The sequence below is a fragment of the Streptomyces olivochromogenes genome (assembly GCF_001514115.1).
Taxonomy (GTDB): domain Bacteria; phylum Actinomycetota; class Actinomycetes; order Streptomycetales; family Streptomycetaceae; genus Streptomyces; species Streptomyces olivochromogenes.
The window spans coordinates 57,007-114,121 of sequence record NZ_KQ948473.1; the positions used below are offsets into that span (position 1 = coordinate 57,007).

Sequence of the window (57,115 nt, forward strand, 5' to 3'; positions counted from 1 at the left end):
GCACTGCGGGTGATCGAGGGCACGTACGGCATCGCGGTCCTGCACGCCGACTTCACCGACCGCATCGTGGTGGCCCGCAACGGCTCCCCGGTCGTCCTCGGCATCGGCGAGAAGGAGATGTTCGTCGCCTCGGACATCGCCGCCCTGGTCACCCACACCCGCCAGATAGTGACCCTGGACGACGGCGAGATGGCCACCCTCAAGGCCGACGACTTCCGTACGTACACCACCGAGGGCACCCGTACGACCTCCGAGCCGACCACCGTGGAGTGGGAGGCGGCCTCGTACGACATGGGCGGCCACGACACGTACATGCACAAGGAGATCCACGAGCAGGCCGAGGCCGTGGACCGGGTGCTGCGCGGCCGCATCGACGACCGGTTCTCCACCGTGCACCTCGGTGGCCTGAACCTGGACGCCCGTGAGGCACGCCAGATCCGCCGTGTGAAGATCCTCGGCTGCGGCACCTCGTACCACGCGGGCATGATCGGCGCCCAGATGATCGAGGAGCTCGCCCGCATCCCCGCGGACGCCGAGCCGGCCTCCGAGTTCCGCTACCGCAACGCGGTCGTCGACCCCGACACCCTGTACGTGGCCGTGTCCCAGTCCGGTGAGACGTACGACGTACTGGCCGCCGTGCAGGAGTTGAAGCGCAAGGGCGCGCGGGTGCTCGGTGTGGTCAACGTCGTCGGCTCGGCGATCGCCCGCGAGGCGGACGGCGGCATGTACGTCCACGCGGGCCCCGAGGTCTGCGTCGTCTCGACGAAGTGCTTCACCAACACGACCGTCGCGTTCGCGCTGCTCGCCCTGCACCTCGGCCGCACCCGCGACCTGTCGGTCCGCGACGGCAAGCGGATCATCGAGGGCCTGCGCCGGCTGCCCGCGCAGATCTCCGAGATCCTGGAGCAGGAGGACGAGATCAAGAAGCTGGCCGAGGAGTACGCCGAGGCCCGCTCGATGCTCTTCATCGGCCGCGTCCGGGGCTACCCGGTGGCCCGTGAGGCCTCCCTGAAGCTCAAGGAGGTCTCGTACATCCACGCCGAGGCCTACCCGGCCTCCGAGCTCAAGCACGGCCCGCTGGCGCTCATCGAGCCGGCGCTGCCCACGGTCGCGATCGTCCCCGACGACGACCTCCTGGAGAAGAACCGCGCCGCCCTGGAGGAGATCAAGGCCCGCAGCGGCCGGATCCTCGCGGTGGCGCACCAGGAGCAGGAGAAGGCCGACCAGACGATCGTCGTCCCGAAGAACGAGGACGAGCTGGACCCGATCCTCATGGGCATCCCGCTCCAACTCCTCGCCTACCACACGGCGTTGGCTCTGGGCCGTGACATCGACAAGCCGCGCAACCTGGCCAAGTCGGTGACGGTGGAGTAAAAGTCCACCAGCCCACCGAAGCGACAACTGAGGAACCCCCGCGGCGCGCAACCACCTCCGCGAGAGCGGCGCCGGTTTAGGCGCAAAGGGCGAGAACGGGTCCCTGTGCACGCCACCACCGCACAGGGACCCGTTCCTTCAGGGGGCCGGGGCCGCCCATGCCCCGGCCCGCGCCGACTTCAGCCGGTGGCCGTCACCCCCCGGCCGGCGGCGCGTCCGGGCAGTGCGGTGGGCCAGTGAGCCATGGCCGCCGTGGCCCCGTACCAGGCGAGCGCTCCGCCCGCGACGGCGAACCAGCCGCCGACCTTCCCCAGACCTCCGCTGTCGCCGAACTGCCCGACGGCCAGCAGGAGAAGGGCGACGAAGAGCAGCGCGTACGTTCCCCGGGTGAGAAGGGGCGCGCCGCTCGCGCCGGCGGTCAGACTGAGCGCGACGAGCGCGAACAGGAGCAGGAAGAGACCGGTCGCGTTGGCGGACATCTGCGTGCCGGCCGTGACGCCCCAGGTGAACCAGAACGCACCGAGCGCCGTGAAGGCCGTACCGGTGAAGGCGTCGTGGTCGCGGAACGCGAAGAGCCCGGCCACGAAGAGCGCGATGCCACCGACATAGGTGGCGAGGGAGACGGAGTCGGCCGCTGTCACGCCGTCGATCACTTGGGTGTTACCGAGGCCGAAGAGCAACAGGGTGAGGCCGAGCGCGAGGTGGCCGAGGGTCGAGGTGATGCTTCCCGCGGAGACGTCTTTGTCCACGGCGGGCTCCCTTCATGCATGTGCAGTTGTGCTGCGTGGTACCGGCCGTGCGGTTGGTCCGGTGACCGGTATGTACCCTTCACAAGGGCACAAACCACCTCTACGCGCGAGTAGATTCATGCCGTTCCAGGCACCCGCCAAAGGGAGTTGACGGTAGGTCAGGGGATGCGTCGGAGGATGTGTCAGGGGATGACGATCACCGGGCGCTGCGCACGCTTCGCGAGCCGTCCGGCCACCGAGCCGAAGATGCGCCCGACGATGCCGTGCGTGGAGCCGACGACGATCGCGTCCGCCTCGTACTCCCGCCCGACCTCTTCGAGTTCGTGACAGATGTCACCGCCGCGCTCGACGAGGATCCAGGGCACCTCGGCCAGATATTCGGCACACGCGAGTTCGAGGCCGAGCACCTCGGTGCGGTGGTCGGGCACGTCGACGAAGACCGGTGGTTCACAGCCCGCCCACACCGTGGTGGGCAGCCGGTTCGCGACATGCACGATGATCAGGCCCGAGCCGGAGCGGTGGGCCATGCCGATCGCGTAGGCGAGGGCGCGCTCGCTGGACGTCGAGCCGTCGAAACCGACGACGACGCCGTGCTTGAAGGCGGGATCGCAGGACTGGCGGGGTTCTTCCGCCGCCAGGGGCTCGGCCGCCGTGGGATCGGCGAGCGGGCGCTTGCGGTTCGCGGGATCGAAGAATTCGTGACCGGCCATGGGTATCTCGGCGTTTAGATCCTCGTGGTGGGGACGACAACGTGCGGCAGAGCTGTGTCCGGGAATCATCTTCCCAACCCCATACCCCCAAGGGTACGGCGGCACGCCTCCTCTGCCCAGATCTCGCGCGCACTGCGCGGCGTTCCCCGGAGCATGCATGAGAGGCGCCCTTAACGCAATGGTTGCTGCCCCGTACAGGCGGTTTGCACAGGGTTCACCCAGGCTCGAGGCCTTTCGTAGGTGACCGGCGGGTCGAACACGCGTTGAACCGATGAGCCACCGCCATGGAGAGCACTGGAGTACCAGGGAACCAGGGAGCCAGACCGTGCCAGGACCAGAGACCGTGTCCCACCCCTCCTCCCCGGCGCCCGCCGCGTCGCCCGGGCCGGACACGGCGAGCGAGGTGGTGCGGTGGGCGGCCTTCAGTTGTGTCCTGGTCCCCGTCGTCCTCGTCGGGTTCGGCACCTCCCTCGCCGGCGCGGCCGGTACGGCGCTGGGCCTGGCGGCCGTGACCGGTGCCTGTCTGGTCCTCCTGCGTCAGTCCGAGCGCGTCGCGGCCCGCCTCCGCGCGGATGAGCCGGCCCCGCCCCGGGCCCGGCACAGCAGGAGCGGCCACCACGGCGCCGCGCACCACCACCACGGCCGCCCCGGGCGTGGCCGCCGGGGTCGCACCGAGGCGGCCCGCGGGGAGGGAGACCCCGGCACCCGGGATCACGGCGACGGGGGCCGCGGGGGCCGGAGAGGAGCGGGCGGCGCGGAGAGGGGAGGCGGCCCGCGGGAGGGCGGTGGCGGGGCCCACGGCGAGACGGCCCACGCCGAGGGGACCACCCCCGGCGCACGGAGCCCCGGCACCGGGGCCCGCAGCGACCAGAGCCGCGCCGCGCAGGACCGGAACACGGGGGACGGGGACGCCCGGGACCGGGACGCACGGGACCGGAACGAACGTGACCGGAACACACGGGACCGGGACACGCAGAATCCGGACGGCCGGGATCCGGACGGACGCGAGCCCGGCGCGCAAGCCCACGACACGGCGAACCCGACCGGACAGGGCCGGACCCCGGGAAACCTGGCCGAACGAGAGGGGCACCCGGAGAACCTGATCACCTGGGACCGCGCCCCGCAGAACCTGATCACGTGGGACCCGAGCGACTGGAAACAGGACGCACAGGATCCGGACACCCGCGTCCGGGACGCCCGGGACCGGGACACACGCGACCAGGACACACAGCCCGACGTCCCTCGCGGCGGCGTCCCGCTCGAGCGCCCCGCACGGCACCGTGGCACGCAGGATTTGGCCGACTCGCACATCATGAACGGCTTGCGGGGCAGTAGTGGCTCGGGGGCGCACAGGGGCGGCCGTCACGGCGGAGGAAAGAAGCCGGTTGACTGACCGGTTTGCGCGCACGCCCCCGCTTCTTTTCAGCCAACTTCGGTCACCCGCGCATCCCTTGCTCGAACGACCCCCCAACCCGCGTTCCACCTGCACCGAAAGCCCTCTGGAGGGCGCGCGCACCCTATGGGGATTGGCCACTGACACGAGGCGCACTTCCCTGCAAGGCCCACGAGTGCAACGCTTCGTGATCGAATGCTTCACGCCAAGTTGCCATGTCGACATTCTGCCGACTGCCGAACTGGTCACCTTGGCGCCACGGGACACAGTAGATTCGATCTTGACTGTCTTACGGCGGGGGACTCGTGCAGGACCGAGGGGAAACGTGCAGGAGCGACACAACCGAGGAGCCGCGACCACCGAGGGGGGCTTAGCAGTATGAGCCACGACTCCACTGCCGCGCCGGAAGCCGCGGCCCGGAAACTTTCCGGGCGACGCCGCAAGGAGATCGTCGCGGTGCTGCTGTTCAGCGGCGGCCCCATCTTCGAGAGTTCCATACCGCTGTCGGTGTTCGGGATTGACCGCCAGGACGCCGGCGTGCCGCGCTACCGACTTCTGGTGTGCGGCGGCGAAGAAGGCCCGCTGCGGACCACAGGGGGCCTGGAACTCACCGCGCCGCATGGCCTGGAGGCGATCTCGCGGGCGGGCACCGTCGTGGTGCTGGCCTGGCGTTCGATCACCTCTCCGCCACCGGAGGAGGCGCTCGACGCGCTGCGCCGGGCGCACGAGGAGGGAGCCCGCATAGTCGGACTGTGCACCGGCGCCTTCGTGCTGGCCGCCGCCGGACTGCTGGACGGCCGACCGGCGACGACCCACTGGATGTACGCACCGACGCTGGCCAAGCGCTACCCGTCGGTCCACGTCGACCCGCGAGAACTCTTCGTGGACGACGGAGACGTACTGACCTCCGCGGGTACGGCGGCCGGAATCGATCTCTGTCTCCACATCGTGCGGACGGACCACGGCAACGAGGCGGCCGGCGCGCTGGCCCGCCGTCTTGTCGTGCCCCCGCGCCGGAGCGGCGGTCAGGAGCGCTATCTCGATCGATCTTTACCAGAGGAGATCGGCGCCGACCCCCTCGCGGAGGTCGTCGCCTGGGCGCTGGAGCACCTCCACGAGCAGTTCGACGTCGAGACGCTGGCGGCACGCGCGTACATGAGCCGCCGCACCTTCGACCGCCGGTTCCGCTCGCTCACGGGGAGCGCTCCCCTGCAGTGGCTGATCACTCAGCGCGTCCTGCAGGCGCAGCGGCTGCTGGAGACCTCCGACTACTCGGTCGACGAGGTCGCCGGACGCTGCGGCTTCCGTTCGCCGGTCGCGCTGCGGGGTCACTTCCGGCGCCAGCTCGGCTCGTCCCCGGCCGCGTACCGGGCGGCGTACCGCGCGCGCAGGCCGCAGTCGGAACGGCCGTCGGACGTGGACGGCTCCGCGGGCCAGGCCGGGCCGTCGCCCGTCCTGAACCAGGAGAGCCCGGTGCCGCTGCAGACCCGCCGCACGGCGGCCGCCACCGCCCTGGGCCCGTCGACGTCCCTGTCGACGGAGCCGGGCAAGACGGGCACCGAGCTGTACGCGGCCGGGCGCCTGCCGGGGCAGCGCAGCGCGCCCTGAGGCGATGACGCGAGACGGGGGCGGCCCGGGACCCGACCAGGGTCCCGGGCCGCCCCCGTACCCGGCCACCACGCAGGTCACCGCCGTCCCGGATCTGCCCGTGCGCCTGGGCGCGCCGTAGGGTTAGGGCCATGAACGATCGCATGGTGTGGATCGACTGCGAGATGACCGGGCTCTCGCTGTCGGAGGACGCACTCATCGAGGTGGCCGCGCTGGTCACCGACTCGGAACTGAACGTGCTCGGCGAAGGGGTGGACATCGTGATCCGCCCGCCGGAGCGGGCGCTGGAGACGATGCCGGACGTGGTGCGCCAGATGCACACGGCCTCCGGCCTCCTCGACGAACTGGCCGAGGGCACGACCCTGGCCGACGCCGAGGCACAGGTCCTCGCCTACGTACGTGAGCACGTCAAGGAGCCGGGCAAGGCCCCGCTGTGCGGAAACTCGGTCGGCACGGACCGGGGTTTCCTGACCCGCGACATGCCGGCCCTCGAGGACTACCTCCACTACCGCATCGTGGACGTCTCCTCGGTGAAGGAGCTGGCCCGCCGCTGGTACCCCCGGGCCTACTTCAACAGCCCGGAGAAGAACGGCAACCACCGTGCCCTCGCCGACATCCGCGAATCCATCGCGGAGCTCCGCTACTACCGCGAGGCGATCTTCGTCCCGCAGCCCGGCCCCGACTCGGACACCGCCCGCACCATCGCGGCGAAGCACGTGCTGCCCGCCGAATGACGCATGTCCGGGGCCCCGAGGGACCCCGGAGAAAGTCTGGCGCGAGCACCCCTTCGGACCCTGTACACTTTTTCTCGGCCGGTCAGGGAAACCAAGACCGGTCGTGGTGGGTGTAGCTCAGCTGGTAGAGCACCTGGTTGTGGTCCAGGATGTCGCGGGTTCAAGTCCCGTCACTCACCCTGATCGACTGAGGCCCGGTCCGCACAAGCGGACCGGGCCTCAGTCGTACGGCGAGTCGTGCGGGCGTACAGCCGGGTCCGCGCCTGTCCGGCGCGCCCTCTAGGCTCACCCAATGCCTCCGCCCCGCCTCCCCGCCCACACTCTGCGCACCGCCCGTCTCGATCTCCTTCCCCTCCGCGTCGAACATGCCGGGGAAATGGCCAAGGTGCTGTCCGACCCGGCGCTGCACACGTTCATCGGCGGCGCACCCGCCACTCCCGAGGCCTTGCGTTCACGCTATGAACGCCTCGTCGCGGGCTCCCCCGACCCGGCCGTCGTCTGGTGCAACTGGGTACTGCGGCTGCGCGAGGAGGGATGTCTCGTCGGTACGGTCCAGGCGACGGTCACCGGGGAGGTCGCGGAGATCGCCTGGGTGGTGGGCACGCCCTGGCAGGGGCGGGGGTTCGCCGGGGAGGCGGCGCGGGGGCTGGTCGGCCGGTTGGGCGAGGAGCCCGGCGTCCGTACGGTCGTCGCGCACGTCCACCCCGACCACCGGGCCTCCGCGGCCGTCGCCGCGGCCGCCGGGCTGGGCCCGACCGACCGGTACCAGGACGGCGAGGTCCGGTGGGAGCTGCCGCTGCGGCGGTGACCTCAGTTCCCGTGCGGGCTATTGGCGGCGCGCCACGCGTCGGCGAACCGGTGGACGTCCTCGAAGCGTTCCTCGGGGTCGGACCGGGTCGCCCGGACGATCACCGCCTGCTGGGCCGGGGTGCCCCGCCAGGCGCGTTCCTCGTCGCCCGCGTCCAGCAGGAGCCGGGCGGTGCGGCCCAGGGTGAAGACCGTCGTACGGGTGTCGATCACGGCCCCGCACTCGAACTCCTCGGGGGCCATGAACCGGCGCGAACCCGGCAGGCGTTCCTCCTCGACCACGAACGGGCCCGGCCGGTACTCGTCGAGGTCGACCAGGTGGACGACGTCGCCCCCGAAGTCGTAGAGCAGCGCGCCGTCGTAGAAGTCGACCGCGACATGCCCGGCGACCTCCACCGCGAGATGGGCGTCGAGGACGCGTTCGAAGGCGGCGAGGACGCGGGAGATCGGCAGGGCGCGGAAGCGGGCCATGGGGCTGCCGGGGCCCGTACGGTCGCGCGGTCCGCCCACCATCGCCGGGTACAGCACCTCGCCCTCCCGCCAGGGCATCACCACCGCCGCACCGCCGCGCCCCACGGAGATGCGGTGGACCTGCGGGACGATCGCCCGGTGCCGCACGGCCCGGTGGAAGGCCCAGGCGCGTTCGAGCGAGTGCCGGCCGTGGTCGGTCACCGCCTCCTTGACGAACCAGCGCGCCCCGTCGAGCAGCCGGACGCCGTACGACACGCACCCCGAGTCCTGTTCCCGGAACGCTTGGAACACCTCCCCCACCCTGCCCAGGTAGGGCTCCATGGCGGGCACTTCATCGACTCCGAGCAACGGGTGGAGGACCATACCGATCAGATTGCCCTATCGAAGCCTTTCCGCGCGTCAGGACGAGGCCCGTACCACCAGTTCGGACGGCAGCACGACCTGCCGCTTCTCCAGACCGCGCGAGACCGCGGGCCGGCGGTCGGCGATCTCCCCGAGCAGCAGGTCGATCATGGCGCGGCCCATCTCCTCGATCGGCTGGCGCACGCTGGTCAGGGGCGGGTCCATGTGGCGGGCGATGGCGGAGTCGTCGTAGCCGACGAGGGCGACATCGTCAGGTATACGGCGGCCCAGCTCGCGCAGGACCTGGCGGGCGCCCGCCGCCATCACGTCCGAGCCCGCGAACACCGCGTCCAGGTCCGGGCAGCGGGCCAGCAGCTCGGTCATCGCGCGCCGGCCGCCCTCCTCGGTGAAGTCGCCCGGAATGATCAGCCGGTCGTCCGCCTCGCGTCCGGCCGCGCGCAACCCCTCGCGGTAGCCGTCGACGCGGCGCTGGGCGCCGAAGACGTCGAGGCGGCCCGCCAGGTGGACGATCCTTTGGCGTCCCCGGGCGATCAGGTGCTCGACGGCCATGCGGCCGCCGCCGTAGTTGTCGGAGTCCACGGACGGCAGGGTCTCGTCCGCCGAGCGGCGACCGCTGATCACGGCCGGGATCTCCAGCTGGGAGAGGAGGTCGGGCAGCGGGTCGTCGGCGTGGACGGAGACGAGGAGTACGCCGTCGACGCGGTGCGCGGCCAGGTACTGGGCGAGGCGCTGCCGCTCCCGGTCGCTGCCCGCGAAGATCAGCAGCAGTTGCATCTCGGTGTCGGACAGCTCCGCGCCGACGCCGCGCAGCATGTCCGAGAAGTACGGTTCCGCGAAGAAGCGGGTCTCGGGCTCGGGGACGACGAGGGCGATCGCGTCCGTGCGGTTGGCGGCGAGGGCGCGTGCCGCCGTGTTCGGGACGTAGCCGAGTTCGGCGACCGCCGCCTCGACGGCCGCGCGGGTCGCGTCGCTGACCCTCGGGGAGCCGTTGATGACCCGGGACACCGTGCCGCGGCCCACGCCCGCGCGTGCCGCGACCTCTTCCAAGGTCGGCCGGCCGCCTCCCCGGCCCCGCGCTCCGTGGCTTGCCATGGTCCGCCTCCCGTCGACGTCGCGCGCTCCGCGACTGGCCTGGAATCTAACAGTCCCGTTCATCACCCGGACCTCGGCGACCCGTACGTGGACGAGGTTCCGCCCGTCCCGGCCAGGGGCCGTCGACCGACCGTCCCGCCGGGGCCAATACCCCAATGACACGCGCCACTTCAACCGTCCGCGACGCCCCTCCCGCCCGTCCCCCCGGCGTTAGCTAACGGGCCGATAACTGAACGCATCTCTCCGCGTCGGCTCCCTTGACACCCCCGCGCGAACCGACGACTCTTCAACACATCACCTGTGGGAGCGCTCCCACGGTACCTGACACATACACATCCCGCACGTTCCCCGCCCGAGCCGCAGCGAGAAACAACGGGCCCAACAGTGCAGTTGGCCGGGGGGTCGGCACGTCAGGCAACAGGAGGACGCAATGCGCACGATCACCCGTCGGTCCCGCAGTCTGGGGGCCCTCGCGGCCGTCGCCGCGCTGACCACAGGGCTGCTGGCCGGCTGCGCCGACGACAGTGGTGGAAGCAGCGGTGGGAGCAGCAGCGACACGGGCGGAGGCAAGGGCAAGACCACGATCACCTTGGGTCTCTTCGGCACTCAGGGATTCAAGGAGGCCGGCCTCTACACCGAGTACGAGAAGCTCAACCCGAACATCAAGATCGCCGAGAACGTCGTCGAGCGCAACGAGAACTACTACCCGGCGCTCGTCAACCACCTCACCACCAACAGCGGCCTGCAGGACGTCCAGGCCGTCGAAGTCGGCAACATCGCCGAGGTCGTGGGGACCCAGGCGAGCAAGCTCGTCGACCTGTCCAAGGTCTCGGGCGTGAGCAAGACCAACTGGCTGGACTGGAAGTGGCAGCAGGCCACGACCCAGGACGGCCAGACGATCGGACTCGGCACCGACATCGGGCCGATGGCGATCTGCTACCGCAAGGACCTCTTCCAGCAGGCCGGCCTGCCCACCGACCGCGACAAGGTCGGGCAGTTGTGGGCGGGCGACTGGAACAAGCTCGTCGCCGCGGGCGAGACGTACAAGAGGAAGGCGCCCAGCGGCACCACCTTCATGGACTCCCCCGGTGGTCTGCTCAACGCGGTCATCAGCAGTGAGCAGGAGAAGTTCTACGACTCCTCCGGCAAGGTCATCTACAAGACGAACCCGGCCATCAAGGCCGCCTTCGACCTGACCGCGAAGGCCGCCTCGGAGGGGCTGGTCGGCGCGCAGACGCAGTTCCAGCCGGCCTGGGACACGACGATCGCCAACAGCAAGTTCGCCGCGGTGGCCTGCCCGCCGTGGATGCTCGGCTACCTCAAGGGCAAGTCGAAGCCGGACGCCGCGGGCAAGTGGGACGTGGCCGCCGCGCCCAAGTCCGGCAACTGGGGCGGCACCTTCCTGACCGTGCCCAAGAGCGGCAAGCACGTCACGGAGGCCGAGAAGCTGGTCACCTGGCTGACCGCGCCCGCTCAGCAGGCCAAGCTGTTCAACGTGCAGGGCAGCTTCCCGAGCGCACCCGGTGCCTACAGCCTGCCCCAGGTGACCGGCGCGAAGAACACGATGACCGGTGACACCCCGATCGGCACGGTCTTCGCCGAGGCCGCCAAGGCCATCCCGACCCAGGTGATCGGCCCGAAGGACCAGATCATCCAGCAGGGTCTGACCGACAACGGCGTCATCCTCGTCACGAAGGGCAAGTCGGCCGCGGAGGCCTGGAACACGGCCACCAAGACCATCGACAACAACCTGGAGAAGTGACCGGTATGGCCACCCGGCACGACACCGCCGCGCCCCCCACCGAGGAGGGGGGCGCGGCCCCGGGCCGTCCGCCCGCCGCCGTACCCGACGAGAAGGAACAGCGGCGCCGCAACCGTATGTCCCGCCGCTGGCAGCGGGACATACGGTGGAGCCCGTACGCGTTCGTCTCCCCGTTCTTCCTGCTGTTCGTCGCGTTCGGCCTGTTCCCGCTGATCTACACGGGCTGGGCCTCGCTGCACACGGTGGAGCTGACGGCGCCCACCGACATGCAGTGGGCGGGCCTGCGCAACTACACCCGCATCTTCGACGACGACTTCTTCTGGAACGCGGCGAAGAACACCCTGACCATCGGGATCATCTCGACCGTCCCGCAGCTGCTGATGGCGATGGGCCTGGCCCACATCCTCAACTACAGGCTGCGCGGTTCGATCTTCTACCGGGTCATGATGCTCGCGCCGTACGCGACGTCGATCGCCTCCGCCTCGCTCGTGTTCGTGCTGCTGTTCGGCCGCGACTACGGCATGATCAACTGGGCGCTGCACGCCATCGGTTTCGACAAGATCGACTGGCAGAACGACAAGTGGCCCTCGCAGATCGCCGTCTCGACGATCGTCATCTGGCGCTGGACCGGCTACAACGCGCTGATCTACCTGGCGGCGATGCAGGCGATCCCGCACGACCTGTACGAGTCGGCGGCCCTCGACGGGGCCAACCGCTGGCAGCAGTTCTTCCACGTGACCCTGCCGTCGCTGCGGCCGACGATCCTGTTCACCGTCGTCGTCTCGACCATCGGAGCGAGCCAGGTCTTCGGCGAGCCGCTGCTGTTCGACGCCAACAAGGGAGCCTCCGGCGGCGCCGAGCACCAGTTCCAGACACTCGGCCTGTACCTCTACGAGCAGGGCTGGGTGAACCAGCACCTGGGCCGCGCCTCCGCGATCGCCTGGACGATGTTCCTGATCCTCATCGTGATCGGGATCGTCAATTACGTCATCTCGCGCCGGCTGCGCGCCAGTAGTTAAGGAGAACCGGCCGTGACGACGACCCTGACGAAACCCCCGGCGGACGCGGTACCCGAACCGCCGAAGCGGCTGCGCCGCCCCAAGTCGGCCCGCGCGGGCGGACAGATGCACGCGGGACCCCTCGCGTACGTCATCCTCGCGCTGTTCACGATCGGCTCGCTGGGCCCGCTGGTGTGGACCGCGATCGCCGCCTCCCGCGACACCAACCGGCTGGCGCAGTCCCCGCCGCCGTTCTGGTTCGGCTCGAACCTCTTCCACAATCTCGACGTCGCCTGGACGGAGGCCAATCTGGGCGAGGCCTTCGTCAACACCACGTTCGTGGCGGGTGTTTCCGCGGTGACCGTCGTCTTCCTGTCGACGCTCGCCGGGTTCGCCTTCGCCAAGCTGCGCTTCAAGGGCCGGGGCGCCCTGATGCTGATCGTCGTCGGCACGATGATGGTGCCGCCGCAGCTCAGCGTGATCCCGCTCTACATGATGGTCGCCAAGCTCGACTGGACGGACCAGCTCCAGGCGGTGATCTTCCCGTCGCTGGTGAGCGCGTTCGGGGTGTTCTTCATGCGGCAGTACCTGATCCAGGCGCTGCCGGACGAGCTGATCGAGGCGGCCCGTGTGGACGGCGCGAGCAGCTGGCGGGTGATCTGGCACGTGGTGTTCCCGGCCGCCCGGCCCGCCATGGCGGTGCTAGGCATGCTGGTGTTCGTGCAGACGTGGAACGACTTCCTGTGGCCGTTCCTGGTGCTCACCCAGACCGGCAACCCGACCGTGCAGGTCGCGGTCGCGGGACTCGGCCGCGGTTTCACTCCCGACCAGTCCCTGATCATGGCGGGCGCGCTGCTCGGCACGCTGCCGCTGCTCTTCGTCTTCGCCCTGTTCGGCAAGCAGATCGTCGGCGGCATCATGCAGGGCGCCGTCAAGGGCTGACCTCGTTCGTCGGCGGGAGAAGGGGAGCCGGGCCACCGCCGCCCCGGCCCCTCCTCCCCCTCTTCTCTCTCCCTCGCCCCTCCCCCTCTTCTTCTTACTGTCGGTCTCCACGACCTCCTATGGGAGCGCTTCCATGCCTGAGTCCGCATCGCCCGTGACCTTTCCCCCCGCCTTCCTCTGGGGCGCGGCGACCTCCGCGTACCAGATCGAGGGTGCGGTGCGGGAGGACGGCCGTACGCCCTCCATCTGGGACACCTTCAGCCACACGCCCGGCAAGACCGCCGGTGGTGAGACCGGTGACATCGCTGTCGACCACTACCACCGCTACCGGGACGACGTGGCGCTGATGGCGGAGCTGGGCCTGTCCGCGTACCGCTTCTCGGTCTCCTGGTCCCGGGTGCAGCCGACGGGCCGCGGTCCCGCGGTCCAGCGCGGCCTGGACTTCTATCGTCACCTCGTCGACGAGCTGCTCTCGCACGGCATCAAGCCGGCCGTCACCCTCTACCACTGGGACCTCCCGCAGGAGCTGGAGGACGCGGGCGGCTGGCCGGAGCGCGACACGGCGTTCCGTTTCGCCGAGTACGCGCAGATCGTGGGCGAGGCGCTGGGCGACCGTGTGGAGCAGTGGATCACCCTGAACGAGCCGTGGTGCAGCGCGTTCCTGGGCTACGGCTCGGGTGTGCACGCGCCGGGCCGTACGGACGCGGCGGCCTCGCTCAAGGCCGCCCACCACCTGAACCTGGCGCACGGCCTGGGCACCACCGCGCTGAGGTCCGCGATGCCGGCCCGCAACACGGTCGCGGTCAGCCTGAACTCGTCGGTGGTCAGGCCCCTTTCCCCGGCCCCGGCGGACCTGGCGGCGGTCCGGCGCATCGACAACCTGGCCAACGGCGTCTTCCACGGCCCGATGCTGCACGGCGCCTACCCGGAGGGCCTGTTCGCGGAGACCTCCTCGATCACGGACTGGTCGTACGTCCTGGACGGCGACCTCGCGGTGATCAAGCAGCCGCTCGACGCGCTCGGTCTGAACTACTACACCCCTGCGCTGGTGTCGGCGGCGGAGAAGTCGGCGGAGGGCCCGCGCGCGGACGGGCACGGCGCGAGTGCCTTCTCGCCGTGGCCGGGTGCGGACGGCGTCGCGTTCCACCAGACTCCCGGCGAGCGTACGGAGATGGGCTGGACGATCGACCCGACCGGCCTGCACGACCTGATCATGCGCTACTCGCGGGAGGCCCCGGGGCTGCCGCTGTACATCACGGAGAACGGCGCGGCCTACGACGACAAGCCGGACCCGGAGGGCCGCGTCCACGACCCCGAGCGCATCGCGTACCTGCACGGCCATCTGGCGGCGGTGCGCGGCGCGATCGCCGACGGCGCGGACGTGCGGGGCTACTACCTCTGGTCCCTGATGGACAACTTCGAGTGGGCGTACGGCTACGACAAGCGGTTCGGGGCGGTGTACGTCGACTACGCGACCCTGGCCCGTACGCCCAAGTCCAGCGCGCACTGGTACGGGCAGGTGGCGCGGACGGGTTCCCTGCCGCCGGCGGCGTCGGCCGGCGCCGCGTAGGCCACGGAGTCCATGGTCCGGGGGAGGCGGGGGAGGGGGCGCGGCATCTGGGGGGTGCCGCGCCCCCGACGCGGTCGAGCAGAATGGGGCGGTGACGCCAGTTCAGGACACCCCACCGTCTCCGAGACCCGACGATCCGACACCACGCGGGCGTCGCCCGGGAGTTGTGCCGCCCATCGTGTTCGGTGGTTGTCTGGTGCTGATCGGGGTGTGGCTGCTGCTGGGGCCCATGCTCGGAGCCCGGCACGAGGAACGGGACTTCAGGGCCGCGGTCACCTGTCCCGAGGAGAGGGACTCGACGGGTCCCGAGGACTGTCTGCGTACCGTGGGCGCGCGGATCGACCACACCGAAGTGGTGACGGGCAACAGGTCGGCGTCGTACTGGCTCTACGTCACCGAGGCCGACGGCAAGGGCGACCGCACGCGGATCAGCGATTCCGGTCCGAAGTCCCCGAAAGCCTGGTCCGGGGTGCGGGTCCAGGTCACCCAGTGGCGGGGGAAGATCCGGTACGTCGACTTCCCTGCCGGGCGCCGGTACACGCAGGCCGACCCCCGCGACCGCTATCGGCTCTTCTACGCCGGAGGCCTCGGTCTCGGCCTCTTCGGCGTGGGAATCGTCCTGAGCGTGTTCTGGTGGTCGCGGGTGTCCGCCGTCTCTCCCCGGAGCTACCCCTGGCAGATCACGCCCGCCGCGACGGGCCTGCTCGTCCTCGTCTGCGCCGGTGTCGTGGCGCCCCTGGCGGTCGACGGGGTCGGCGCCCCGCTGCTGGTCGCCGCGTCGGCCGCGGTCCTCGTCCTGGTCGGATGCGCCGGGGCCTACCAGCTGCTGCGGCGGCGGCACCGGAGCGGTGACGACACCGTCGTGGTGACGCCGAAGGTCCCGGAGACGGAGCAGTGCTTCCAGGGTGGCGTGCTGGCCGAAGGCGGCGACAAGCGCTATGGCGGGGGCGGCTATCTGGTGGCCGGCCCAGGCCTTCTGGTGACGACCCCGGACCCGACCGGCAAGTTCGCCCGCCGGACCGTACCCGCCACCGTGGCCCCTCAGCGAGTACGCCCGCCGTACTGGACGGATCCGCACGGCGGCAACTACGGCACCGACACGCTGGTGGTGGAATGCCGGGACGGCGACGCCCCGGTACTCATCGTGACGAAGAAGGAGAACGTGCCCTGGATACTGGGGGCACTACAGCCACCAACCACGCCATCCTGAGCGACAACGGGCGCCGCGGGTCGGCCCGGCAGAAAGTGGCCTCGGCGCCTTCGGGAATGCCCCTGGCGCGCCTGTCGAAGGGGGCCTGGGTGACCGTGCGGCGCACCCCCGGCGGGGTGGACGCGGCGTCCCGTCCCGGGTCCCCCAAAGCCTCTTCACGCCTCTCCAGGGATCCGCCCTGACCTGGCCTTTCGTGGCTTTCGGGCCTACCGTTCCCCCCATCCTGGAAGGGGACCGTATGGACCGGAACATACGCACCGTCGACGATGTGCTGAAGCTGCTGGACGGCCTGTTCGAGCCGGGGGCCGATCGGTGGACGGCGGGTGGCGCCGCCTGGTGGGACGGCTTCTACGCCGACCGCTCCAAGCCCGTACCGTTCTTCGTCGCGAAGCCGGACGAGAACCTGGTCGGATACCTCGACAAGAACCTGATCGCCCCGGGCCGCGCCCTCGATCTGGGCTGCGGGCCGGGGCGCAACGCCCTTCATCTGGCCGCCGCGGGCTTCCAGGTGGACGCGGTCGACCTCTCCCCGACGGCCATCGCGTGGGCCGAGGACCGTGCGCGCGAGGCCGGGGCCGAGATCCGCTTCCACTGCGGTGACGCGTTCGCGCTCACCGACCCCGGCTGGGGCGGCCCGTACGACCTCGTCCACGACTCGGGCTGCTTCCACCATCTGCCGCCGCACCGCCGCATCAGCTACCTCGCCCTGCTCGATCGCGTCCTCGCCCCGGGCGGCCACCTCGCCCTCACCTGCTTCGCCGCCGGCGCGATGGGTTCCGAACTCCCCGACGAGGCCTTCTACCGGCAGTCCGCACTGCACGGCGGACTCGCCTACACACCGGAGTCCCTGCGCTGGGTCTTCTCCGACCTGACCGAGGTCGAACTGCGCCGCATGCGCGACGAGCCGCCCGAGTCCGGGCTCTTCGGCGAGCCCTTCCTCTGGACGGCCCTGTTCCGCCGCGACGGGTGACCCCCTGGCGGGGTCGGCTACTTGTACGCGCCGAACGCCTTCGAGAACGCGCCCGCGTCCTGCACGACCGAGCTGCAGGTCGCGTCGGCGGAGTTCTTCGCACCGCCCGGGCACTGCTTGTCGCGGGTGGCGGACCACATGGAGAGCCAGCCGAGGCCCTTCGACTTGGCGAAGTCGACCAGTTGGGTCGCGTCCTCGACCTTGAAGGTCTCGGCGGCGACGTCGTTGACCCCGATCATCGGGGTGACGGCGACGGTCTTCCACGCCGCGCTGTCCGACAGCCCGAGGACACTCTTCACCTGGGCCTGGGTGGCGGTGGCGGCCTGCTCGGCGTAGGTGCCCATGTCACCGTTGTACGAGGGGCCGTAGTCCATCGCCATGATGTTGACCGCGGAGATCTTCACGCCGTTCGACTTGGCGTTGGAGACCAGGTTCACGCCGTCCTGGGTCAGGCCCTCCGGCATGACGGGGAGGGTGAAGGACACGTCCAGGCCCGGGTGTTGCTGCTGGAGCTTCGCGATCGCCTTCGCCCGGTTCGTGTTCGCGGTCGTGTTCGGCAGCGCGCCGCCCTCGACGTCGAAGTCGACCTTCGTCAGGTTGTACGCGTCCACGGCCTTCCCGTACGCCGCCGCCAGCGCGTCCGCCGACGAGCAGGTCGTCGCCAGCTCCGAGCCCGAGGCGCCGCCGAAGGACACCCGGACGTCGCCGCCCTTCGCCCGCAGCGCGCCGATCTGCGACGCCACGCCGTCACTGGCGAGGTCGGTCACCCCGCCCCACTTCGGCGTACAGCCGCCGCCGTCGGTGATGAAGGCCAGGTTGTAGTCCTTCACACCGGTGGCCGTGGCGCTGCCGACCAGGTCGAAGGCAGGGTAGAGGGAGGTGTCGACGTACGGCGCGAAGCCCGCGCCGGTCGTCGTGCCACTGCCGGTGGTCTGCGAGGCGGAGGGAGTGGGGGTGGGCGTCGAGGTGGGAGTGGACGTGGGGGTCGGGGTCGACGTGGGGGGCCGAGTGGCGGTGGGTGTCGGGGTCGGTGACTGGGTCGGGCGGCCGCTCGGCTCCGGCGTCGCGCCGTCGTCCACGGAGCACTTGGCGCCGTCGATGACACAGCCCTTCGGGTCCGCGGTGCCGTTCACGACGAAGCCGACGGTGACCGACTCACCGGCCGCCAGCCCGTCCTTGTCCCAGGACGGCGGCTTGACGGTGACGTGCTGCCCGCTCACCGTCGACGTTCCGTTCCACAGCGAACTGAGCCCGGCACCCGACGGCAGGTCGAACTCCAGCGTCCAGTCCCCCTTCGCCTGGCCGGTGTCGTTGGTGATGACGTACTGCGCGGTGTAACCCGTCGACCAGTCACTGGTCTTGGTGTACGCGGCACCGACGCCGGCCGCCAGCGCGGTCCCGGAGAACAGGAAGGCGCCACCACCGACCACGGCCGCGGCGACGATCCCGCCTATCGCCTTGTTCCTGCCACTGACCTTGCGCCGGTGCGTAGTGCTCATCGCGTGTGCCTGCCTTCGCCGTTCACGGGGGGATGCGGCAGCACGCTAGCGATCCGAAACCGGGCAAAAGGCCTGATCGGGGCACCCGTTGGCGATCTTATGGTGCGCTTAAGGAAGGCATCGGGGACGGTTAAAGGTAGAGACCAATTCGCTTCACACCCGGCTCGCGCCCACGCCCCGCCTACGACGCCGCACGGACCCCCTGTGCCCGCGCCGCACCGGAGCCCGCCCGTCCAGCTGGATCCATATGCGCACCTCGGTGCCGCCCAGCACCGACGAACCGATCCGCACGTCCCCGCCCGTCGACTCCGCGAGCCGGCGCACGATGTCCAGGCCGAGGCCGGTCGAACCGTCGCTCCCGGAACCCTTCCCGCGCGCCATCGCCGCCTCCGGGTCCACGATGCCCGGGCCCGCGTCCGACACCAGCACGATCACCGCGTCCTCGCCGTTGTGCACGTCGACCGCGAAGGCCGTGCGCTCGGGGGTGTGCCGGAACACGTTCCCGAGGAGTGCGTCGAGCGCGGCGACGAGGTCGGCCCGGGCGACGGGTATCCGTACGGGACGGTCCACTCCCGCGACCCGCACCTTGCGCCCCTCGTCCTCGGCGAGCGCCGACCAGAAGTCCATCCGCTCGCGGACGACCTCGGACGCGTCGCACCCGGCGCCGATGACGGTCGCCGCCGTCTGCGGCTTGGCCTCCCGGGCCGTGCGGATGATCGTGTCGACCTCCCGCTCCAACTGCGCCACCGCCGCCCGCGTCTGCTCGGCGGCCGGCCCGTCACCGAGCGAGGCCGTGTTGAGGCGCAGCACGGTCAGCGGGGTGCGCAGGCGGTGCGAGAGATCAGCGGCCAGCTCCCGCTCGTTCGCCAGGAGTTGTACGACCTGATCCGCCATCGAGTTGAACGCCACCGCCGCCAGCCGCAGTTCGTTCGGCCCCTCCTCGGGCACCCTCGCGCCGAGCTTCCCCTCGCCCAGCTCGTGCGCGCCCTCGACCAGCCGCTGTGCAGGCTGCACCATCCGTACCCCCAGCCGGTCGGCGACCGCGACCGAGCCGATGATGAGCGCGACCCCGACCGCGGCGAGCACCGCCCAGGCGGTGCCGACTCCGTTGCTGACCTCGGACTCGGGGACGTACACCTCGACGACCGCGATCTCGCCGGAGCTCAGCGCGGTGGGCTGGAGCAGGATGGAGCCGCCGGGGACCTCGGTGGTGGAGGCCCGGCCGATGTTGCGTGTGGTCGCGATGTCCTTGGCGGCGGCGCGCTGCCGTCCGATGTCGACCGCCTTGGCGCCGTCGCTCGCCGGTATGTGCACGGCCATCCCGTCGTCCGAGCCGGCGGAGGCGACGACCCGCTCCAGCTGGTCCCGGTCGGTGGTGATGGACAGCGCGGGCGCGATGGCCGCGGCCTGCCGCTCGGCGTTCGAGAAGGCGCGGTCCCTGGCCATCTCCTTGATGACGAGGCCCAGGGGGACCGCGAAGGCCACCACGACCATCGTGGTCACCGCCACGCACACCTTGACCAGTGCCCACCTCATCGCGGCGGCTCCAAGCTCGGCGGCTCCAGCTTCACGCCGACCCCGCGGAGCGTGTGCAGATAGCGCGGCCTCGCCGCCGTCTCGCCCAGTTTCCGGCGCAGCCACGACAGATGGACGTCGATGGTCTGATCGTCCCCGTACGACTGCTGCCACACCTCGGCGAGCAGTTCCTTGCGCGCGACGACGACACCGGGCCGCCCGGCGAGAAACGCGAGCAGGTCGAACTCGCGCCGGGTGAGGTCCAGTCGGGCGCCGTCCAGCTCGGCCTGGCGGCGCAGCGGGTCGATGGACAGGCCGCCGACCCGGAGGACCGGCGACGCGGGCGTATCCCCTGTCGCCCGCGAGCGGCGCAGGACGGCGGCCATCCTCGCGGACAGGTGCTCGACCGAGAACGGCTTGGTCAGATAGTCGTCCGCCCCGTCGTTCAGCAGGCGGACGATCTCCGTCTCGTCGTCCCGCGCGGTGGCGATGATCACCGGGACGTCGGTGATACCGCGCAGCATCTTCAGCGCCTCGGCCCCGTCCAGATCGGGCAGTCCGAGGTCCAGGATGACGACGTCGAAGGAGAAATGGGCAACCTCGCGCAGCGCCTCAAGGGCGGTGCCGACACTGCGCACCGTGTGTGCGGCTTCGGTCAGATGCCGGATGAGAGCGCTGCGTACGAACTGGTCGTCCTCGACGACGAGCACACTTGCCATGCGCCGCACCGTACGCCATCTGTGCGATGCCGGTCCGGTGCCTGTGGACAACTCGGGCCGCCGCCCTGTCCGGAGACACGGGAGACACCCGTGGGGCGCGTGAGGCAGTATGGCTGGCGATGCTCAGAGGATTCGTACACGTACTGGCTTGGTCGCTCGCCACGGGCGCGGCGGTCACGCTGTCGTGGTGGGGCGTGCACACGGTCATGACGGGGACGGCCTACGATCCGCCGCGCGCGCTGCCCATCATGGTGGGCGGGGCGGCGACACAGGAGGCCAAGGCGCTTGCCTCGTCGACGAGTCGGCCGTCGACGAGCCCGAGCCCCTCCGCCTCGAAAACGACGGCGAGTCCGCGGCCGAGCGCGACGCCGGTTCCCTCGACATCGCCCTCCGCCGACCCGAGTCCGAGCGCCTCCGCACCGGTGGGGCAGGTCAAGAGTTACGACACCGACGGGGGGCGGGCCGTCTTCGATCTCGGCACGACCTCCGCGACGCTCGTCTCGGCCACGCCGGGTTCGGGGTGGTCGATGCAGGTGTGGAAGACGGAGTCGTGGATTCGGGTGGAGTTCACTTCGGGGGCGGACCGGGTGTCGGTGTTCTGTACGTGGCACGACGGGCCGCCGCGGGTGGAGATCGGCACGTACTAGCTCCGCCGGCTTTGCGGGTCGGGTGCGGGTGGTTCGTGGCTGGGCGCGCCCACGCGGCGGAGCCGCATATGTTCACAGCCTCGCGCCCCTCTGGGGCGCGTCATACTCACCGGAACACAGAAGCCGGCGGGGCCGGGGATGCCACCGCCGCCGCGTCCAGCACCGGCAGCGCTCCCCCGGTGAAGTCGGTGAGTTGTCTGCCGTGTTCGAGTCTCGCCGGGTGGGGGTCCGAGGCGGCACGGCGGGTGAGTTCGGCCAGGGGCAGGGGGTGGCCGGAGGCCACGAGGACGGCGTTGCCGAAGCGTTTGCCGCGCAGGACCGTGGGGTCGGCGATGAGGGCGAGTTCGGGGAAGACGGTCGCGGCGGTGGCGATCTGGCCGCGCAGGTGGGCCAGCGGGGGGCCGTCGGCGAGGTTGGCGGCGTACAGGCCACCGGGTTTGACGGTTCTGCGGACGTCGGTGAGGAACTCGACCGAGGTGAGGTGTGCGGGGGTACGGGCGCCGCTGAACACGTCCGCTATCACCAGGTCCGCCCAGCCGTCGGGGACCTTGGCGAGGCCTTCGCGGGCGTCCAGGGAGCGCACGCGGATACGGGCGTTCGGGTCCAGGGGGAGTTCGCGGCGGACCAGTTGGACGAGGGCCCCGTCGCGTTCGACGACCTGCTGGGTGGAGCGGGGGCGGGTCGCGGCGGTGTAGCGGGCGAGGGTGAGGGCGCCGCCGCCGAGGTGGACGGCGTGCACGGGCTTGCCGGGCGGGGCCACGAGGTCGATGACGTGACCGAGGCGGCGCTGGTACTCGAAGCTCAGATGGGCCGGGTCGTCGAGATCGACGTGGGACTGCGGGGCGCCGTCGATGAGGAGGGTCCAGGCACGCGGGCGGTCCCGGTCGGGTATCAGCTCGGCGAGGCCGCCCTCGACCGTCTCGACGACGGCGGCGGCGGACGTCTGCCCGCGGCGCGAACCGCGCGACGCCTCACGCGCCGCGCCCTGCGCGTCGTCGGACCGCTTGTTCCTCGACCTTCCCATCCTGCCATTATCAGGGCGTACAGGGAGGTCGGCGCAGCGGCAACCCGTGGGGGCGCCGCCCGGTGTCTCTGGTGTCAGCGGCAGTTGTCCGCGGCCTCGATCAGCCGGGCCGCCTCGCCCAGCGCCGCCCGCAGCACGGTCGGGTCGGTCGCGAGGTCCGCGTCGCCGGGCGGCAGCAGCCAGTCCGAGCCCTCGACCGGGGGCTCGGGTGCCACCAGGCTGAGGCCGCGGCCGTTGGTCTGGGTGCAGGTGCTGCCCGGCATGTCCCATGCGTCCGCGGTGCCGGGCGGCACCAGGAAGCCGAGGGTGTCGCAGCCGTCGTCGAGCAGGACGGGCCCGACGGAGTCACAGGACCCGCGGCGGAGGATGTCGACCGCCTCCAGCCCCTGGCGCGCCGGAACGGTCACGAGGTCGCAGTCGGCGACCGGCTCCGGTGGGGCGTCGCACTCGGGGGCCGGCCTGTGCTCGGCGGTCGTCAGCGGCGTACGAAACTCGGTGCTCTCCATCCCGGCCTCCAACACGGAACCCCTCCTCCTGCACGAGTGGGTCGGGAGTTCGGGTGCGCTCCCGGTCCACCGGGTTCAACGCGTCAGAACGTCAACGGCTACGGCATAACACAGCCGCAAAGGATGGCAGTTCATGGCAGATCGTGGATGAGATATCCGTTTTGTAGCTAAACCCAGCGTGGCGACGCCGTCACAGCAGGTACGTTCTTGCTCCGCCGGGACGAGGCGACACACGCCGCAACACGGACAACTCACCTTGAGTCCGGCATGGTTCGACGGTTCGTAAGAGAGGGCCCGGCCATGGCGTCGTCAGCGGTGACCTCATCCCAGTCCCCCCGGCCACCACGGCCGAATCTCGCCTTCCGGCGGCTGCGCGGACAGCGCTCGCCGGGCGAGTTCGCCGCGGCGGTACGGAGGGCCGCGCGCGAGATCGGGGAGCGGGTCAGCTGTGACGCGCGCTACATCGGGCGGGTCGAGGCAGGCGAGATCCGCTGCCCCAACTACGCGTACGAACGGGTGTTCTTGCACATGTTCCCCGGCCGCACGCTGACCGACCTGGGCTTCTCGCCCCGCTCGTCCGTACGCGGCCGAGGGGCGCGCGACACGGACGAGGCGCCCCCTCCGCACACCACGAGCCCGACGCACACCACCGGTGAGACGGAGGAGACGTACGAGACGTATGACACGCAGGACCCCTACGACACGCACGAGAACCACGAGGAGAGCGACGTGCAGCGTCGCGCATTCATGACTGGAGGCACCGCCACCGTGGCGGCGGCCTCACTGGGCCCCTTCGGGGTCACCTTCGGCGCTCCGGCCGCGGCCGCGGACCGTCGTGTCCACCGGGTGGGGACGTCCGAGGCGGGCGCCCTCGAAGAGGCCGTGCGCCGGATCCGGCTGCTCGACGACCGACACGGGGCCGACGGCCTCTACCGGCGGGCCGCGGCGCCGCTGCGGACGGCCTACGAACTGCTCGACGCGGGCACCACCCGGCAGACCACCGCCGACCGCCTGTACGCGGGGGCGGGCGAACTGGCGATCTCGGTGGGCTGGTTGGCACACGACTCCGGGCGCTTCGAGGACGCGCGCTCGCACTACGCCGAGGCGCTGGCGACCGCCCGGATGGCCGGCGACCCGGCCCTGGAGGCGCACGCCTTCTGCAACACGGCGTTCCTGGCACGCGACGCGGGGCGCCCGCGCGAGGCGGTGCGCGCGGCGCAGGCGGCGCAGCGCGCGGCACGCCCGCTCGGCTCCCCGCGGCTGCTCTCGCTGCTCGCGCTGCGCGAGGCGGGCGGCTGGGCCGGACTCGCCGACCGCCCGGGGTGCGAGCAGGCGCTCGTCCGCGCGCAGACGCTCTTCGAACGCGGCCCCTCGGAGACCGATCCCGAGTGGATGACCTTCTACGGAGAGGCCGAACTGGAGGGTCTGGAGGCGCAGTGCTGGTCGACGCTGGGCGACTGGACCCGCGCGGCCCGGCACGCCCGGCGCGCCGCGCACCTCCAGGACCCGCACTTCACCCGCAACATCGCCCTCTACACGGCCGAGCTCGCCGACGACCTCGCGCGCGGCGGCCGCCCCGACGAGGCCGCCCTCGCGGGTCTGCGCGTCCTCGACCTGCTGGGCGAGGTCCAGTCGTCGCGCATCCAGACCATGCTGGCGGGCACCGCGCGCGTACTGCTGCCGCACCGCCGGGCGTCGGGTGTGTCGGCGTTCCTCGAGCGCCACGCGAGTCTGCCGCGCATCGTGTGATCCCGGCCGCCGGTCGGCGCTTACGGGGTCAGGTGCCCGCAGTCGTTCCACGCCTCGATCGCGGGCTCTCCGTAGGCCCAGCCGAGCACCGACAGCGAGGTCGGGTTGAGGCGGATACGGGCCGCGAAGTCGAGCGGGAGGCCGAGCCAGCGGGCGCCGATCGAGCGCAGGATGTGCCCGTGCGCGAAGACCAGCACATCCCGGTCCTCCGCGCGGGCCCAGGCGACGACCTCGTCCGCGCGCGCGGTGACCTGCTCCAGGGTCTCCCCCTCGGGGACGCCGTCGCGCCAGATGAACCAGCCCGGGCGCACGGCCTGGATCTCGGCCGGGGTCATGCCCTCGTACGCGCCGTAGTCCCACTCCATGAGCGTGTCCCAGGTGGTGGCACGCTCGCCGAAGCCGGCCAGTTCGCACGTCTCACGTGCGCGTGCCAGCGGACTGGTGCGCACCTCGACCCCCGAGAGCCCGTCGAAGGGCGCCCGGTGCAGTCGCTCCCCCAGCACCTTGGCGCCGCGTCGGCCCTCTTCCAGGAGCGGGATGTCGGTCCTGCCGGTGTGCTTGCCGGACAGTGACCACTCCGTCTGACCGTGCCGGGCCAGCAGGATGCGCGGTGCCATGAAGAGAAGCCTTTCCGGTTCGCGTGAAGAACGTACGGGACGAGGAGGAGACGCGGACCTGAGAGATGGGTCATTCCATCATGTCTCACCCCCGCGCCGGGCAACCCGGCGGGCGATCTCCGCGTCTTTGACGACCAGGGGGGCGCCTCCTTAAGCCGTTCACATACACCGTAAAATCGGATGGCCCTGTCACCGGGGCGCAATCGGCTGGTCACGTAAGCAACAACCACAGGTCACGCAAGCAGATGGGGAGGGCGATCGGATGCCGCAGACCGATGCACGGCGAACCGAGGCGGCACCACGCGCCCGGCTCAGCCGGTGGACCGAACTGCGCACCGCCGCATCGCACACCCGGCTGCGCTGGTGGACCGAGCTGCCACTGCTCGTGATGGTGTACGGGTCGTACTCGGCGGGCCGGCTGCTCGCCCGGGGCGACACCGACGACGCCGTCGGTCACGGCCTGGAGATCCTGCGCATCGAGAAGGCCCTCCACCTCAACGCCGAGCACCCGCTGAACCGGTTGTTCACCCGCGAGGCCTGGCTCGGCGTCCCCGCCGACTTCTGGTACGCCTCGCTGCACTACCTGGTGACGCCCGCGATCCTGATCTGGCTCTTCCGCTCCCGGGCCGTGCGCTACCGCGCCGCCCGCACCTGGCTGATGACATCCACGCTGATCGGGCTGATCGGCTTCACGCTGCTGCCGACCTGCCCGCCCCGGCTGCTCTCCGCGGGCCACGGCTTCGTCGACACGATGGCCCAGTACAGCTCGTACGGCTGGTGGGGCGGCGAGGCGAGCGCACCGCGCGGCCTCGGCGGCATGACCAACCAGTACGCGGCGATGCCCAGCCTGCACGTGGGCTGGTCGCTGTGGTGCGGAGTGATGCTGTGGCGCTACGGCCGCACACCCGTCGTCCGGCTCGCGGGCATCGCCTATCCGCTGCTGACCACGATCGTCGTGATGGGCACCGCCAACCACTACTTCCTCGACGCGGCGGCCGGCGCCGCGGTGATGGGGATCGGGCTGCTGCTGGCCCCGTACGTGATGCGGCTCGCGGACCGTGTGCGGGAGCTGTTCAGTGCCCGCATCCCGTGGGCCGCGGGCGCCTCGCGCGACGCACGTTCCTCAATTGTCAGTGGCGGATGCCAGACTTCCACGGGTGAGCGAATTCCCCGACAGCGCGAGTCCCGAACCGGGCACGAAGCCGAGCCGGGTGCCTCCCCCAAGGATGCCGGGGAAGGTGCTGCGGCAGCAGCTCGCTGAGCTGCGCGGTTCCGCCGTACCGCCCAAGGCGCTGGACGCGCGGGCCCTCGCGGCGCTCGCCGCGAACCCAGGGTGTGATCGACGCGCCCTGTTGGACGGCGCGGGCGTCGACAAGGCGAAGCTGGCGGACGCGCTGGGCTCGCCGTCCGCCTTCGGCCAGTCCCAGTTCGCCTTCATGCGGGGGAACGCGTTCGAGGCGCGGGTCAAGGCCGACGGCGGCGCGGAGCTGCTGCGGCTGGTGCACGAGAAGCTGGACCCGGGCGCCGAGCCGCCCGCGGCCGGTGTCGTCCCGGACCTGAGCGCGGTCGGCCCCGAGGGGCGCGCGGCCCGTACGGCGCTCGCCCTGCGCGAGGCCACCACGGCCGCCGCCTGGACCCTGCTCGACCACCCCATGCTCGCCCTCGACGTCGCGGGCTCCCCCGCCTTCCTGGAGCCGGACGCCGTAGTCGTCCACCCCGACGGAAGCTGGACGGTCGTCGAGATCAAGTCCTTCCCGATGCTGGACGGCTCCGCGGACCCGGCGAAGGTGGGCGCCGCCGCCCGCCAGTCCGCGGTCTACGTGCTCGCCCTGGAGGAGGTGGCCGCGCGCCTCGGCGCGGGGCCGCAGGGGCGTGGCGCCCAGGACGGCGGCACCGCCCCCGACGTTCGCCACCGGGTCCTGCTGGTCTGCCCCAAGGACTTCTCCAACCTGCCCACCGCGTCCGCCGTCGACATCCGCAAGCAGCGCGCGGTCACCCGCCGCCAGCTGGCCCGCCTCACTCGCGTCGAGGACATCGCGGACGCCCTCCCCGAGGGCACCTGCTTCTCCCCCGACCTCCCGGCCGCCGACCTGACGACCGCCGTCGAGTCCGTCCCCGCGACCTACGCCCCCGAGTGCCTGGCCGCCTGCGAGCTCGCCTTCCACTGCCGCGACCGCTCCCGCGCCGAAGGCGTGGTGACGGCCCTGGGCCGGTCGCTCCGCTCCGAGCTGGGCGGGCTGACGACGATCGGCGAGGTCCTGGCGGCGGCCCACGGCGCGGCCGGGGACCCCGACGACCCGGCGGTCGTGGCCCTGCGCAGGGCGGCGGCGCTGCGGTCGGAGGCCCTGCGGGGGCGCGCGACGCCTCCCGCCGGCCGGCAGCAGCCGGCCGGCGAAGTCCTCCCGGAGGTGGCCCCTTGTCGCTGATCGCCACCCTTGCCCGGCTGGAGGCCGTCGAGAGCGGGCGGGCCCAGCCCCTCGCCACCGTGCGGCACCGGCATCTCACCGAGCGGCCCCTGGTGTTCGTACCGCTGACCACCGCAGGTGAGGCCGGGGCCCCGCTCGGGGCGCTGGTGGGCACGGACCGGGACGCGCCCCGCCTGCTGTTCGTGCCGCAACCCCGGGACCGCGACCTGCGGTTCGCGTTCCTCGCGGAGCTGGCCGATGTCGTACTGCCGTACGTGGACACCTACGCCGACGCCGTCGAGGCGGCCGAGCGCAGCGAGACCGATCCCGAGACCGGCAAGCGCGTCAAGGTCGAGGTCGAACTGTGCGCGGACGCCCCCCAGCTGATCCTGCCGAGCCGCGCGGGCGTGGAGTTCGTACGACTCCTCGGCCGCTCCACCCGGTTTCGGCGCACCGCGGAGCAGGAGCCGGAGGCACCCCATCCGGCGCCGCCCCGGGTGCCGTTGCTCGGCCGGTGGCTGACGCACTTCGGGGAGCGGGCCCGGGTGCCCGGCTCCGCCCTGCTGCTCGCCCTCACCGATGTACTGTCGCGGCACTGGGCGACCGGCCAGAGCAGTCTGGAGGACCAGCACCTGGGGGCGCTGCTCGCCTGGATCGACCCCCCGGAGGGTGCGTCGGGCGCGGCGGCCGCGCTGCGGGCCGAGTTGCGGCGCGATGCCCGGGGACAGCTCGTGTGCCCGCCCGCGGGACCGGCCACCGACCCCGCCTTCGACAACAAACTGCTCGCTCCCGCCATCGAGCGCTACGACCGCGCGCGGACCGCCCTCGCCGCCGCCGAGGACGGCTTGCAGGCGGACGACCGGCTCGGTGAACTCACCGCCGCCGAGCGGGAGATCCGCGCTCTCGTCGAGCAGGTCACCCGGCCCACCTGGGACGCGGTGTGGCGCGGCCTCGACCTGCTGCGGACGCTCCCCGAGGGCACCCACGCGGCCGACCGGTGGACCCGCGACCGCTGGTCGTTCACCGGCCACCGCGACCGGATCACCGCGGGCGAGCCCCCGCAGCCACGCCGTGACGACGCGGTCACCGCGGCGAACAAGCTGGCCACACGCGAGCGCGAACAGGCCCGCCTGGACGCGCAGGAAGCCCTCGACGATCCGCTGGTCATGGCCGGGCGGCGGCTGGTCGGGGAGGCCTTCGCGGGTGAGGTCACGGACGTCGTCATGGCGTACAGCGAGAGCAAGCGGCCGAGCCCCCGTCCCCTGGTGACCGTACGCACGGACGACCGGCCGCACCTCGGGGAGCGGACGAAGGTGTACCGGTCGCTGGGCGGGAAGCCGCAGGCGGCCGAGTTCGTCGGGTACGAGGAGTCGTCGGAGGGCGACGGTCTTGTGGTCCTGCGGATCGTCGACAAGATGGGGCGCGGCAAGGAACCCGAGACCGGGTCCGTGCCGGAGAAGGGGGACCTCCTCTGCTTCACGCTCTTCGAGCACGAGCAGCGGGGCGGCGCGAAGCTCCCCGACCCGGAGGAGACCCCGTGGACGCACGGCGGACCGCCGGGCGAGCCCGACGCGGTACCGCAGCCGGACCCGGTGACCGAGGAGGACATGCTGTGACCACGGCCTTCGATCCCGCAGCCGCGGCCGGCCGCGCCACCGACGCGATCCTGGACGACACCCTGCACGGCACGCACCGCGGCATCGTGGTCGACTCGCCCCCGGGTGCCGGGAAATCCACCCTCGTCGTCCGCGCGGCGCTCGAACTCGCCTCAGCGGGCCGCCCGTTGATGGTCATCGCGCAGACCAACGCCCAGGTCGACGACCTGGTGCTGCGACTCGCCGAGAAGAACGGGGAGCTGCCGGTGGGACGCTTGCACAGCAGCGATCCCGACCCTTACGACAAGGCTCTGGACGACCTGCCGAACGTACGCAAGTCGACCAAGGCCGGCGATCTGGCCGGCCTGGACGTGGTCATCTCGACCGCCGCCAAGTGGGCCCACGTCAAGGGGGTCGAGCCGTGGCGGCACGCGATCGTCGACGAGGCCTACCAGATGCGGTCGGACGCGCTGCTGGCCGTGGCGGGGCTCTTCGAGCGGGCACTGTTCGTGGGCGACCCCGGGCAGTTGGACCCGTTCGCGATCGTCGGCTCGGAGCAGTGGGCGGGGCTGTCGTACGACCCGTCGGCGTCCGCGGTGACGACACTGCTGGCCCACAACCCCGAACTGCCGCAGCACCGCCTCCCGGTGTCCTGGCGGCTGCCGGCCTCCGCGGCGCCGCTCGTCTCGGACGCGTTCTACCCGTACACGCCGTTCCGCAGCGGCACCGGCCATGGTGACCGGCGGCTGAAGTTCGCTGTGGCGTCGGACGGTTCGGGTCCCGACCGGGTCATCGACGAGGCGGCGGAGGCGGGTTGGGGGCTGCTGGAGCTGCCGGCCCGGCACACGCCGCGTACGGACCCGGAGGCGGTACGGGCGGTGGCCCAGGTCGTACGACGACTGCTGGACCGGGGCGGGGCGGCCACCTCGGAGCGGGCGGACGAACCGGCGGCGCTGACCGCCGACCGGATCGCCGTCGGCACGGCGCACCGGGACCAGGCGGCGGCCGTACGGGCGGCGCTCGCCGACCTCGGGGTCGCGGACGTCACCGTCGACACGGCGAATCGGCTTCAGGGGCGGGAGTTCGACGTCACCGTGGTGCTGCATCCGCTGTCCGGGCGACCCGACGCGACCGCGTTCCACCTGGAGACGGGGCGGCTGTGCGTCCTCGCCTCGCGGCATCGGCACGCGTGCATCGTGGTGTGCCGGGCGGGGGTGACGGAGCTGCTGGACGACCATCCGTCGACGGAGCCGGTGCAGCTGGGGGTCACGGTGAAGTTTCCGGACGGCTGGGAGGCCAATCACGCGGTGCTGTCGCATTTGGCGGAGCATCGGGTGCTGTGGCGACCGTAGATCCACCCATGGATCCACAGCGGATCCATGGGTGCAGGCCGTGGGTCCGGCTGGCACGGTTGTGCGGGTCCGCTCACACGGGCCTACTTGCGCGGACGGGGGAGAATGGACGTTGGCCCACCCACGAAGCGGGCCCCTGAACCGTACGAGGAGGAGAAGACATGGCGGAGCCCACGCCGCGTCGGAACGAACCGCGGCTACGCCCCGCGCCCCTGCTCTTCGAGCCCGCGGAGGCGGCCGGTGATCCGGAGCACTTCTTCGATCTCGAGTCGATCGACGACCCTCGGGCGCTGCTGGCGCGGGCCACGGAGCTGACGCTCGCGTTTCGCGCCGCGGCCGATCGGGCGCTCGAGTTCCAGGCGATCGCCGCCGCGCAGCTGGCCGATCCTCGGCGCTTCGATCGGCTGACGCCGGCTTCGATCGCGGAGCGGGCCGAGTGGACCGAGGACTACGCGAAGAAGATGATCGAGTTCGGCCGGGATCTGTTGCGGGGGGCCGAAGGGGACGGACGGGGGCTTGGGCACGGGGTGGGCGACCATGCGTGAGTCGGCCGTTTCGGTGTAGTCGCGGGGCTCGCCCGCCCCCGCCGCCCGGGCCGGTCGCGCAGTTCGCCGCGCCCCTGAAGGTCTAAAGGCCAGGCCTGGCATATGCCGCGAGGGCAAGGTACTCCTCCCCCGGCGTTCTGTCCCGGGTTCTCGCAACTCTCGGGGGGCGGGTGCTTACCGACGGTAGATCTCATAGCCATGAGCAGCACACGGAATCCGGCAAGCTCCGCCGCCCCGTTGCCCGACCGGTTCGACGTCAGCGGCGTCACCCCGGACGGAGCCGCCTGGCTCGCCTCGGCAGGAACGTATCCGCGCAGCACCCTCACCCTCTGGGAGGAACGCCCGACCGCCCCGGTCGTCCTGCCCTGCGGCACCGCCTTCGACATCGTCAACGTGCCCGCGATCTTCGGCCGGCGGATGCTCGACCAGCTGTGGGACGAGGGGCCGGGCTCGGGCCCGGTGGCCGTGCACCGCGGGCGGACGCTGCTGTTCAGCGCACCGGGCACCGCACAGCGCCTGCCGTCGCTCCTGGAGTGGGAGGAGTGGGGGGCGGGCGAGTCGGGGGGATCCGGGCGCGTCGACGCCATTCCTCCGCTGCTCTGCCACGGGGTCGGCGACGCGGTGACCGTGCCCGCCCTGAGCCCCGTCGCCCACCTCGCATCCCGCTGGCTGGTGGCCCCCGACACCCGGCATCCGTGGCTTCCGGGGCCCGAGATCCTGGTGTGGGCGGCCGTCCGGGCGGCCCGCACGGCCGCCTCCGCCGCGGTGCGGATATCGATTTTTCCTCCCGCCGATCAGGATGCTAAGGTCTACGACGTCAGCAGGCGCCGCTAGCTCAGTTGGTTAGAGCAGCTGACTCTTAATCAGCGGGTCCGGGGTTCGAGTCCCTGGCGGCGCACAGACGGTGAGAAGCCCCTCGCGAAAGCGAGGGGCTTCTTGCGTGTCCGGCTCCGCGTGGGCGAGGGGCTCAGCCTGTCGTGATCTTCACCGTCCACGCCCCGGACGCCGTCCGGTCCTCGACCTCGACACGCACCTTCTCGCCGGGGACCGTGAAACTCTCCCCGAGTCCGACCGGCGCGTCCGCCAGGGGCGGGTAGACCGATTCGCCCCAGCAGGACTCGGAGTGCGGGTGGGCGTCGACGACCTCGACCGGGCCGCCGCCGGAGTCGGCCTCGCTGCGGATGCGGTAGATCAGGACACCCTGGGTGCAGGTGGCGCCGTCGTTGCCCGTCGAGGTGCGCGCCTCGAAGGCCAGCGCGCTGTCGGGCCCCGTACGGACGACCGCCAACTTCGTACCGCGACCGGAACCGAAGATGCGCGCCCCTGGGGCCGAGGTGGGCAGGACCGCCCCTGAGACCGACAGGGACGGGGCCGAGGCCGACAGGGCCGAGGCAGGCAGGGACGGGGCAGGCAGGGACGGGGCAGGCACGGACGGGGCAGGCAGGGACGGGGCAGGCAGGGCCGAGGCCCGCGCCCGGGAGCCCGGGGCGGACTTCCCGGAGACGGAGCCCGAGCCAGGCGTCCCGGGACCGGGAACCGACCCCCCGGACGCCGAGGCGGAGCCCTCCGAGTCCGAGGTCGGCCCCCCGGAGCCGAGAGCCGGTGCCGGACCGGCCTGGGCGGCGGTGCTCGCGACGGAGACCGGCGCTCCCGACGCCGCCGTCCCCACGCCGCCCGTCACCGGACCCGACCCCAGCGGCTCCAACGTCAGTCTCGTGGTCCCGTGCTCCCGCAGACAGGCCACCTGGCGTGTTTCCAGCCAGCCCAGTTTCCACTTGTGCCAGCCGAACAGATCGGGGGCAAGGCCGAACTGGCTGCCCATGAGGTCCCAGTCGCCGACATAGGTGTCCCAGTCGCCCTTGCCGTCGGTGGGGCGATGGTAGAGGTCGGGCAGGTCGAAGACGTGCCCCGTCTCGTGGGCGAGGACGAGGCGGTCCGGCGGGTGCTTCTCGAAGACCGTGACGACGCGGCGGAGGTCCTTGCCGTCAGCCTCGATGGGGGTGTCGAGGTTGACGACCTTCGTCGCGTCGGAGTCGACGCCCGGCGCGTCCGGGTCGGCCACGAAATAGACGATGTCGTAGCGGGAGAAGTCGACCCGCCGGTCGGCCGCGGCGACCGCGTCACGCAGATAGGCGCCGCGCCGCGCGGCGTTCCAGTCCCGCTTTATGGCGTACGAGGTGGACGCGTGCGGCATCCGGATCCAGTCGCGCTGCGGATGCGGGCGCAGCGTGAACCTGCCGTACGAGGCGCGCTCGAAGAACTGGCTGGTGGCCGGGAAGTAGTCGGCGGCCAGTTCGGCGGGCGTGGTGCGGGGCCGGGAGTCCGGGAAGGACAGATAGACGAGCACCGCGTCGAGGGGGCGGATGGGGCGCGGATAGTCGGCGTTCCAGGTGTCCAGGCCCTCCGAGTGGTGGGCCTCGGAGCGCCTCAGGGCGCAGGGGGAGAAGAGGGGTTCGGCGAGGGCGGGGCCCGTGATCAGGGAGGTCGCGGCCAGCGCCGTCATGGAGGTGAACACGGCCGCGGTGCTGCGCCAGCGCGGCGCACCCTGACGGACGAAGGCCCGCAGCGCATCCGGACGAGCGAAGGCCCGTGGCACGCCCGGACGAGCGAGGACCCACGGCACGCCGAAAACCGTCAGGACGTCAGGAACCCGCGAAACGCCACGGGTTCGACGCCGCCGGGCCTCTCGGGCGAGACTCCTCGGGGGGCGCTGACGCGGCACGTCGACCTCCGGATGCGGTTTTCGGGACACCGCACCCAGCCTGGGTTACTTCGTGACACTTTGCCCTGTTTGTCTGCACCAGAAGAGTGAGGGGCCATGACCAGCCGAAACCCCGAACGACACCCCGAACACTCACGGAACGTCACATGCGATCGCCAGGCACAGGAACCGGTCCAGATGCAGGCAGAAACGATCTGTCAGAACCGGTGGTTGTTCCGGGACACTGGACTATGGCTGGAAGGCTCCGGAACCAGCCTCTATGATCGGCACACTTTCCTGCACGGACACGGCTTGTTCGGCCGTCCAGCACCGGCCGACCACCCGAGAGACCCATACGAAGAACGAGTGCACTGCGGGAGCGAGCGGTGAGCGGAACGTCCGAAGGGCCGACGCCCACGGCAGATCTCATCCGGTCGGCCGTCACAGAGCGTCACATCGACACATCTCCGCGTACGTCTCCTCGTACGTACGCCGGGGTGCCTCCCAGCGCATCCGTCTCCGCCGTTTCACCCCCCGGCGCATCCCCTTGCGCCGGGTCCTCTCCCGGCACGTACGCCCCGGCGGAAACACCTCTCGGCACCCTCGACGCGCCTGAGTCCCCCCTCGACACGCCCGCGTCCATCCCCGACACGCCCGAGTCCATGCCCGGCGTTTCCGAGTCCGTCCCCGATGCGTCGTTCGTCCCGTCCGATACCCCGTCCGCCATCCCGTCCGCCGGGACCTCGGCATCTCCCGGTGCGTTCCGTGCCGCCTTCGGCGCCGCGCCCCTTCCGATGGCCGTGGTCGACCGCGAGGGTCTGGTCGTCATCGCCAACGAGTCGCTCGGCGCGCTGCTCGGCGCCGGATCGGCCGCGCTCGTGGGGCGGATCGCGGCCGATCTGGTGGATCTGGCCTCCGACGCCCGTACCTGGCACGCGTACCGCGAGGTGCTGCGTGGCCGGCAGGCCCGGCTGCGCTGCACCCGCCGACTCAAGCACCCCGACGGGCACTCGCTCTGGGTGCAGGTGACGGTCGCTCCGCTGCCCGCGCAGGAGGAGGCGGTCCTGCTGTCCATCGCGGACATCAGCGCCCGCCGTGAACTCCAGGCGCGGCTGCGGCACTTGCAGATGCACGACCCGGTGACCCGGCTGCCCAACCGCACGCTGTTCTTCGAGCGGCTCTCGTCCGCCCTGGAGGCGGAGGCGTACGAGGAGGGCGGCACCGGCCGGATCGGGCTCTGCTATCTGGACCTGGACGGGTTCAAGGCGGTCAACGACACGCTCGGCCACCGGGTCGGCGACCGGCTGCTCGCTGCCGTCGCCGAACGGCTGACGCGCTGCGCCGACGAGGCGGGTTACGCCCGGGGGGCCACTCCCCTGGTCGCCCGGCTGGGCGGCGACGAGTTCGCGCTGCTGGTCGAGGACTCGACGGGGACGGACCAGTTGGCCGACCTCGCCGAGTCCGTCCTCAAGTCACTGCAGGCGCCCTTCGACCTCTCCGGGCAGCGGCTGTCGGTCTCGGCGTCGATCGGGGTCGTCGAGCGGCGCGCCGCCGGGACGAGCGCGACCCATCTGATGCAGGCCGCGGACACCACGTTGTACTGGGCGAAGGCGGACGGCAAGGGCCGCTGGACGCTGTTCGACCCCGAGCGCAACGCCCACCGGATGACCCGTCAGGCGCTCTCCTCCACCCTCCGGGCGGCGATCGACCGGAACGAATTCGCCCTGGAGTACCAGCCGTTGGTGGGCATGGAGGACGGCGGGGTGCGCGGGGTCGAGGCGCTGGTCCGCTGGAACCATCCGCAGTTCGGCACGCTGACGCCGAATCGGTTCATCGGATTGGCCGAGGAAGACGGTTCGATCGTGCAGCTCGGCCGTTGGGTACTGGCCACGGCCTGCCGCCAGGCCCGCCGTTGGCAGCTGGACCATCCCGACGCGGTGCCGATCTTCGTCAGCGTCAACGTCGCCGTACGGCAGGTGTGGGACTCCGACCTGGTCGCGGACGTGGCGGAGATTCTCGCGGAGACGGGTCTCGCCCCGCATCTGCTCCAGTTGGAACTGACGGAGTCGGCGGTGATGGGTTCGGCCGGGCGGCCCCTCCAGGCCCTTCAGGCCCTCAGCGACATGGGCGTCCGCATCGCCATCGACGACTTCGGCACCGGGTACTCCAACCTCGCCTACCTCAGCCGCCTACCGGTCTCCGTCCTGAAGCTCGACGGCTCCTTCGTGCGCGGCTTCCAGTACGAGGGGCCCGACGGCGGTGCCGGCGGCTCCCATCCCAACCCCGCGGACGAGGTCATCGTCGAGGCCCTCATCCAACTCGCCCACCGGCTCGGCCTGACGGTCACCGCCGAGTGCGTGGAGACCGCCTCCCAAGCCACCCGGCTGCGCGGGATCGGCTGCGACACCGGGCAGGGCTGGCTGTACTCCCGCCCGGTGGCGCCGGATCGTATCTCCGCCTTGTTGACCGCGAACTCCTGACCGCGAACTCCTGACCGCGAGCTCCTGACGGCGAGTTCGTTACGGCGAGTTCGTGACCGCGAACGGGCGCTAGTCCGCGTTCGGCAGCCCGTACGCGTCCGCGATCAGTTCGTACGAGCGCAGGCGTACGTCGCCGCCGTGGGCGTTGCCCGTGAGCATCAGCTCGTCGGCGCCGGTGCGCTTCTGGAGGTCGTCGAGGCCGGCGCGGACCTCGTCCGCGGTGCCGTGGATGACGTTGGCGTTCCAGGAGTCGACGAACTCACGTTCCATCGGGCTGAAGTCGTACGCCTCCGCCTCCTCGGGGGTCGGGACGAGACCCGGGCGGCCGGTGCGCAGCCGGACCATGTTCAGGGCCGCGGCCCTGACCTGGCGGCGGGCCTCCTTCTCGTCGTCCGTGGCGAGGGCGGAGACGCCGATCAGGGCGTAGGGGGCGTCCAGTACGGCGCTCGGCCGGAAGGACTCGCGGTAGAGGTCCAGCGCCGGGATCGTGTTCTGGGCCGAGAAATGGTGCGCGAAGGCGAAGGGGAGGCCGAGGACGCCGGCCAGCCGGGCGCTGAAACCGGAGGAGCCGAGGAGCCAGATCGGGGGGCGGTGCGGGGACTGTACGCCGCCCGGGGAGGTCGACTGGACGGGGCCCGGGACCGCGTGGATGCGGGCGTAGGGGTGACCGGCCGGGAAGTCGTCGTCCAGGAAGCGGGTCAGCTCCGCGAGCTGCTCGGGGAAGTCGTCGGCGCCCTCGTGGAGGCGCTCGGTGCGGCGGAGGGCGGCGGCCGTCGCGCCGTCCGTGCCGGGGGCTCGGCCCAGGCCCAGGTCCACTCGGCCCGGGGCCATGGCTTCCAGCGTGCCGAACTGCTCCGCGATCACCAGGGGGGCGTGGTTCGGGAGCATGACGCCGCCCGAGCCCAAACGGATGCGGGTCGTGTGGGCGGCGAGGTGGGCGAGGATCACCGCGGGCGAGGAGGAGGCCACGCCCGGCATGGAGTGGTGTTCGGCGACCCAGTAGCGGTGGAAGCCGCGGGACTCCGCGAGGCGGGAGATGGCGACGCTGGTGCGCAGGGCGTCGGTCGCTGTGCGGCCTGCGCCCACGGTGACCAGGTCCAGTACGGAGAGGGGTACGGGCGCGGTGCCTCGCGCGGTGCCTCGGATCTCGTCCGTGTCGTCCACCGGGGTGCCTCCTGTTGCGTACGTGTTGCTGTCCTCACGACGCCAACAGGAGACAGTCCCCGCTTATTCCCCCCGCCGCGCCCGGGCCCATCCCGTCCCCAGGGGCTCCGCCCCCGGGAGGCGTCACACCTGGATGATGGGCTCCTTTGTGAAGAGGGTGCCGAGGGTGGGGGCGTTCACCTTGCGGTCGGCGAGGCGCAGGGCCTCCCAGACCGTGACCTGGTTGGCGGTGAGGACCGGCTTGGAGAGGTCCTTCTCCAGGGCCGAAAGGTGCGCCGCCGTGTGGAGGGCCGTGTCGGGCAGCAGGACGGCGTCCGCGTCGGGGTGGTCGCCGGCCCGGGCGAGCTCGAGGATCTCCGTCTCACCCCAGGTCCCGACCTCCGCCGCCGTGATGATCCCGGAGGCCCTGGTCGACACGACCTCCACCCCCGCCTCCCGAAGGAACGCGGCGAAGAGGTCCGCCACGTCCTGCGGATAGGTCGCCGCGATCGCGACCCTCCGGGCCCCGACCTCCCGAGCGGCGTGCGCGAACGCGAAGGACGTGGAGGAGGCGGGCAGCCCGGCCGCCCGGGCCAGGGCGCGTACCTGCTCGTGGGCGCCCTCCCAGCCGTACACGAAGCTGCCGCTGGTGCACGCCCAGACCACGGCCTCCGCGCCGGACAGCCGCAGCTCCTCGACGCCCGCCGAGAGCCGGGCCGCCGAGCCCATCTCGCGCAGCGCGTCGATCCGGTGGGCGTCCTCCCCGATGTCCGTGTGGACCAGCTGGAGGCGGACGTCGCTGCCCAGGAGCTGTTCGATGCGCGGGTAGTCGTCCTCGGCCGAGTGGCCCGGGTAGAGGAATCCGAGTGCGGTCATGCCCAACCTTCCTGTTCTTCCGGCAGTACGGGTCCCCCGCGGGCGGACTGATCGATCAGCCGCTGATAGGGGCCCACCGCCCGGGTACCCAGGTGACGCAGTGCCGCCCACATCGTCACCTGGTTGGCCGAGATCACCGGTATGCGCAGTTCCGCCTCCAGCTGGGGGATGACGTCGTACGTCGGCAGGTTGGTGCAGCTGACGAAGAGGGCGTCGGCCCCTTCGCCCCGCACCGCGCGGCGGGCCATGTCGACCACATCACGGTACGGAACTTTCCAGATGTGCCTGGTCAGACCCATGAAGGCGCGCCCGGTGACATGGACGCCCGCCTCGGCGAGGTACTCCTCAAGGGACTGGGTCACCGAGACCGTGTAGGGGGTGACGAGAGCGATGCGGTGGGCGGCCAGCTCGGTGAGCGCCTCCAGCAGTGCGCCGGAGGTGGTCAGCGAGCGCACCTCCCCCGCCCGTGTCATCGCCTCGCACATCGCCCGCTCGCCCGCGACCCCGCCCACGAAACTGCCGGAGGTGCACGCGTACGCCACGACCTCGGGCGCGACCGCGTTCAGCGCGCGGACCGCGTCGCCGAGCGTCTCGTGCTCGGAGACCAGGCGGGCCAGGTCCAGGCTCACCTCGACCGGCACGAACGGGGTGCGGGTCAGATGCAGGGAGACGTCGTCGGGGACCCAGCGCCACAGCTCGCGGTCGAGGGCGAAGTCGAAGGGGGCGACGACACCGATCCCGCGCTGGGGACGGGGACCGCCGAGAAAGGAGACGTCCATGGCAGCACCGGCCTCGCGAAGGGAGACGAAGGGGCAACGGACCGTGCGTGCGTCCGTGTTGACGAAGGTAGGTTCGGGTGCGAGCGTGGTCAATCCGCGCATCTCAGACGGCTCCGGCCGCCCCCGCCCACCCCGCAGGTTCGTCTTCTCAGGAACTCAGGAAGCCTCCGAAACCCTTCGGGACCCTTCGGAACCCCTCGGGACCCCTCGGGACCCTCCGGAACTCTCAGGACTCTCAGGACTCTCAGGACTCTCAGGACTCTCAGGACTCTCAGGACTCCTCGGAACTCTCAGGAAAGCGGACTCGCATTGCGAAACGGTTTCCCTCGCCCGCCCCGCCCCGTATCCGCGTCGGCCCCGGCCTCCGGGTCCGGCGCCGGATCCCGCACCACCCTCCTCGTCCTGGACGCCGAGCCGCTCCCCCGCCTCGGCAGACTCACCGGCCGGGTGCGGATCGAGCACGCCGACGAGTCGACGCTGGCCGAGCGACTGCCGCGCGCGGACGTGCTGCTCGTCTGGGACTTCACGTCGCACGCGGTGCGCCGCGCCTGGCCCGGCGAGGGTCCCCGGCCGCGCTGGGTGCACACGGCGAGCGCGGGCGTCGACCACCTCATGTGTCCCGAACTCGCCGCGTCCGACACGGTGGTGACCAACGCGCGCGGGATCTTCGACCGGCCGATCGCCGAGTACGTCGCCGCGCTGGTCCTCGCGATGGCCAAGGACCTGCCGAGGACGTGGGACCTGCAGCGGCAGCGGGAGTGGCGGCACCGCGAGTCGCAGCGGGTGGCGGGCACACGCGCGTGTGTGGTCGGTTCCGGGCCGATCGGGCGGACGATCGTCAAGACGCTCAAGGCGCTCGAGGTGACGACGGCCCTGGTGGGGCGTACCGCGCGCACCGGTATCCACGGGCCCGAGGAGCTCGACCGGCTGATGGCGCGCGCCGACTGGGTGGTGTCGGCGGCGCCGCTCACCGAGGCCACGTACGGCATGTTCGACGCGCGGCGCTTCGGGATGATGCAGCCCTCGGCACGCTTCATCAACGTCGGCCGGGGGCAGTTGGTCGTCGAGGAGGCGCTCGCCGAGGCGCTGTCGAAGCGGTGGATCGCGGGCGCGGCCCTCGATGTCTTCCAGGACGAGCCGCTCGGCCCGGACAGCCCGCTGTGGGGTGTCCCCGGGCTGATCGTGTCGCCGCACATGAGCGGGGACACGGTCGGCTGGCGGGACGAACTCGGGGCGCAGTTCGTGGAGATGTACGAGCGCTGGGAGGCGGGCAGACCGCTGCCGAACGTGGTCGACAAGAAGCGCGGATACGTACCGGGACACTGAGACTCCCTCTGGAGGGGCCGATGCCGGAACTCGTCGAGCTGACCGCGGTACAACTCCTCGACGGCTACCGCAAGGGCGAGTTCAGCCCCGTGGACGCCACACGGGCGGCGTTGCGCAGGGCCGAGGAGATCCAGCCGGCCGTGAACGCGTTCGTCCGTCTCGAGACGGACGCGGCTCTCGAGGGGGCGACCGAGTCCGCGGACCGCTGGCGGCGGGGTAAGCCCGCCGGACTGCTGGACGGGGTACCGGTCTGCGTCAAGGACATCCTGCTGCTGCGCGGCGGACCGACCCTGCGCGGCTCCAGGACCGTTGATCCCGAGGGCAGTTGGGACGAGGACGCGCCGTCCGTCGCCCGGCTGCGCGAGCACGGGGCGGTGTTCCTCGGGAGGACGACGACACCCGAGTTCGGCTGGAAGGGCGTCACGGATTCGCCGCTGTCGGGGGTCACCCGCAATCCCTACGACGTCACGCGCACGGCGGGCGGCTCGAGCGGCGGCAGCGCGGCGGCCGTCGCGCTCGGGGCGGGGCCGCTGGCGCTGGGCACGGACGGGGGCGGCAGTGTGCGCATCCCGGCCGCGTTCTGCGGGATCTTCGGTCTGAAGCCGACGTACGGGAGGGTGCCGCTGTACCCCGCGAGCGCGTTCGGGACGCTCTCGCACGTGGGGCCGATGACACGGGACGCGGCCGACGCGGCGCTGATGATGGACGTGCTCAGCGGGCCGGACGCCCGTGACTGGTCGGCGCTCGGGCCGGTGGACGGGTCCTTCGTCGAGGCCCTTGGGGGTGGGGTGCGCGGGCTGCGGGTCGCGTACTCGCCGTCCTTCGGCGGGCAGGTCGCGGTCCGGCCGGCCGTCGCGGCGGCGGTACGGCGGGCGGTGGAGCGGCTCGCGGGGCTCGGCGCGTACGTCACCGAGGCCGACCCCGATCTCACCGACCCGGTGGAGGCCTTCCACGTCCTGTGGTTCGCCGGTGCGGCCCGGGTGGCCCAGCGGCTCGGGCCGCGGCAGCGGGAGTCGCTGGACCCGGGGCTGCGGGAGATCTGCGCGCGGGGCGCCCGGTTCAGCGCGCTGGACTACCTGGCCGCGGTGGACGTCCGGATGGAACTCGGGCGGCGGATGGGGCGCTTCCACGAGTCGTACGACGTGCTGGTGACGCCGACCCTGCCGCTGATGGCCTTCGCGGCGGGGGTGGAGGTGCCGCCGGGCTCCGGGCACCGCCGCTGGACGGGGTGGACCCCGTTCACGTACCCCTTCAACATGACCCAGCAGCCCGCCGCGAGCGTCCCGGTCGGCACGGACGGCGACGGCCTCCCGGTCGGCCTGCAGATCGTCGCCGCCCGCCACCGCGACGACCTCGTCCTGCGCACGGCACACGCCCTCTACGAGACGGGCACCGCGGGGGTGGCTCCGCCGCCGGGGTTCTAGCGACGGCCCGGCACCCCACGCCCCACATGCCGCATGTGCCCCACGAGCCCTACGCCCTACGGAAGGTGAGCGTCTCCCCCTGGGCGCCCGAGCGCCAGAGGTCGTTGCAGGCCTCGGCCATCGCCTCCAGGCCCTCGGTCACCTGGCCCCAGACGATGCCCGGGACCCAGCCCACGTCCCCGTTGAGCAGCAGGTTGTTGCGTTCGTAGAAGAGGGCGAGGTCGACGACCGTGGTGCCGGGGCGTACGTCGGTGTCGTAGCCGTAGGCCTTCGTACCCAGTTCCGTGCCCGCGAAGGCGAAATAACAGAGGTCTCCGGGAATGGGGGTGACTGTCGGATTTTCCAGCGGTGGCTCCGATTTCGCGAAAGGCGGGAAAAGGGCGTAGATCTCATTGCGTGCGTACTTCGCGTGGTAGACGTCGCCGCCCAGGGGAAGCGCGTCCCACACCGCCGCACAGGTGACCGGCGCCCGGTCGTCGAGCAGTTTCGCGGTGCAGTGGATTCCGCGCTTGACCAGCGAGACCTCGATGAATCGATCAGCCATGCATTCCATGGTCTCCCCGGAGTCAAGGGCGCCTCGGCATCACTCGACGTCGCACGGGGCCGAAATCGATCCGAATACTTCGCATGCCCTCGGGTAGCCGCGCGGCCATGGCTCCACCACTCAGGAATGACGGGAATGACGGGACCGACGCGCAGAAGCGAAGTCCGGGTCGGCGGTCGCTGCTCGCGGGTGTCTCCGCGCTCGGTGCCGTCGGCGCGCTGGGCGCCGCTGGCTGCACCCGGGTCGCCACCGCGTCCGACAACGGCGGTGATCTCCTCGACCGGCTCAAGGCGCAGGGCGTCGTACGGCTGGGCATAGCCGGTGAGATCCCGTTCGGCTACATCGACAAGAACGGTGAACTGACCGGCGAGGCGCCCGAACTCGCCAAGGTGATCTTCAAGCGGCTGGGCGTCGACCGGGTGCAACCCGTGCCGACCGAGTTCGGCTCGCTCATTCCCGGGCTCAACTCGCAGCAGTTCGACGTCGTGTCCGCGGGGATGTACATCAACCCGGAACGCTGTCAGCAGGTCGTCTTCGCCGATCCGGACTACCAGATGCTGGACGCCTTCATCGTGCGCAAGGGCAATCCGAAGGGCCTGCACGACTACAAGGACGTCGTGGCGAAGAAGGCCAGGTTCGCGACCGGCACCGGATACGCCGAGATCCAGTACGCCGTCGAGGCCGGGTACAAGGAGAGCGACATCCTGATCGTGCCGGATCAGGTGGCCGGGCTGAACGCGGTCGAGGCAGGACGTGTCGACGTCTTCGCCGGGACCGCGCTGACCACGCGCGAGGTGGCCAGGAAGTCCCGCAAGGCCGAGAGCACGAAGCCCTTCACGCCCCTGGTGAAGGGCAAGCCGCACGTCGACGGCGGCGGCTTCGCGTTCCGTTCCGCCGAGACGCGGCTGCGCGACGCCTTCAACGTGGAACTGAAGAAGCTGAAGGCCAGTGGGGAGTTGTTCCGCATTCTGCGGCCCTTCGGGTTCACCCGGGCCGAGATGACCGACATGACCGCGAAGGAGCTCTGCCGCGGATGACCTCGGGACTCTGGGAACTCGTACTCAAAGGTGTCTGGGTCACCGTCCAGTTGCTGTTCCTCAGCTCGCTGGTGGCCGGGGCCGTCTCGTTCGCCGTCGGTGTCGCGCGCACCTCGCGGCGGTGGATCGTCCGCTTCCTCGCGGGCCTCTACACCGAGGTGTTCCGCGGCACCTCCGCCCTGATCATGATCTTCTGGGTGTACTTCGTGCTGCCGCTCGCCTTCGGCTGGCAGCTCGTCCCGATGTGGGCGGGCACGCTGGCGCTGGGGCTGACCTACGGGGCGTACGGCAGTGAGATCGTGCGCGGCGCCCTGAACGCCGTCGACCCCGCCCAGCGCGAGGGCGGCATCGCGCTCAGTTTCACGCCCTGGCAGCGGATGCGGCTGATCCTGCTGCCGCAGGCGGTGCCCGAGATGATCCCCTCCTTCTGCAACCTGCTGGTCGAACTGCTCAAGGGCACGGCCCTGGTGTCGATCATGGGCATGGGCGATCTGACGTTCAGCGGCAACCTCGTGCGGCTCGCGCTCCAGGAGAGCGCGGAGATCTACGCGTACGTCCTGCTGATCTACTTCGCGATCGCCTTCGTGATCACCCGGCTGATGCGGGCACTGGAGAAGCGGCTGAAGGCCGGGGTCGGCAAGGACCCCGGGACGGAGGCGGCGGCGCGTGAACTCAAGCGCGCACAGACAACCGGCGTGGGAGCCGCGAGCGGAGGTGCCGCATGAACTGGGACTGGGGCGCGGTGCGCGACTTCATGCCGCACTTCTGGGACGGACTGCTGGTCACCCTGCAGGCGCTGGCGCTCGGCTCGGTGATCTCCTTCGCCCTGGGTCTGGTGTGGGCGCTGCTGATGCGCGCGCCGACCCGCTGGGTGCGCTGGCCGGTCGGGGTCCTCACGGAGTTCATCCGCAACACCCCGCTGCTGGTGCAGCTGTTCTTCCTCTTCTACGTGCTGCCCGAGTGGAACATCACGTTCTCCGCGCTGACCACCGGTGTCGTCGCGATCGGGCTGCACTACTCGACGTACACGATGCAGGTCTACCGGGCCGGTATCGAGGGCGTGCCGGCCGGCCAGTGGGAAGCGGCCACGGCGCTCAACCTGCCGCTGCGGCGCACCTGGACCGCGGTGATCCTGCCGCAGGCGATCCGCCGGGTGGTGCCCGCGCTCGGCAACTACGTCATCTCGATGCTCAAGGACACCCCGATGCTGATGGCGATCACCGTGCTGGAGATGCTCGGTGAGGCGCGGTTGTACTCGCAGGAGCACTTCCAGTTCACCGAGCCGCTCACGGTCATCGGCGTGGCCTTCATCCTCATTTCCTATCCCGCTTCCCTCCTTCTGCGAGCCCTGGAGCGACGTCTTGTCCGCTGACACCCCCCTCGACACATCCGCGACCCCCGCAGACACGGCCCCTGGAGAAAAGGCCGACCACACGGCCAATCCGCCGGTGGACGGCGGCGAGCTGATCCGTTTCGACAAGGTCACCAAGCGCTTCGGGGACAACACCGTCCTCGACGGCCTCGACTTCCGCGTCGACTCCGGCAAGCACGTCACGCTGATCGGCCCGTCCGGCTCCGGCAAGACGACCATCCTGCGGCTGCTGATGACCCTGGCCAAGCCCGACGAGGGCACGATCACGGTCGCCGGTGAGCGGCTCCACCCGGCCCCCGAGAAGCAGATCCGGGAGGTCCGCAAGAAGATCGGGATGGTCTTCCAGCAGTTCAACCTCTTCCCGAACATGAAGGTGCTCCGCAACATCACCGAGGCACCGGTCACCGTCCTCGGGCTGTCCGGGGACGAGGCCGAGGCGCGGGCCCGGGAGCTGCTGGAGATGGTGGGCCTGGCGGACAAGTGCGACGCCTACCCGAGTCAGTTGTCCGGCGGACAGCAGCAGCGGGTGGCGATCGCACGGGCGCTGGCGATGCGGCCCCAGGTGCTGCTTCTGGACGAGGTGACGTCCGCGCTCGACCCCGAGCTGGTCACGGGCGTCCTCGACGTCCTCCGTGACATCGCCCACACCACCGACATCACGATGCTCTGTGTGACCCATGAGATGAATTTCGCCCGCGACATCTCGGACCAGGTGCTGATGTTCGATTCCGGCCATGTCATCGAGTCCGGTTCGCCCGACCGGATCTTCACCGATCCGGAGCACGAAAGGACCCGGGAATTCCTCAGCGCGATCCTGTGACTACAAAAAGTGAACGCGACAAGGTACGAGGTCCGGACCACGTGGCATGCCCACTGAGCCATGACCTCGGCATATGCCAGGGTGTCGCACTCCTGTTGAGCGAACCGGAGCGCACCGACTTTCTCGCCAACAGCCCCTCCCCACCAAGCGTTTGACAGTTATCGTGGAGGAGTTCAGCTGTCCGGAACGATGGCCCAAAAAGCGCAGGGGGAAACCGTGGCGCTGATGAACGAGCCGACCGCGCCGTACCACTCGGCCCAGGACGCCCTGCGCGTCCTGGAGACAGTGGCCCGGCACTCCGGCGGCGTCACCGACGTCGAGCTCGCCCGCCAGACGGGCCTCGGCACGGAGCGCCTGACCACGCTGCTGCGGATGCTGCGCCGGGAGGGGTACGTCGAGCAGGTCGTCGACGGCGCGTACGTCGCCGGTGCCGCACTCGGCCGGCTGGGCTCCGCCCACGGCCGCGACCAGGCGCTGCGCGAGAAACTTCAGCAGACCATCGACCGGCTGCGCGACTCGGTCGGCGCCGCGATCTACATCAGTCGCTACATCGACGGCGAGGTGCACGTCACCCAGTGCGCCGAGGGTCCCGCGACCCCCGCGGTCAACGAATGGGTGGACTTCCGCTCCTCGGCCCACGCCAGCGCGGTCGGCAAGAGCCTCCTCGGCCAGCTCGACCTGAACGCCCGGCGCGACCACCTCTCCCGCCACAAGATGGCCCGCCTCACCTCGCGGACCATCACCAACGAGCGGCTGCTGCTGTCCCGGCTCGACGCCCAGCCGGCCACGGTGCCGGTGCTCGACCTCCAGGAGTACGCGATCGGCACGGTCTGCGCGGCCGTCCCCATCACCGCGGGCTCCTCGGTCGGCTGCCTCGCCCTCTCCCTCCCGGTCGAACACGCCCACCGCCTGCGCCGCGCCGCGGACACACTCAACCGCGGCGCCACCCCCGTCCTGCTCTCCCTGGCCATCTAGGACCTGCTCTCCGGGATCAGGCCCTGGGTGGTCGGAAGCACCCGTCCGGACCAGGTAGTATTTCTTTTGTCGCCGACCGCGGGAGCGGGAGGCGAGAGTCATGCGCCGCTAGCTCAGTTGGTTAGAGCAGCTGACTCTTAATCAGCGGGTCCGGGGTTCGAGTCCCTGGCGGCGCACAGAAGAAGGCCCTTCACCCTTGGTGAGGGGCCTTCATTCGTCTGCCATGGCCAGCGACAGGGCCTGGACCGTGGGATGCGTGTAGAGCAGCCGCATGGAAAGCGCGGGCAGCCCGCGCTCGCGCAGGGCGGTGCCGACACGGATCGCGTAGAGCGAGTTCCCGCCGAGCTCGAAGAAGTTGTCGTCCGGGCCGACGGGGACACCGAGGATCTCCTCCCACACCCCTGTGAGGGCCGTCACCAGGTCTCCGGTGGGCGCGGGCACCGAAACGGGCTTCTCCGGCGCCGGCAGACGGTCGCGGTCCAGCTTGCCGTTCGGGGTCAGCGGCAGCACGGGTACGCGGGTGACGGTCGTCGGCAGCATGTGGTCGGGCAGCAGCCGCGCGGCCCGCCGCCGTACGTCGCCGGTGTCCCCGTCGGCCACGACATACGCGTCGATCCGCACCCCCGCCGCGTCCTCGAAGGCGTCCCCGCTCAGCACCACCGCCGCCGCCGTGACCACCGGGTCCTCCAGCAGCACCGCCCGGATCTCGTCCGGCTCGATCCGGTACCCGCGCACCTTCACCTGGCTGTCGATCCTCCCCAGGTGCTCCAGTGAACCGTCGGCGCGCAGCCGCCCCAGGTCACCGCTGCGGTACCACCGGCCGGGGCCGTACGGATCGTTCACGAACCGCTCGGCCGTCAGCTCGGGCCGCCCCAGGTATCCGAGGGCGACTCCGGCCCCGCCCACCCAGATCTCGCCCGCCGCGCCCGTCGGCAGCGGGCGCCCCCGCTCGTCGCGCGCCGACACCGACCAGCCGGGCAGTGGGCGGCCCACCGAGCGGGAGGCGGCCAGGGCCTCGCGCCGGGTGACGGTCGCCGCGGTGACGTGGACGGTGGTCTCGGTGATCCCGTACATGTTGACCAGGCGGCAGCGGTCCTCCGGGTGACGGTCGAACCAGCCGAGCAGCGGCCGGGTGTCCAGCGCCTCCCCGCCCAGCACCACCAGCCGCACCGACAGCCCTTCCTTCGCGCCGCGGTCCACCGCCCGCAACTGCCCGAAGGCCGACGGGGTCTGGCTGAGGACGGTCACCGACTCCCGTACGAGCAGCGCGTGGAAGTCCTCCGGCGAGCGCGCCACCCAGTGGTCCACGACCACCAGCCGGGCGCCGGTCAGCAGGGCGCCCCAGATCTCCCACACCGAGAAGTCGAAGGCGGCGGAGTGGAAGAACGTCCAGGTGTCGGCGGCGGTGAGGGCGAAGTCCTCGCGGGTGGCGTCGAGGAGGGCGAGGACATTGGCGTGGGGGACGACGACCCCCTTGGGGCGGCCGGTCGAACCTGAGGTGTGGATGACGTAGGCGGGATCCTTCGGGGTGAGGTCCCGCGGTGTGCGGTTCCGCGGCCGGTCGGTCCGCGCGGCGCCGAGGTAGGGCGCGGTGTCACGGACGACCAGCCGTACGTCCGCGTCGCGCGCCGTGCGGTCCAGGCGCTCCTCGGGGTGTGCCGGATCCATCGGTACGTACGCCGCGCCCGCCTTCAGCACCGCGAGCATCGTCGCCACCAGGTCGGCGCCCCGCTCCAGCCGGACACCGACCCGGTCACCGGGGCGGACCCCGGCGGCGCGCAGTCCGGCGGCCAGCCGCTCGGCGCGCTCGCGCAGTGCCCCGTACGTCGTCGTGGTGCCGTCGTGGGTGAGGGCGGGGGCGTCGGGGTGGCGGTCGGCGCGGGCGTCGAAGGCGGTGTCGATACGGGAGGGAACAGCGGGCCGGGGTATGCCGGCGGGCGGCGGGAGCAGGCGCTCCGCCTCTTCGTGGGGGATCAGTTCGATCTCCGCGAGGGGGCGGTGGCCCAGCTGAGCGTGCACGTGGGTGAGGTGGCGGGCGAAGGCCCGGGCGGAGGCTTCGTCGATGTGCCGGAGCTGGTGGTGCAGCTCGACGGTGGTGCCGCGCGGGACGAGAGTGAGCGGGAAGGGGGCCGACTGGAACGGGAGTCGGTGACTGAAGGTGGGGTCCACCGGGCCCACCTCGTCGAGGACCGTGGCGTACGCGGGGAGTCCGTCCCCCGGGTCGCGGTGCTCGTAGCGGGCGAGGACCAGGGCCGCGGCAGGGGCCCCGGCCGGTACCGGGACGGTGACCACGCCCGTCCGGTCACCGGCCCCCTCCTCGCCCGTCGCCCAGTCGATACGGGGCCTGTGCGGGCCTTTCGGGGGCTTGTCGCAGCCGAGGGGAACAGTCACTTCGGTGGCCGGGCGGTGGCCGAGCAGGACGTGGGCGATGTCCTGGAGCACGCCCGGGGTCAGCAGCGCGTGGTGCGCCACCAACACCAGATGGGCGCCCCCGTCCTCGTACCGCAACAAGACCGCGCGGAACGCGGGACCCCCCTCGGTGACGGGCCGGTGCAGTTCGGCCCGCAGACGGTGTTCGGCGAACCGCGCGGGCACCTCGTCGTGCCACAACACCGGCCAGCGGTCAGGTAGTTCGGGCCACCAGCCACGTACGGCCGCGTCGAGGACGGGCCCGGGATCGGCGGACGCCGGAACGCGGAGGGCGAGGGCGTGACACGTCACGTTCAAGTCTCCAACCGTGGGCAAGGGTGCCGGACAGGGCCTAGCGGGCCGAGAAGCCTCCGTCGACGGTGAGGACGGTGCCGGTCACCTGGCGGGACTCGTCGGAGGCTAGCCAGAGGGCGGCGGTGGCGACGTCGTCCGGTTCGACGAGGGCGTTCATGGGCTGGGCCTGGACGAAGGTCTGCTCGTGCTCGGCGACCGGCACGTCCAGGGCGCGGGCGATCTCGGCGAGCATCCGGCCCTCCACGCGGGGGTCGTCGCGGACCGAGCCGGGGCAGATGGCGTTGACGCGGACCCGGCGGGGCGCGTAGTCGAGGGCGACCGCCTTGGTCAGGCCGATCAGGCCGTGCTTGGCGGCGACGTACCCGGCGAAGTGGCGGTAGCCGACCAGACCGGCCGTGGAGGCGATGTTGATGATCGAGCCGGCGCCCCGCGCGGTCATCAGGGCGCCCGCCGCGCGGATCGTGCGCCAGGCCCCGGAGAGGTCCACGTCCAGCATCAGCTGCCACTCGTGCTCCTCGATCTCGTGGGCGGCCCGGCCGGAGGGCGCGGCGATCCCGGCGTTGTTGACGAGGACGTCGAGCCGTCCGAAGCGGGCCGTCGTCTCCTTCACCGCCGTCTCCACCGCGGCCAGGTCCCGTACGTCGACCCGGGCCGTACGGACGGCGGCGCCCGTCTCCCGGCAGAGCTCCGCCGTGTGCGCCAACTGGCTCTCGGAGCCCAGCGGGTACGGCACACCCGGAAGGTCCGCCGCGATGTCCACGAGCATCAGATCGGCGCCCTCGCGGGCGAACGCGACGGCGGTCGCCCGGCCGATGCCGCGGGCCGCCCCGGTGACGAGGGCGACCTTGCCCGAGAGCCTCGGACCGCCCGGGCTCACCGGTCCCACCGGTCCCACCGATCCACCCGGCTCACCGCGCGCGTCCGGCGCGGAGTTCGGCTCCGATCAGGCGCAGGAGGGCGCCCGGGTTCTCCGTCAGGTACATGTGGCCGCCGTCCAGTTCCGCCGTGGTGAGCTTCCCGGCGGTGGCGCGGGACCACTCGGCGGCCTCGGCCGCGCTCACCAGCTCGTCGTCGCGGCCGCGCAGGGCGAGGACCGGGACGGCGAGCGGGCGGTCGGAGGCGGGCCGGTACGTCTCGTGCATCCGTACGTCGGCCCGCAGCAGCGGGAGCAGCAGCTCACGCATCTCCGGGTGCTCCAGGACCGGGTGCGCGTACCCCGCGAAGGTGCGCACCCGGGCCAGGAACTCCGCGTCGGGCAGACCGCTCGCGCGGTCCGCGCGGCCGGTCCACGGGCCCGGCGCGCCGCTGACGACGAGGGCGTCGAGGCGGACGCCGGGGTCTGCCTCCAGCCGGTGCGCCAGTTCGAAGCCGAGCACCGCGCCGAGGCTGTGCCCGAACACCGCCACCCGCGCGCCCTCCGGGAGCTGCCGGGTCAGCAGGGTGTGCGCCTCGGCGGCCGCCCGTACCGCGTCCGTGTGGGGTTCCTCCACGAACCGCTCCTCGCGGCCGGGGAGTTGCACCGGCAGGACGCTCACGCCCGCCGGTGCCCGGTCCTGCCACGGCTTGAAGAAGGACGCGCCCGCCCCGGCGAAGGGCAGACAGACGAGGTGGGTCTCTTCCACTGCTGACATCGCTCCCGAGTCTCGGTTCCGGATACGAAGAGGCCGGTGCTCAGCCCGTGGTGACGAACTCGGTGAGGACCCGGGCCAGCAGGCCGGGGTCCTGCGCCCCGCACAGCTCCCGCGCGGAGTGCATCGACAGCCCCGGTACGCCCACGTCGACGGTGGCGACTCCCAGCCGGGCCGCGGTGATGGGGCCGATCGAGGTGCCGCACGGTATGGCGTTGTGGGAGACGAACGGCTGCCAGGGCACCTCGGCGCGCTCGCAGGCCGCGGCGAAGGCGGCGACTCCGGTGCCGTCGGTGGCGTACCGCTGGTTGACGTTGACCTTGACGACGGGTCCGCCGTTGGGGAGGGGGTGGTGGTCCGGGTCGTGGCGTTCTGCGTAGTTGGGGTGCACGGCGTGCGACATGTCGGCGGAGACGCAGAAGGCCCCGGCGAGGGCCCGGTTGAAGTCCTCGGCGCTGCCGCCGCGTGCGGCGACGGACCGGCCGAGCACCCGCTCCAGCAGGGGGCCCTGGGCGCCCGACTGGGAGCCGCTGCCGACCTCCTCGTGGTCGAAGGCGGCGAGCACCGGGATGTGGGCGGGCGGCCGGGCGGCGGTGGCGGCGGCGACCAGCGCGGTGACGCCCGCGTGTACGGAGATCTGGTTGTCCAGACGCGGTGAGACGAGGAACTCCTCGTCGGCGCCGAGGTAGCCGGGCGGCTGGATGTCGTGCAGCATCAGGTCCCAGCCGAGGACCTCGGCGACGTCGGTGTCCGCCTCGGCGGCGACCCGGGCGAGCAGGGCGCCGGGCCGGGTGGGGCCGAGGCCCCACAGCGGGGTCATGTGCAGTTGCGCGTCGAGCGCGACACCTTCGTTGACGCTGCGGTCGAGGTGGATGGCGAGCTGGGGTACGCGCAGCAGCGGCTGGTCGAGGCAGACGAGGCGGCTGGATCCGTCGCGCAGTGTCAGCCGGCCCGAGATGCCGAGGTCGCGGTCGAGCCAGGTGTTGTGGGGGACGCCGCCGTAGATCTCCACGGCGATCTGCCGCCAGCCCGCGGAGCCGGTGTCGGGCTCGGGCTTGATCCGCAGGTTCGGGGAGTCGGTGTGGGCTCCGACGATCCGGAACGGGGTGCGGGCCGGGGCGCCCGCGGGGACGTACCAGGCGAGCAGCGCTCCGGCGCGGACGACGTACCGGCCGCCCTCGGCACCGGCCGTCCAGTCGTCCGTCTCGCGCAGCTCCTGGAAGCCCGCCTTCTCCAGGCGCTGGGCCGCGTTCGCGACCACGTGGTAGGGCGAGGGGCTGGAGCGGACGAAGGAGAGCAGATCGTCGCTGTGACTGCGGTCATGTGTGGGGGACATGGGCGCTCACGCCTTTCGGAGGGGCTGGAGAGGGTTGAGGAGTGAAGCGACGGGCGCGTCCGGCCGAGTGCACAGTTCGGCGAGGACGGCCTGCCAGTCGTCGAGCAGTTCCTGAGCCGTGGCGGGGTCCCACAGATCGGCGGAGTACTCCAGGAAGGTGCGGTAGCCCTTGGCCGGGTCGCGGCGCGGGGCGAGACCGAAGGAGAGGTCACCGCGGGACACGGGCGGGGCGAGGTCGTCGACCTCGACGTCGAGTCCGGGGATCTCGATGTCCGTGTCCAGGGAGTTCTGGAAGGCGATGGTCATTGGGAAGCGCTCGGGCACCGCGCGGGCACCGCTCTCGCGCAGGGCACGCACGATCCGCGCGGTCGGCAGGACGTGGGCCGTCGCCTCCAGGGCGCCGGCGCCGGTGCGCTCCACGAGGTCGCCGCGCGTCTCGTCCGGGTCGGGCGTCACCCGCACGACCACGCCGGTCGACGTCAGCGCGACCATCGACTCGAACGCGCTGCGCTCGCGGTGGGCGTACGGCGTGCCCATCGCGATGTCCCGCACCCCGGACCGGCGGGCGACCAGCACGCCGAGCGCCGTGGCCGCGACCCCGAACGGCGTGGTGTGCCGGGCCGCCGCCAACTCCTCGACGGCCCTGCGCAGTTCACCGGAGGCAGTACCGCGCAAGGTGTCGCCGTGTCCGCTCGGCACCGCGGGCCGGGCCCGGTCGCCGGGGATCTCGACCGCGGCCGGGATCCCCTCCAGATACCGGGTCCAGTACGCCGTCCTGCGGGCCTCCTCGGCGGGGTCGGCGTGCTCGCGCTGCCAGCGGGCGTAGTCCGTGCACTGCGCCGCCGGTTCGGGCAGGCCGTGCGGGCGGCCCGCGGCGGCGGCCGTGTAGAGCGCGGCGAGCTCGCCCAGGAGAAGGGAGAGGGACCAGCCGTCGACGCAGATGTGGTGCACGACGAACATCAGCGTCCACCGGTCGGGTGCGACGCGCAGCAGCCGCAGGACGGGCAGGACCGGCAGGGCATCGCCGGTCACCGTGATGGGCGTCGCGGCGGCCTCCCGGCACAACTCATCGGCGCATGCGAGCCGTTCGGACTCGGCGGCGATGCCGGTGAGGTCCTCGACGGGAAGGGCCGGGGGCGGCACGTCGAGAACCTCCTGCCGCCAGCCGGTCCCGTCGTCCGTTCCGTACGACGGCTCCGACTGCCCCTCTGCGGGTACGAAGCGGCACCGCAGTCCGTGGTGTCGGTCGAGCAGCCCGGCCACCGCGGTGCGCAGGGCGGCCACGTCCAGGGGGCCGGTGAAGCGGATCCGGGTCGGGATGTTCCACACCTCGGGGCGGGGCATGCTCAGGACGCCCGCGATCATGCGGGCCTGCTGGTCGCTGACGGGCGCCGTGTCCACCACGGTCACGCCCCGGGGTGGCGCGAGCCGGGCGGTCATCGCCCCCAGCGTGGCGTCGGCGAAGAAGTCCGCCAAGGGGTATTCCACGCCGAAGCTGTCCCGGACCCGGTTCACCAGTCTGATCGCGCCGATCGAATTCCCCCCGAGTTCGAAGAAGTTGGCGTCCGGGGTGAGATCACCGACCGGGCCGAGTGTGTGCTGCCAGAGGGTACGGAGCCGGTGGACGCCGTCGGGGGTGCCCGGGGTGACGGAACCCGGTGTCAGGTCGCCGACCGTCTCCGCGGCGCCCGCGGTCATGCTGGTCAGCACGCTCTCCAGACGGTCCAGGTACCCCCGTGCCGTCGCCTCGTCGAACAGGTCGGCGTCGTAGCGCAGGCGCAGGTCGAGGTCCTCGTCGGGGAGCCGGGTCGCCATGAGGGCGAGTTCGAGGGGCGCGGACTCGGTGCCGCCGTCGAGGGGGGTGGCGCGCAGGCCCGGCAGGGCGAGGGCGGTCAGGGGCGCGGTGTCGAGGTCGGCGGAGACGGTGACGAGGGGGCGCGGGTTGCCCGGGTCGGGGTGACGGGCCGCCGACAGGCCGTCCAGGTCGACGTGTTGGCGGGCGTCGGCCGCGAAGAGCGTGTCCCGGGTGGCGCGTACGGCGTCGGTGAGTGTCGTGCCGTCGGTCAGGGTCCCGCGCAGGGGCAGCAGGGACACGTGGAAGCCGACGGTGTCCCGCGTCTCGGGGGTGCGGCGGCCGAAGGTGGACCCGATGACGAAGTCGTCCTGTCCGGCGTACTGGCGCAGCACGATCCGCCAGGCGGTGAGCAGCGTCGCGAACAGGGTGACCCCTTGCCGCCCGCTCCACTCCCGCAGCCGTCCCGTCCGCTGCGGGCCGAGCCGCAGTCCCACGGCCCCGCCGCGTCCGGCGACGGTGCGGGTGCGCGGTCGGTCCGTGGGCAGTGCGGGCGCGCCAGGGCCGTCCCCGAGGTGGGCGCGCCACCAGTCCAGGTCGTCCGCTGTCCCGGTCGCCGCGATCGTGTCGAGTGTGCTGCCGGCGGCCCGCTCGAAGCGGGGCGCGCGTCCCTCCGACGCCGCCCGGTAGAACTCCCCGAGGTCGGCGGCGACCAGCCCCGCGGAGTGGCCGTCGGTGACGAGGTGGTGCATGCCGAGGATCAGCGCGTGGTCGTCGTCGGTGAGCCGCAGCAGCCGGGGCGTGAACAGCGGCCCCGTCGCGAGGTCGTACGCGCGGGTGCTCTCCTCCCGCAGGGCGGCCCGGATCACCTCGTCGGCGTCCCGGCCCCGGACGTCGTCGACGATCAAGGCCGGACATCCCCGGTCCCGGCCCCGGCCCTCCCGTACGACCTGGAAGACCCCGTCTCCCCCGGCCACGAAAGCGGTCCGCAGCCCGTCGTGGCGGCGGACGAGGCCGTCCACGGCGGTCCGCAGCGCCTCGACGTCCAGCGGACCCCGCAGCCGTACGCCCTGGATCTCGTTGTACGCGGCCGGGTTGGCGATCAGCGTGGCGGCGAGCCAGAGGCGGCGCTGGGCCGGGGTCGCGGCAGCCCGCCGTTCGCGTACCTCCGTCGGGGGCTCGTGGTAGCGGCGGCGCAGGACGTCCAGCTGCTCCAGGCCCGCCCGCATCTCCTCCGGCGGCAGTCCGAAGTCGACCAGGGCGGCGATCTCGTCGACGCCCGCGGCCCGCAGCGCGTCGACGGTGGCCGCGCAGGTGTCCGGGGAGCCGATGAGGGCCCGTTGGTCGCAGTAGCGGTCGTAGGCGCGGTCGAAGAGGTAGGCGAGGTCGGCCTCGCTCGCGTCGGCCACGTTCTCGGGGCGGCCGCCGAGGGCGCTCGCGGCGGAACGCATCTGGAGGGAGGAGCGCAGGTAGCGGCTCATCGGTTCGCGCGCGGCGGCCCGGGCGGCGGCGTGGTCCTCGGCGAGGTGGGTGTGGAGCAGGAGGGTGACGCGGCCCGCGTCGGGGTCGAGGCCGCTCTCGGCGCGCAGCCGGCGGTAGTGGCGGATGTTCGCCGCGAGCTGCTCGACCGTCTGGTTCATGAGGTTGGTGACGATCCCGAGGTCGCGGCGGGCCGCCTCCTCGTACGAGGCACGCCGCCCGGACGTCGCCAGATACATCGGCGGCAGCTCCTGCACGGGCCGCGGATGCAGGCGTACGTCGATGGGGTGCCCTTCGCCGGTACGGCGCGCGACGCTCTCGCCCCGCCACAGCCGCCGTACGTCCTCCAGGTGCTGGAAGGCGATCTCGGTGCGGTCGGTGAAGCGGTCGGGGTGCAGGGCGAAGTCGCTCGCGTGCCAGCCGCTGGCGCAGCCGATGCCGACCCGGCCGCCGGAGAGGTTGTCGGCCACGGCCCACTCCTCGGCGATCCGCACGGGGTCGTGCAGCGGGAGGACCACCGAGCCCGCGTGCAGACGGATGCGGCGGGTCTCCCGGGCGAGCGCGGCGGCCAGGACGGACGGGTTGGGGAAGAGGCCGCCGAAGGAGTGGAAGTGGCGTTCGGGAAGCCAGAGCGTGCTGAAGTCGTGGGTGTCGGCGAAGCGTGCGGTCTCTATCAGCCGTTCGTAGGCCTGGGCGCTGTCCTCGCCGTCGGGGTGGTCGCCGAAGAAGTAGACGCCGAAGTCGGGGGCGGGGCGTTCGGCGGCCTCGCCGCGGCTGTGACGTCGACTGCGCCGGGCCGTCGTCGGGAAGTGGCCGCCCGCGCGCAGCTCCCGCAGTGAGTCCTTCACCGCGTCCGTGATCCGTTCGACGTCGGTGTCGGTGTGCGCGGTGGAGAGGTAGAAGGAACGCCACTCCCAGACGTAGATCCCGCGCAGGAGGAGGTGGTGGTAGAGCAGGTCCATGTCGGCGCGGTGGGTGAAGCGGAACATGGACCCGAAGTGGGCCGTTTCCAGGGGGAATTCCTCTGCGCGGAAGAAGTCGTCGAGGTCGGCGGCGAGCGCGTCGGTGCGGGCGTTCAGCGTCTGCTGGAGCCCCGGGCCCTGCTCCTTGAGGTGGGTGAGGACAGCGCGGGCGGCGGCCATCGACAGGGGGTGCTGGATGTACGTACCGCCGAAGAAGGTCGTGTCGCGCGTCGGACGGCTGTCGTCGCCGTACCGCCAGAAGCCGCCGTCGATGCCGTCCATGAGGTCGGCGCGGCCCGCGATCGCGCCGATGGGGTGACCACTGCCGAGGGCCTTGCCGTAGGTGGCGAGGTCGGGGACGACGCCGTAGTGGTGCTGGGCGCCGCGGGGGTGGGGGCGCAGGCCGGTGAGCATCTCGTCGAAGAGGAGGACGATGGCGCGCCGGGCGGTCAGCTCCCGCAGCGCGCGCAGGAAGCCGACGGGGCGCAGGGCGGGGTTGCGGCACTGGACCGGTTCGACGAGGACCGCGGCGATCGTGTCGCCGAGTTCGTCGATGACGTCCAGGCTCTCCTGGCTGCCGTATTCGAGGACGAGGAGTTCGGACACCGCGCTCGCCGGGATGCCGCGCGAGACGGGGACGGCGTGGCGGCCGTCGGGTCCCGGGCGGCCGAGGACCGAGTCGATGTGGCCGTGGTAGGAGCCGCGGAACATGACCACGCGGTCGCGTCCGGTGGCCGCGCGGGCGAGCCGTAGGGCGGCGGAGTTGGCCTCGGTGCCGGAGTTCGCGAACG

The 57,115-nt window shown here is 71.8% G+C and carries 46 protein-coding genes, 3 tRNA genes and 1 pseudogene (2 of these 50 running past the window's edge); 30 read left to right on the forward strand and 20 right to left on the reverse strand.

Annotated elements, in window-relative coordinates; genetic code table 11:
- Positions 1-1,374, forward strand: partial view of a glutamine--fructose-6-phosphate transaminase (isomerizing) gene (glmS, locus tag AQJ27_RS41220; RefSeq protein WP_067380922.1) — the 3' portion only. The gene continues 444 nt to the left of window position 1, outside the view; 1,374 of the gene's 1,818 nt are visible here — the last part of the coding sequence; its start codon lies off the left edge, out of view; its stop codon occupies positions 1,372-1,374.
- Positions 1,375-1,553: 179 nt separating this feature from the next.
- On the opposite strand, the gene AQJ27_RS41225 is transcribed toward glmS, so the two are convergent.
- Together AQJ27_RS41225 and AQJ27_RS41230 are read right to left on the reverse strand one after the other, a co-directional pair.
- A complete protein-coding gene (locus tag AQJ27_RS41225; RefSeq protein WP_054232866.1) occupies positions 1,554-2,123 on the reverse strand; it encodes an acetate uptake transporter in 570 nt (189 codons plus the stop codon).
- 182 nt (positions 2,124-2,305) lie between these two features.
- Positions 2,306-2,833 (reverse strand): universal stress protein, encoded by a 528-nt coding sequence (locus AQJ27_RS41230; protein WP_028803506.1) that lies wholly within the window; start codon positions 2,831-2,833, stop codon positions 2,306-2,308.
- A 343-nt stretch (positions 2,834-3,176) separates the two neighbouring features.
- Here AQJ27_RS41230 and AQJ27_RS41235 point away from each other — a divergent pair.
- From AQJ27_RS41235 to AQJ27_RS41255, 5 genes and pseudogenes are all read left to right on the forward strand, one after another.
- Positions 3,177-3,464 (forward strand): annotated as a pseudogene (locus tag AQJ27_RS41235) (hypothetical protein); the annotation flags it as partial.
- Positions 3,465-4,604: 1,140 nt separating this feature from the next.
- Entirely contained in the window at positions 4,605-5,834 is a 1,230-nt protein-coding gene (locus AQJ27_RS41240; RefSeq protein WP_067380925.1) for a helix-turn-helix domain-containing protein, read from the forward strand.
- Positions 5,835-5,965: 131 nt separating this feature from the next.
- A complete protein-coding gene (gene orn, locus AQJ27_RS41245; protein ID WP_067380928.1) occupies positions 5,966-6,568 on the forward strand; it encodes an oligoribonuclease in 603 nt (200 codons plus the stop codon).
- A gap of 106 nt (positions 6,569-6,674) precedes the next feature.
- Positions 6,675-6,747: transfer RNA gene (locus AQJ27_RS41250), tRNA-His, on the forward strand.
- A 113-nt stretch (positions 6,748-6,860) separates the two neighbouring features.
- On the forward strand, positions 6,861-7,376 hold the full coding sequence (locus AQJ27_RS41255; protein ID WP_067380931.1) for a GNAT family N-acetyltransferase: 516 nt from the start codon (positions 6,861-6,863) through the stop codon (positions 7,374-7,376).
- A gap of 2 nt (positions 7,377-7,378) precedes the next feature.
- Here AQJ27_RS41255 and AQJ27_RS41260 read toward each other — a convergent pair whose 3' ends face one another.
- Positions 7,379-8,209 carry a serine/threonine-protein kinase gene (locus AQJ27_RS41260; protein ID WP_067380934.1) on the reverse strand — a complete coding sequence of 277 codons (831 nt, stop codon included), beginning with the start codon at positions 8,207-8,209 and terminating at the stop codon, positions 7,379-7,381.
- 36 nt (positions 8,210-8,245) lie between these two features.
- A complete protein-coding gene (locus AQJ27_RS41265) occupies positions 8,246-9,301 on the reverse strand; it encodes a LacI family DNA-binding transcriptional regulator (protein WP_067380937.1) in 1,056 nt (351 codons plus the stop codon).
- 430 nt (positions 9,302-9,731) lie between these two features.
- Here AQJ27_RS41265 and AQJ27_RS41270 point away from each other — a divergent pair, with 430 nt between their 5' ends.
- From AQJ27_RS41270 to AQJ27_RS41295, 6 genes are all read left to right on the forward strand, one after another.
- A complete protein-coding gene (locus tag AQJ27_RS41270; protein WP_067380940.1) occupies positions 9,732-11,063 on the forward strand; it encodes an ABC transporter substrate-binding protein in 1,332 nt (443 codons plus the stop codon).
- A gap of 5 nt (positions 11,064-11,068) precedes the next feature.
- Entirely contained in the window at positions 11,069-12,082 is a 1,014-nt protein-coding gene (locus AQJ27_RS41275) for a carbohydrate ABC transporter permease (protein ID WP_067380944.1), read from the forward strand.
- 12 nt (positions 12,083-12,094) lie between these two features.
- Complete coding sequence (locus tag AQJ27_RS41280; RefSeq protein WP_067380947.1) at positions 12,095-13,003, forward strand: carbohydrate ABC transporter permease; 909 nt, start codon at positions 12,095-12,097, stop codon at positions 13,001-13,003.
- 133 nt (positions 13,004-13,136) lie between these two features.
- Positions 13,137-14,573: a GH1 family beta-glucosidase gene (locus AQJ27_RS41285; RefSeq protein ID WP_067380950.1), complete on the forward strand. Its 1,437-nt coding sequence runs from the start codon at positions 13,137-13,139 to the stop codon at positions 14,571-14,573.
- A 166-nt stretch (positions 14,574-14,739) separates the two neighbouring features.
- On the forward strand, positions 14,740-15,783 hold the full coding sequence (locus AQJ27_RS41290; RefSeq protein WP_067380953.1) for a hypothetical protein: 1,044 nt from the start codon (positions 14,740-14,742) through the stop codon (positions 15,781-15,783).
- A gap of 238 nt (positions 15,784-16,021) precedes the next feature.
- On the forward strand, positions 16,022-16,753 hold the full coding sequence (locus tag AQJ27_RS41295; RefSeq protein ID WP_067380956.1) for a class I SAM-dependent methyltransferase: 732 nt from the start codon (positions 16,022-16,024) through the stop codon (positions 16,751-16,753).
- A gap of 17 nt (positions 16,754-16,770) precedes the next feature.
- Here the strand turns inward: AQJ27_RS41295 and AQJ27_RS41300 are convergent, their stop codons facing one another.
- From AQJ27_RS41300 to AQJ27_RS41310, 3 genes are all read right to left on the reverse strand, one after another.
- Positions 16,771-18,252 carry a glycoside hydrolase family 18 protein gene (locus AQJ27_RS41300; RefSeq protein WP_067380959.1) on the reverse strand — a complete coding sequence of 494 codons (1,482 nt, stop codon included), beginning with the start codon at positions 18,250-18,252 and terminating at the stop codon, positions 16,771-16,773.
- A gap of 153 nt (positions 18,253-18,405) precedes the next feature.
- Positions 18,406-19,788, reverse strand: a complete 1,383-nt coding sequence (locus AQJ27_RS41305; RefSeq protein ID WP_067380962.1) for a sensor histidine kinase — start codon at positions 19,786-19,788, stop codon at positions 18,406-18,408.
- Positions 19,785-20,486: a response regulator transcription factor gene (locus AQJ27_RS41310; protein WP_067380965.1), complete on the reverse strand. Its 702-nt coding sequence runs from the start codon at positions 20,484-20,486 to the stop codon at positions 19,785-19,787. The genes AQJ27_RS41305 and AQJ27_RS41310 overlap by 4 nt, the downstream gene beginning before the upstream one ends.
- A gap of 119 nt (positions 20,487-20,605) precedes the next feature.
- On the opposite strand from AQJ27_RS41310, the gene AQJ27_RS59275 reads away from it, so the two are divergent.
- Positions 20,606-21,133 carry a hypothetical protein gene (locus tag AQJ27_RS59275; protein ID WP_079065644.1) on the forward strand — a complete coding sequence of 176 codons (528 nt, stop codon included), beginning with the start codon at positions 20,606-20,608 and terminating at the stop codon, positions 21,131-21,133.
- Between the two features lie 106 nt (positions 21,134-21,239).
- Here AQJ27_RS59275 and AQJ27_RS41325 read toward each other — a convergent pair whose 3' ends face one another.
- Together AQJ27_RS41325 and AQJ27_RS41330 are read right to left on the reverse strand one after the other, a co-directional pair.
- Positions 21,240-22,157: a spermidine synthase gene (locus AQJ27_RS41325; RefSeq protein ID WP_067380974.1), complete on the reverse strand. Its 918-nt coding sequence runs from the start codon at positions 22,155-22,157 to the stop codon at positions 21,240-21,242.
- Positions 22,158-22,231: 74 nt separating this feature from the next.
- The gene (locus AQJ27_RS41330) at positions 22,232-22,663 is read right to left on the reverse strand and encodes a hypothetical protein (protein ID WP_235613791.1); all 432 of its coding nucleotides are present in this window, start codon (positions 22,661-22,663) and stop codon (positions 22,232-22,234) included.
- Positions 22,664-22,963: 300 nt separating this feature from the next.
- On the opposite strand from AQJ27_RS41330, the gene AQJ27_RS41335 reads away from it, so the two are divergent.
- Positions 22,964-24,412 carry an NsdA family TPR-like regulatory protein gene (locus AQJ27_RS41335; protein ID WP_067380977.1) on the forward strand — a complete coding sequence of 483 codons (1,449 nt, stop codon included), beginning with the start codon at positions 22,964-22,966 and terminating at the stop codon, positions 24,410-24,412.
- A gap of 20 nt (positions 24,413-24,432) precedes the next feature.
- Here the strand turns inward: AQJ27_RS41335 and AQJ27_RS41340 are convergent, their stop codons facing one another.
- Positions 24,433-25,029, reverse strand: a complete 597-nt coding sequence (locus AQJ27_RS41340; protein ID WP_067380979.1) for a histidine phosphatase family protein — start codon at positions 25,027-25,029, stop codon at positions 24,433-24,435.
- Positions 25,030-25,291: 262 nt separating this feature from the next.
- On the opposite strand from AQJ27_RS41340, the gene AQJ27_RS41345 reads away from it, so the two are divergent.
- The 7 genes from AQJ27_RS41345 (at position 25,292) to AQJ27_RS41375 (ending at position 31,824) form a co-directional block, all read left to right on the forward strand.
- Positions 25,292-26,290 (forward strand): phosphatase PAP2 family protein, encoded by a 999-nt coding sequence (locus AQJ27_RS41345; protein WP_079065645.1) that lies wholly within the window; start codon positions 25,292-25,294, stop codon positions 26,288-26,290.
- Complete coding sequence (locus AQJ27_RS41350) at positions 26,241-27,455, forward strand: hypothetical protein (RefSeq protein ID WP_067380982.1); 1,215 nt, start codon at positions 26,241-26,243, stop codon at positions 27,453-27,455. The genes AQJ27_RS41345 and AQJ27_RS41350 overlap by 50 nt, the downstream gene beginning before the upstream one ends.
- A complete protein-coding gene (locus AQJ27_RS41355) occupies positions 27,446-29,050 on the forward strand; it encodes a hypothetical protein (RefSeq protein ID WP_067380985.1) in 1,605 nt (534 codons plus the stop codon). Before AQJ27_RS41350 ends, AQJ27_RS41355 begins: the two co-directional genes overlap by 10 nt.
- The gene (locus AQJ27_RS41360) at positions 29,047-30,381 is read left to right on the forward strand and encodes an AAA domain-containing protein (RefSeq protein WP_067380988.1); all 1,335 of its coding nucleotides are present in this window, start codon (positions 29,047-29,049) and stop codon (positions 30,379-30,381) included. The genes AQJ27_RS41355 and AQJ27_RS41360 overlap by 4 nt, the downstream gene beginning before the upstream one ends.
- Positions 30,382-30,542: 161 nt before the next feature.
- The gene (locus tag AQJ27_RS41365) at positions 30,543-30,926 is read left to right on the forward strand and encodes a hypothetical protein (RefSeq protein ID WP_054232844.1); all 384 of its coding nucleotides are present in this window, start codon (positions 30,543-30,545) and stop codon (positions 30,924-30,926) included.
- Positions 30,927-31,124: 198 nt separating this feature from the next.
- The gene (locus tag AQJ27_RS41370) at positions 31,125-31,760 is read left to right on the forward strand and encodes a bifunctional DNA primase/polymerase (RefSeq protein WP_067380991.1); all 636 of its coding nucleotides are present in this window, start codon (positions 31,125-31,127) and stop codon (positions 31,758-31,760) included.
- Positions 31,751-31,824, forward strand: a tRNA-Lys gene (locus AQJ27_RS41375). Before AQJ27_RS41370 ends, AQJ27_RS41375 begins: the two co-directional genes overlap by 10 nt.
- Before the next feature lie 69 nt (positions 31,825-31,893).
- Here AQJ27_RS41375 and AQJ27_RS41380 read toward each other — a convergent pair.
- The gene (locus AQJ27_RS41380; RefSeq protein WP_235613795.1) at positions 31,894-33,429 is read right to left on the reverse strand and encodes a M6 family metalloprotease domain-containing protein; all 1,536 of its coding nucleotides are present in this window, start codon (positions 33,427-33,429) and stop codon (positions 31,894-31,896) included.
- 584 nt (positions 33,430-34,013) lie between these two features.
- On the opposite strand from AQJ27_RS41380, the gene AQJ27_RS41385 reads away from it, so the two are divergent.
- Positions 34,014-36,107, forward strand: a complete 2,094-nt coding sequence (locus AQJ27_RS41385) for an EAL domain-containing protein (RefSeq protein ID WP_425275261.1) — start codon at positions 34,014-34,016, stop codon at positions 36,105-36,107.
- A gap of 69 nt (positions 36,108-36,176) precedes the next feature.
- Here the strand turns inward: AQJ27_RS41385 and AQJ27_RS41390 are convergent, their stop codons facing one another.
- From AQJ27_RS41390 to AQJ27_RS41400, 3 genes are all read right to left on the reverse strand, one after another.
- Entirely contained in the window at positions 36,177-37,271 is a 1,095-nt protein-coding gene (locus AQJ27_RS41390; RefSeq protein WP_067380993.1) for an LLM class flavin-dependent oxidoreductase, read from the reverse strand.
- A gap of 123 nt (positions 37,272-37,394) precedes the next feature.
- Complete coding sequence (locus AQJ27_RS41395; protein WP_067380996.1) at positions 37,395-38,126, reverse strand: maleate cis-trans isomerase family protein; 732 nt, start codon at positions 38,124-38,126, stop codon at positions 37,395-37,397.
- On the reverse strand, positions 38,123-38,905 hold the full coding sequence (locus AQJ27_RS41400; RefSeq protein ID WP_067381142.1) for a maleate cis-trans isomerase family protein: 783 nt from the start codon (positions 38,903-38,905) through the stop codon (positions 38,123-38,125). Before AQJ27_RS41400 ends, AQJ27_RS41395 begins: the two co-directional genes overlap by 4 nt.
- Before the next feature lie 402 nt (positions 38,906-39,307).
- Between AQJ27_RS41400 and AQJ27_RS41405 the strand changes: the two genes are divergently transcribed.
- Together AQJ27_RS41405 and AQJ27_RS41410 are read left to right on the forward strand one after the other, a co-directional pair.
- Positions 39,308-40,231, forward strand: coding sequence for a D-2-hydroxyacid dehydrogenase (locus AQJ27_RS41405; protein ID WP_067381144.1), 924 nt, complete (start codon positions 39,308-39,310; stop codon positions 40,229-40,231).
- Between the two features lie 20 nt (positions 40,232-40,251).
- The gene (locus AQJ27_RS41410) at positions 40,252-41,655 is read left to right on the forward strand and encodes an amidase (RefSeq protein ID WP_067380998.1); all 1,404 of its coding nucleotides are present in this window, start codon (positions 40,252-40,254) and stop codon (positions 41,653-41,655) included.
- Between the two features lie 49 nt (positions 41,656-41,704).
- Here the strand turns inward: AQJ27_RS41410 and AQJ27_RS41415 are convergent, their stop codons facing one another.
- Complete coding sequence (locus AQJ27_RS41415; RefSeq protein WP_067381000.1) at positions 41,705-42,199, reverse strand: DUF3830 family protein; 495 nt, start codon at positions 42,197-42,199, stop codon at positions 41,705-41,707.
- Between the two features lie 107 nt (positions 42,200-42,306).
- Here AQJ27_RS41415 and ehuB point away from each other — a divergent pair, with 107 nt between their 5' ends.
- The 6 genes from ehuB to AQJ27_RS41445 all read left to right on the forward strand — a co-directional run bounded on the left by ehuB (position 42,307) and on the right by AQJ27_RS41445 (position 46,579).
- The gene (gene ehuB / locus AQJ27_RS41420) at positions 42,307-43,236 is read left to right on the forward strand and encodes an ectoine/hydroxyectoine ABC transporter substrate-binding protein EhuB (protein ID WP_067381003.1); all 930 of its coding nucleotides are present in this window, start codon (positions 42,307-42,309) and stop codon (positions 43,234-43,236) included.
- Positions 43,233-43,961: an ectoine/hydroxyectoine ABC transporter permease subunit EhuC gene (gene ehuC / locus AQJ27_RS41425; RefSeq protein ID WP_067381006.1), complete on the forward strand. Its 729-nt coding sequence runs from the start codon at positions 43,233-43,235 to the stop codon at positions 43,959-43,961. The genes ehuB and ehuC overlap by 4 nt, the downstream gene beginning before the upstream one ends.
- Positions 43,958-44,608: an ectoine/hydroxyectoine ABC transporter permease subunit EhuD gene (gene ehuD / locus AQJ27_RS41430; RefSeq protein ID WP_067381009.1), complete on the forward strand. Its 651-nt coding sequence runs from the start codon at positions 43,958-43,960 to the stop codon at positions 44,606-44,608. Before ehuC ends, ehuD begins: the two co-directional genes overlap by 4 nt.
- Before the next feature lie 76 nt (positions 44,609-44,684).
- Positions 44,685-45,428 (forward strand): ectoine/hydroxyectoine ABC transporter ATP-binding protein EhuA, encoded by a 744-nt coding sequence (gene ehuA, locus AQJ27_RS41435; RefSeq protein ID WP_054235582.1) that lies wholly within the window; start codon positions 44,685-44,687, stop codon positions 45,426-45,428.
- Positions 45,429-45,644: 216 nt separating this feature from the next.
- The gene (locus tag AQJ27_RS41440) at positions 45,645-46,403 is read left to right on the forward strand and encodes an IclR family transcriptional regulator (RefSeq protein WP_067381012.1); all 759 of its coding nucleotides are present in this window, start codon (positions 45,645-45,647) and stop codon (positions 46,401-46,403) included.
- A gap of 102 nt (positions 46,404-46,505) precedes the next feature.
- Positions 46,506-46,579 (forward strand) — tRNA-Lys (locus AQJ27_RS41445).
- A 34-nt stretch (positions 46,580-46,613) separates the two neighbouring features.
- Here AQJ27_RS41445 and AQJ27_RS41450 read toward each other — a convergent pair.
- The 5 genes in view from AQJ27_RS41450 to AQJ27_RS41470 are tightly spaced (at most 40 nt apart) and all read right to left on the reverse strand, a layout consistent with a single transcriptional unit that may run on beyond the window.
- Positions 46,614-49,124, reverse strand: coding sequence for an amino acid adenylation domain-containing protein (locus AQJ27_RS41450; RefSeq protein ID WP_067381015.1), 2,511 nt, complete (start codon positions 49,122-49,124; stop codon positions 46,614-46,616).
- Between the two features lie 40 nt (positions 49,125-49,164).
- Positions 49,165-50,022, reverse strand: a complete 858-nt coding sequence (locus AQJ27_RS41455) for a mycofactocin-coupled SDR family oxidoreductase (protein WP_235613792.1) — start codon at positions 50,020-50,022, stop codon at positions 49,165-49,167.
- Positions 50,023-50,035: 13 nt separating this feature from the next.
- Complete coding sequence (locus AQJ27_RS41460) at positions 50,036-50,758, reverse strand: thioesterase II family protein (RefSeq protein WP_067381017.1); 723 nt, start codon at positions 50,756-50,758, stop codon at positions 50,036-50,038.
- Positions 50,759-50,798: 40 nt separating this feature from the next.
- Positions 50,799-52,091: a M18 family aminopeptidase gene (locus tag AQJ27_RS41465; protein WP_067381020.1), complete on the reverse strand. Its 1,293-nt coding sequence runs from the start codon at positions 52,089-52,091 to the stop codon at positions 50,799-50,801.
- 6 nt (positions 52,092-52,097) lie between these two features.
- Positions 52,098-57,115, reverse strand: partial view of a MupA/Atu3671 family FMN-dependent luciferase-like monooxygenase gene (locus AQJ27_RS41470; protein ID WP_067381023.1) — the 3' portion only. Its footprint extends 577 nt past the window's final position; 5,018 of the gene's 5,595 nt are visible here — the last part of the coding sequence; its start codon lies off the right edge, out of view; the stop codon is at positions 52,098-52,100.

Excerpts from the sequence above, each read along its gene's own strand:
- AQJ27_RS41260 (WP_067380934.1), bottom strand. The coding sequence starts at position 8,209 with ATGGTCCTCCACCCGTTGCTCGGAGTCGATGAAGTGCCCGCCATGGAG.
- AQJ27_RS41380 (WP_235613795.1), bottom strand. The coding sequence starts at position 33,429 with ATGACGGCGCTGGCCGCGACCTCCCTGATCACGGGCCCCGCCCTCGCC.
- AQJ27_RS41230 (WP_028803506.1), bottom strand. The coding sequence starts at position 2,833 with ATGGCCGGTCACGAATTCTTCGATCCCGCGAACCGCAAGCGCCCGCTC.
- AQJ27_RS41300 (WP_067380959.1), bottom strand. The coding sequence starts at position 18,252 with ATGAGCACTACGCACCGGCGCAAGGTCAGTGGCAGGAACAAGGCGATA.
- AQJ27_RS41410 (WP_067380998.1), top strand. The coding sequence starts at position 40,252 with ATGCCGGAACTCGTCGAGCTGACCGCGGTACAACTCCTCGACGGCTAC.
- ehuD (WP_067381009.1), top strand. The coding sequence starts at position 43,958 with ATGAACTGGGACTGGGGCGCGGTGCGCGACTTCATGCCGCACTTCTGG.
- AQJ27_RS41255 (WP_067380931.1), top strand. The coding sequence starts at position 6,861 with ATGCCTCCGCCCCGCCTCCCCGCCCACACTCTGCGCACCGCCCGTCTC.
- AQJ27_RS41465 (WP_067381020.1), bottom strand. The coding sequence starts at position 52,091 with ATGTCCCCCACACATGACCGCAGTCACAGCGACGATCTGCTCTCCTTC.
- ehuB (WP_067381003.1), top strand. The coding sequence starts at position 42,307 with ATGGCTCCACCACTCAGGAATGACGGGAATGACGGGACCGACGCGCAG.
- AQJ27_RS59275 (WP_079065644.1), top strand. The coding sequence starts at position 20,606 with ATGCTCAGAGGATTCGTACACGTACTGGCTTGGTCGCTCGCCACGGGC.
- AQJ27_RS41395 (WP_067380996.1), bottom strand. The coding sequence starts at position 38,126 with ATGACCGCACTCGGATTCCTCTACCCGGGCCACTCGGCCGAGGACGAC.
- AQJ27_RS41330 (WP_235613791.1), bottom strand. The coding sequence starts at position 22,663 with ATGGAGAGCACCGAGTTTCGTACGCCGCTGACGACCGCCGAGCACAGG.
- orn (WP_067380928.1), top strand. The coding sequence starts at position 5,966 with ATGAACGATCGCATGGTGTGGATCGACTGCGAGATGACCGGGCTCTCG.
- AQJ27_RS41365 (WP_054232844.1), top strand. The coding sequence starts at position 30,543 with ATGGCGGAGCCCACGCCGCGTCGGAACGAACCGCGGCTACGCCCCGCG.
- AQJ27_RS41265 (WP_067380937.1), bottom strand. The coding sequence starts at position 9,301 with ATGGCAAGCCACGGAGCGCGGGGCCGGGGAGGCGGCCGGCCGACCTTG.
- AQJ27_RS41325 (WP_067380974.1), bottom strand. The coding sequence starts at position 22,157 with ATGGGAAGGTCGAGGAACAAGCGGTCCGACGACGCGCAGGGCGCGGCG.
- AQJ27_RS41310 (WP_067380965.1), bottom strand. The coding sequence starts at position 20,486 with ATGGCAAGTGTGCTCGTCGTCGAGGACGACCAGTTCGTACGCAGCGCT.
- AQJ27_RS41460 (WP_067381017.1), bottom strand. The coding sequence starts at position 50,758 with ATGTCAGCAGTGGAAGAGACCCACCTCGTCTGTCTGCCCTTCGCCGGG.
- AQJ27_RS41275 (WP_067380944.1), top strand. The coding sequence starts at position 11,069 with ATGGCCACCCGGCACGACACCGCCGCGCCCCCCACCGAGGAGGGGGGC.
- AQJ27_RS41270 (WP_067380940.1), top strand. The coding sequence starts at position 9,732 with ATGCGCACGATCACCCGTCGGTCCCGCAGTCTGGGGGCCCTCGCGGCC.
- AQJ27_RS41370 (WP_067380991.1), top strand. The coding sequence starts at position 31,125 with ATGAGCAGCACACGGAATCCGGCAAGCTCCGCCGCCCCGTTGCCCGAC.
- AQJ27_RS41340 (WP_067380979.1), bottom strand. The coding sequence starts at position 25,029 with ATGGCACCGCGCATCCTGCTGGCCCGGCACGGTCAGACGGAGTGGTCA.
- AQJ27_RS41335 (WP_067380977.1), top strand. The coding sequence starts at position 22,964 with ATGGCGTCGTCAGCGGTGACCTCATCCCAGTCCCCCCGGCCACCACGG.
- AQJ27_RS41295 (WP_067380956.1), top strand. The coding sequence starts at position 16,022 with ATGGACCGGAACATACGCACCGTCGACGATGTGCTGAAGCTGCTGGAC.
- AQJ27_RS41285 (WP_067380950.1), top strand. The coding sequence starts at position 13,137 with ATGCCTGAGTCCGCATCGCCCGTGACCTTTCCCCCCGCCTTCCTCTGG.
- ehuC (WP_067381006.1), top strand. The coding sequence starts at position 43,233 with ATGACCTCGGGACTCTGGGAACTCGTACTCAAAGGTGTCTGGGTCACC.
- AQJ27_RS41400 (WP_067381142.1), bottom strand. The coding sequence starts at position 38,905 with ATGGACGTCTCCTTTCTCGGCGGTCCCCGTCCCCAGCGCGGGATCGGT.
- AQJ27_RS41240 (WP_067380925.1), top strand. The coding sequence starts at position 4,605 with ATGAGCCACGACTCCACTGCCGCGCCGGAAGCCGCGGCCCGGAAACTT.
- AQJ27_RS41305 (WP_067380962.1), bottom strand. The coding sequence starts at position 19,788 with ATGAGGTGGGCACTGGTCAAGGTGTGCGTGGCGGTGACCACGATGGTC.
- AQJ27_RS41345 (WP_079065645.1), top strand. The coding sequence starts at position 25,292 with ATGCCGCAGACCGATGCACGGCGAACCGAGGCGGCACCACGCGCCCGG.
- AQJ27_RS41415 (WP_067381000.1), bottom strand. The coding sequence starts at position 42,199 with ATGGCTGATCGATTCATCGAGGTCTCGCTGGTCAAGCGCGGAATCCAC.